This is a genomic window from Limosilactobacillus reuteri subsp. simiae (assembly GCF_020784875.1).
GTDB classification, from domain to species: Bacteria; Bacillota; Bacilli; order Lactobacillales; family Lactobacillaceae; genus Limosilactobacillus; species Limosilactobacillus reuteri_H.
This window is the reverse complement of the sequence record NZ_JAJGUI010000107.1, coordinates 57,672-115,342: the sequence shown is the minus strand read 5'-3', so window position 1 is coordinate 115,342 and position 57,671 is coordinate 57,672. Positions and strand designations below refer to the sequence as shown.

Here is a 57,671-nt window from a genome sequence, read left to right as displayed (position 1 = left end):
TAAATAGTAACGACTAAAGGCAACTTTTTTGGCACGGCTAGGATTAACAGAATAACCATTCCACAATAAGTCAATCGTACCGTTTTTTAGCTCAGTCTCTTTCATTGACCAATCAATTGGCTGAAAATCAACCTTTATCCCATACTGCTTAAAAACAGCCCGGGCAAGATCGACATCATAACCAACTAGTTTTCCATTCTTTTGGCGAAAACCCATTGGAACAAAGCTATCATCAAGGCCAACAATCACTCGTTTCCGTCGCTCGATCCGGTTCCATGTATCTTGCGTATCAGCACGCTTTGTTACACTTTCACAGCCACTAAGAAGGAGAACAGGTACTACTAACAAAATAAGTAACCAAATTGCTTTCGCTTTTTTCATCAGTATTTCTCCTCTCACTATTTATTCTGACGTTGATCAAGTGGTTGTACTCGTAAAATATCATCAGCAATATCTTCCGCAAATTCTAAATCGTGAGTAACAATTAACTGAGTCATTCCGTCCTTCTTTAATCCTAAAATAATATTAGCCACATCTTTTCGGAGGTTTGGATCAAGCGCTGATGTCGGTTCATCATAGCACAAAATTTTAGGCTTCATTGCTAATGCACGAGCAATTGCAACCCGTTGCTTTTGTCCACCCGAAAGTTGGTAGGGGTATAATTTTCCTTTTGTATTAAGGCCTAATTCTTCAAGCAGTTTTTGCGCATCAGCAATTGCTTCTTGTTTATCCTTTTTCAATACCATCATCGGCGCTAACGTGATATTTTCCATTACCGAAAGATTTGGGAAAAGCTTAAAATCTTGAAAAACCACACCGATTACCCGGTCAGCTGCATCTGTTCCCTGAGGGTCAAATCGACGACCGTTAATGAAAAACTCACCACTATCAGGAGTTTCCAGTCCAGTAATACAACGAAGTAAGGTTGTTTTCCCAGCACCTGATGGACCAACAATACAAAGAATTTCACCATCTTTAACTGTTAAATTAACCCCATCTAAAATTTGCCGATCGCCAAAACTCTTTTTTAAATTTCGAACTTCTAACATTTAGATCCCCTCCTTTACTTGAAGTATGCATAACATTTTTCAACTTGCCGCAGAATTAATGTACAAATTCCTACAAGGATCAAGTAGATTAATCCGACCAACATCAATGGAACAAGCGTGACATCCCGTGAAGTTGCTACATTTCCTGCACGAAGTAGGTCACCGAGACCAATTACGTAAACTAACGATGAATCTTTTACTAAGTTAATAACTTCATTTCCAATTGATGGAATAACAATTTTTATTACCTGGGGAATGATGATCTTACGAAGAGTTTGCCAGTAGCTTAGGCGTAAAACACGAGCGGCTTCAAACTGGCCTTGATCAACAGATTGGAAACCACCACGGAAAATTTCAGCAAAATAAGCTGCATAATTCAAGATAAAAGCAACTAGGGCGGCATCGTAACGTTCAAAAACAATGCCAATAATTGGTAACCCATAGAATACAAAGATCAGTTGAAGCAGCAAAGGCGTTCCCCGCATTAACCAAACATAAATTTCTAATATCCACTTCAAGGGTTTGATTTTAGAAGTAAGTCCTAAGCTAACCAAAATTCCTAATGGCAGCGATCCAACTAATGTCCAGAAGAAAATCTGTAATGTAAGAGCAGCCCCTTGGAATAATGAAGGTAGAATTTCACTTATATATTGCATTGACATTTACTATTGCCTCCTTAAATTATTGACTAATAGAAATAACAGGAAAAGAAAAAATCCTCTAGGAGATACCTCCTAGAGGACGAGTACATCGTGGTTCCACCTCATGTTTACAAACATTTCGCAATATTTGCCTTAATAAGTCTATTTTAATGAAACAAAAAACACCCTCGAGCCTAAACTGGCTACGAGGGCGTTTCCGCGGTTCCACCTCATCTTGCTATTTTCTCACGAATAATAGCCTTAGTGAGTTCATTAAAATAAACTCCGCGCTGTAACGGGCTTCCCCGGGTCTTCCTACTATGGCTTTCAGAAGGCCAACTCACAGATGTGATTCAAGCCGAAACATTGATCCCTTCCCATCATTAAGGACTCTCTTTGCAATGCTTAAAGCTCTACTAGTCTGTTCACTGTCATTTATGATATTGTAAATATCCTATACTGGAATATCTATTGTGTCAAGCACTAATTTTAAATTTGATCATCGTCTAATGCCCAGCGATATATTGCGCGAATTGGCCAAAAGAGGACAACAAAATAAATTAAATTCAATGCTAACGTTGGAGCAAGCGTATAAATAAGATAGTCGCCAAAACCAACATTAGTAATATTCACTAAATAATATGCCCAATAATTAAACGTCTCAAAAATGACAATATCAACAAAGAAAATCATAATCATCGAAAGAAATGATGAACTAAAATAACGAGATAAAATTTTAGTTATTTCGACTACTAATGGATACAAGAAAATATACAATCCTAAAATTCCCGAAAAGTATAAATCGTAAACTGCACCGGCAGCAATTGCAAATGGAATTAATGGAATCTCAATATCATCTTGAAAGAAGTACGATAAGACTAACCATAGTAAGACAAGTTCACTCACCATTGAATAGGGATAACTGAAAAATAATGGTGCCCACACATGGCTTAAGGCTCCGTCCAAAAACAGACATACAAATAAGCCAATTGGGAATATATATTTTAAGCGTGATAAACGATACATAATTTATCACTCCTGCGAAGCTGCTTCAGCAACCGTAACAATATTAATATCATTAAAGTCCGTTGCTGGAGTAATATAGATTTTCTGGGCGAGGCCATAATCATCTTTACCGACATGCGACACGCGACCAACGTAAAGTCCCTTTGGTGTCACACCACCCATTCCACTGGTTACTACTCGGGTACCCTTTTTTATTTTAGCTTTAGAAGTTACTTGTCCCATTTCAAGCTCGTTATTTCTTGCATTATATCCGGTGATAATCCCGTTAATCACCTTCCCATTTTGACCATTAAGGGTAATTGCAAAACGATTTGATGATTCACTAGTATCACTCAATAATTCAACTTTACTATTAGTTTTATTTACTTCTGTAATCCGACCAATTAACCCACTACCACTCATAACGGGCATATTCTTCTTAATACCACTAGATTGCCCCTTATTAATCACGAGTTGTCTTTGCCATGAAGAAGGTGTGCGCATTAACACAGCCGCTGTAACTGTATTATAGTCGGTCATTGAATTATTAAGTTTTAACTGTTGTTTTAATTGTTTATTTTCATGAGCTAAGGTCTGATCACGGACTTTAGTTTGTGCTAATTCAGTTACTTGCTGTTTAAGTTCACGGTTTTCAGAATAAGTATTCATCAACCCATTTATTGAACTCACACTTGTCTGTGCCCAATTTACAGGGAGAGCAACTGCACTATCAACAAAACCAACAATATCATTTCCAAATTGTTGGATAATCGGTGGTGTATTTCGTCTATTCCGTAAAGAAACAGAACCTGCCATTAGTCCAAAACAGACAACTAGAATTATCACAGCAATAACTAATCGGCGATTGGAAAAAAATTTCTGCATTATGACCCTCCAATGCATACACAAGGTAATTAAGACGGGGCCTGCCAAACAATTCTGCTTGGCACTCAGCCCCGTCAATCATTAGTTAGTACTAATGATGATTCATCGCTGACGTCACTGTCAGAGAATCATTTTACTTTTTCTTCATTACATCAATACTCTTTAATGACTCGCCGGTACCAATAGCAACACAGTCAAGGGGATCATTAGCAATAAATACTGGTACTTTGGTTGCATCTGCAATAACATCTGGTAAATGCTTTAATAATGCGCCCCCACCAGTTAATACAATCCCGTGATCAATAACATCAGCAGCAATTTCTGGGGAAGTTTCTTCAAGTGTTCCTTTAATTGCCGTAATAATACTATCAACAACATCTTGGAGGGCCGTTGAAACATCCTTCGCAGATACTTGCATTGTCTTTGGCAATCCAGTTACAAGATCACGACCGCGAACTTGTGTTGTTCCCATTTCTTCAGCAGCTTCAACAGATGCAGACCCAATATCCCACTTAAGCTTTTCAGCTGTTCGTTCACCAATTAGTAAGTTCATATGTTGACGAACATATTGAACAATTGCATCATTCATCTTATCTCCTGCCATTCGAATGGACCGGCTTGAGACAATACCACCTAATGAAATGGTAGCAACATCAGTAGTACCGCCACCAATATCAACAACCATACTACCGGTTGGATCCATAACCGGTAATCCAGCTCCAATGGCTGCTGCAAATGGTTCTTCAATAACATAAGCATCACGAGCACCTGCAACCCGAGTCGCATCAATCACTGCCCGCTTTTCAACTTCCGTGATCCCACTAGGAACACATACCATAACATATGGCTTACCATTATTTCCTAGTGCTTTATCAATGTAATACTTCATCATTGCAACTGTTGTGTCGTAATCAGCAATAACACCGTCTTTCATTGGTCGGATAGCCACAATGCTTTCTGGCGTCCGTCCGATCATATCACGGGCATCACTGCCAACAGCGATTACTTCGTTAGTCTTAGAATTACGAGCAACAACTGATGGTTCTCTTAATACAATACCCTTACCTTCAAGGTAGACAATTGTATTAGCAGTTCCAAGGTCAATGCCAAGATTTTTTGTTCCAATTCCTAGCAATCTGCTTCTTCCCTTCGTCTTAAAATCAAATTAATATCGTGCATATTATACCATAGCCACTCGGTACATACGAACATTAATATACATTAATAAGAACAAAGAAAGCGTAATTATTGCAATAAATTAAAAGTTTCTTTACTTTTTAAGCTCATTAACGAGACTAGCTTCACGCCAACTATGATATGTATCACGTCCAACAATCATAAAGTCAACTAAATGAAGTCCAATAATCTCACATCCTCGTTCTAAGCGACGAGTAAAGGACTCATCTTGCTTAGAAGGATGAATGTCTCCCGTCGGATGATTGTGGATCATAATAATTCCTTGAGCTGAACACCGGAGCGCATATTGAAAAATCTTATCAGGATAAAGAATACATTCGCATCCGCCGCCTACAAACAAAATTTTCCAATCAATTATCTCATTATGGATATCTGTACAGGCAATACAAACACTTTCTTGCTCCTCACTTTGAAAATGTTCAACCATCTCGCGTCCTAATTCGATGCTCGAATAAGCATGGCCAATAATTTCTTCGTGACTTTTAGTTACCATCTTCCCTAATTCAATGGCAGCAAAAAAGTTAAGCATTTCTGGCGCCCATTCATTTATCTCATTTTTTTCAATACGTGAAAGCCGTTTAATTGCTAGGGGAGTAGGACACTTACGTAAAAAACGTTGACATAATTCCTGCTTCTTTGTTCCCAGTTTATCAGGAATAGCCATCCAGACTAATTTTGTATATTCGTTAATCACTTCATTTTCCATAAATAAATAATTCTCCTTTTTACACTCTATATATTTAAATACGGAAAATTTGTGCTTTTACACTTTTTAATTTAAAAAGAATTTACGAACATCTGAAACAAAATAAAGAGAACCAGTAATAATCATTACATCATCCGCACTCATTTGACTTGCCACCTGCCCGATCCCTAATTGCCAGTCGTTAATAGTCTGGATGGGGTATTTAGTTGGAATATCAGCAATAGCCTTTGCTAAGTCTGCACTTGGCCTTTTAGGACCGGGACCAGCAAAGTGAGTAACAGTTAAGTGAACATTCCCCAAACTTGCTAATTCACCAAGCATTAATTCATATTGCTTATCAGCCAGAATCGCCACCAAAAGGTAAACTTCCCGATCGGCAAAATCATTCTTAATAGTATGAACTAGGGCCTGAACACCAGGAAGATTATGAGCGCCATCTAATAAGACCAGAGGAGTAGTATTTATTTCTTCTAATCGACCCGGCCAAGCAGCATTTTCTAATCCCGATATCAAAGCACGGCGATCAATTGCCAGCCCACGCTTCTCCATAAAAAGCTCAAGAGCCATCAAAGCAACTGCTGCATTTTCTATCTGATAGTCGCCTGGCAACCCAAGAATTATTTCTATTTTTTTCAGATTTTTTCCTTGATACCGAATTTTCGCGTGGAACTGATGACCATTAAGTTTGTGAACAGTAAAGTCTTTTCCTAATTCAAAAACCGGGGATTTCTTCTCCTTTGCATCTGCGAGAATAGTTTCGCGCGCTTCTGTTGGGAGAGCACCTAAAACAACTGGGACACCTTTTTTGATTATTCCCGCTTTTTGAGCCGCAATCTTAGCTAAAGTATCACCTAAATACTTCATATGATCCCAGCCAACTGTCGTGATCACGCTAACAACTGGCGTAATTACATTAGTAGAATCGTATAGCCCCCCAATCCCTACTTCAAGCAATACAACATCAGGCTTCTTTTCAGCCATATAGCAAAACATTAATGCTGTATCAATTTCAAATTCAGTTGGGCCGCCTGTTTCTAATGTATCATCAAGTTTTTTGACAACAGGGGCAATTTTTTGAACTAATCTTAAAAGATCATCATCACTAATTGGGATTCCATTGTACTCAATTCGTTCATTAAATCGTGTAATAAAAGGCGATGTAAAACTTCCAACAGTAAGGCCACTTTCCAGTAAAGCAGACCGCATCATTGCAACCGTTGATCCTTTACCATTAGTTCCTGTAACGTGAATGTAATTAAGTCCTTTTTGTGGGTTCCCTAATTCTGCTAAGAATCGTTTCATCCGTGTGAGCGTTGGAATTTTCTTGAATTGTGTTCGTCCATGAATAAAAGATAATGCTTCATCATAAGTTTTAATCATTTATTTCACCCTTTATTTATTATAGCCATACCTTTTTAGCATATAAATATAAAAACGAGGCTGTTGAAAAAACAAAAATTTTTTCTCAGCCTCATTCATTTTCTAGTGATATAAGTCAAAGCGTCCTTTAGCAAATAGCTCTTTCAAACCACCTGTTTCTAACAAGGAACGGTCAGCAATAATTTTCTTCATTGCTGAAGCAGGATATCCACGTAATTCATGACCCATTGCTTCACCAAATGCCCGCGTGTTACCAACGGAAGCAACTGTTCCTAAGGACTTGTAAGTAAATGGCTTAGCTTCATGCTTGCCAGTCTTAATACGGCTAACAATGTCTTCAGCCGTGTAATCAGCCATTGCTAGAGCGATTTGTGCAGTGGTTGGGTATGGGCGTTTACCATCCGGTGGCATTACGGCAGCAACATCCCCAATGATGTAAATATCATCGTGCTTAGGATCTGTTAAGTGGTCAGTAACGATTACCCGGCCACGCTTAGCATCAAAGCCACATTCTTCCATCAATGGATTACCACTTACTCCAGTTGTCCAGATGATTGTACCAGCATTAAGGGACTCTTCATCATCATCTCCATGCTTGTAGATGACTTTCCCAGGTTCAATCTTGCTAATTCGTGAACCATCAAGCAATTGCACGTTAAGGCTCTTAACAAGGTTTACCCCATATTCGGCAAGTTTTTCACTAAACATTGGAAGTAATCTTGTTGAAGCTTCAATCAGCGTAATTTTAATTTCATCTGGTGAAACTCCAGCGATTTTGGCATAACTTGCTCGAGCGTCAACAAGCGCCCCTGCTAATTCAATTCCAGTAAATCCACCACCGCAAATAACAATTTGAAGATCATCAGGATTGTGAGTGGTACGATAATCTTTCATTTTGGCAATGATATGGTCATAAATTGCTAAAGCTTCTTTAACATTAGTCATTGGTAATGCATTTTCTTCAGCACCAGGGATTCCAAAGGTTTCTGAAACAAAACCGAGCCCTAATACACAATAATCATAGTGCAGTAGTTCTTCATGACCAGCAAGCTTAACCGTCTTTTTATCAGGATCGATCTTTACAACTTCATCTTGGATAAAGGTAGTAATTTGTGGATTAATAACATCACTAATTGGATAAGTGATCCTTGAAGCACTTTGCGTTCCCGCAGCAGCTTCGTGTAAATCAGTAGCTTCGTAATGATAATCATTACGATCAACTAATGTAATATGGACATTAGTTTTTAGCTTTTTTTGTAGTAAAACAACTGTCTTTAAGCCAGCATAACCAGCTCCAAGTACAACAACTTCTTTCATTACTATTCATCCCTTCATCAATAGTCCTATTTATTATAACATTTCTAAACTAGCTAGATACCTTCATCTGCCATTTTTAACGCCCGGTAATGTTCATTTGTTTTTTGTAATTCTGCCGGGCTGCCTTGCATTGAAATTTTACCATTCTCGATAAAAACAACTTGATCCATCATTTCTATGCCTTGTAAATGGTGAGTAATCCAAATCAAAGTTTTTCCTTGTAGCTGCTCCATAAAAGTCTCAATTACCTTTTCTTCTGTTACCGGGTCTAAACCTACAGTTGGTTCATCTAAAAGGATAATTGGCGCATCCTTGAGCAAAATCCGGGCAAGAGACAACCGGTGACGCTCTCCGCCAGAAAACCGTAACCCTGCTTCATCAACCATCGTATGAAGCCCTTTTGGCAGTCGTCTAATCATAGCGGCCAACCCAACACGTTCAAGAACATCCCATACTTGATCCTCTGTCGCATCTTCATTTCCCAAACGAATATTATTTAAGATTGTGGTATGAAACAAATATGGTGATTGGTGAACAATCCCAATATAATTCGAAATCTCATCACCAAATTCATCCGTTGGCACATTATTAAGAGTAACAGTGCCCGAAGTAGGCTTTCGGTCTCCACGAATTAAACTAGCTAACGTACTCTTTCCAGCCCCACTGCGACCAAGAATGGCAAGTTTTTCGCCTGGATTAACATCAAGATTAATCCCCCGCAAGATCATCTTCTCTGTTTTAGGATAGCGATAATAAACATCTGTAATTTTAAGATGATAAGGAGCGGCAATCTCAATATTAGCCTTAGAAGGAGCAGGCGGTTGTGGTAATTCATTCAATCGCTTTAATGAATCCGTATATACATTAGTTTCTTGAGCAGCTGCTGGCAAGCTAGACAATACTTCATCAAGGGGAAAGACACAAAGAACAAAGGCCGCAATCCAATTTGCACTGCCTCCCCAATGACCGCCGAAACGTGCTGCTCCCCATATAATAAGGCTAACAACCACCAATAAAATCATTACCTGAAGAATAAAATCACGCCAATGCTCAAAACGTTTCATCGCTTTTTGAGATGCTAATACGTTTTTCTCGCTTTTATCATAGTGCTGCAGGTAATCCGCACTGCGCCCCGCAAATACCCAGTCTGTAATCCCCATGATATTATCAGTAAGATCAGCATACAAGGTATTGGTATATTGCTTTTCTAGTTGCTGGCGTGCACCATTAACAAGCACTGACCACACGGGAACAGCAATGATGATTAACCCAAATAGAACTAACATTAAAAGCCCCATTAGTGGAGAGATTATTCCCATTCCAATAACGATAATGGCATAAAGCCCAAATGCAACCAACATTGGAAAAATTGTTCGTAAATATAAATTTTGAATGTGGGCAACATCTTCTGAAAGTAACCCAAGAATATCTCCAATTCGATACTTACTATTAAAGAAAACGGCATCCTGCTCTAACGAATCATAAAGCTTTTTACGAAATGCAGAAGTCATTTTAAGAACCCAATTATGACTAACCAATCGTTCAAAATAATTAGTCACCGGTCTAAAAATCCCAAAGGCACGAGTAAGAACGATGGGAACATATACTAACAAAATATTAAAAGGCATCGTTGCGGACTTACTGATTAAATAGCCCGCGGTGAACATCAATCCACTAGCACAAATAAAGGTAACAATCCCCAGGGTAATTGCTAATACCAAGGTCCACTTATAACGCTTCAGGAAGGGCTTCACCCACCGATCATGTTTCATTGCTTTAAGTAAAGGAATCTTATTCATGGGTTATCTCCTTTCCACGTGTTTGGTCCATCAGTTCTGTAAAGTAACCATGTTCATCAAGCAACTGCTGATACGTTCCTTGTTCAATTAACTTGCCATTCTTCAACACTAAAATGTAGTCCATCTGCTTCATCCAATGCAAACGGTGGGTAGCAAAAAACACTAATCTATTTTCCATCAACGGAAGCATTCTCTTCTTCAATTCCAGCTCGGTCTCAATATCAAGGTGGGCGGTCGGTTCATCGAAAATCATTACCCGACGTTCTGGATCAAGGAATGCTCGTGCTAAGGCAATTCGCTGTGCCTGCCCACCGCTTAATGCTCGGTGGCCACTGCCGATCATCGTCCCTAATCCTTGTGGTAATTCAGCAACAAGATCATCTAAACCGACAACATGAATCGCTTCTTTTATTTTATCTTCACTGACATTTGGAGTATAAAAGGCAATATTATTTTTTAACGTATCTGCAAAAATATAGGGAGTCTGTGGAATGTAGAGAATCTGTTTTTGCCAGTCATGAATATCCAAAGTCGTTACTTTTTTTCCTTGAATGGTAATTTGGCCACTTGTCGGCGCTAAAAAGCCACTTAAAAGATTAATTAAAGTTGTCTTTCCGGCCCCACTCATTCCAATAATGCCAATTTTTTGATTCCCCTTAACAGTTAAATCAAGGTTTGTTAATTCACTGCCATTTTGAGGATACATAAACTCAACATTCTCAAAACTTAACTCATCGACTCCTGTCCACTGGTGTAATTCAACAGTCGGCTTCTTTGGTAATGGCATCTCAAGAATTCGCCGAACCGCATGAAATGAATTTTTACCATTCAACGTCGCATGGTAATCACTTGCAAAATTCCTAATCGGCAAAAAATATTCAGGTGCCAAGATCAAAATTGCCAGTGCCGGGAATAACAATAAGTGACCGTTAATTAACCGTAAGCCAAGAAAGACCGCTAAGATTGCAATAGCTAATGTAGTAAAGAAATCAAGAGCAAACGTTGATAACATTGCTACTTTAATCACACTCATTGTTGACTTGCGAAAACGCTCACTTGACCGATAAATACTTTGTGAATACTTCTTACTAAGGCCAAAGTACTTCAATGTGTCAATCCCCCGCAAAGAATCAATAAAGTGATTAGACAATATTTGAAAAGCTGCAAACTGTCGATCTGCCTTAGCCTTTGCTGCATAGCCTAAAATAATCATGAATAAAACAATCAAAGGATAAACTAACAACATAACAATGCCAGAAATCCAATCAAGCCAAAAACAGACAACCAAAATAATGACTGGAATAATCATCATGCTGATCACCTTGCTATAGATGAGTCGAATATAATTTTCAACTTCTTTAATGCCATCAAGAGCAAGAGTAACCATATTACCGGTTCCCTCCCGCTGAACAATTACCGGTCCAAGTGCAAAGACTTTTTTTAATAATTGCTGACGAAAGTTCTGAGCAGCATTAGCCGAATACTTATCAAGCCAATCATTCCCAATTTCGGTTAGTCCATGACGCAAAAGGTAACAAACAATAAATCCACCTAAGCCATATATTTGGCTTAAAAGAGAATGTCCCTGCCATAAGCCTGTTAGTAAAGCAGCCAAACTTAATCCCTGACCAAGGATAAGAAAAGCTTGCAGGACATAAAGCCCCACAAGCTTAATCATGATATGTCTGCTCCCCTCGATTTTGAAGAGTAGTCGATCAATCATAAATTTTTATTTAACCTCCGGAATAGCTGGCATTGCAATCCGTTTACGGAAAATCCAGTAAGCCCAGATTGTATATGCCAAAACAAATGGTAAAAGACAGCAAGTAGCAATCGTCATCACTGTCAACGTATATTCTGTTGAGGAAGCATTTTGAATAAGAATGCTGTACTTCGGACTAATGCTACTAATTAGTACCCGTGGGAAGAGACCGATAAAGATCAATACAACTAAAGATACTAAGGTTAACCCACTTGAAATAAAGGCAATTAGTTCATGACCAGCAAAGGTTTCTACTTGGGCTAAAACTGAGAAACCAACAATCAATATAAGCATGATGATTGTGCCAACTGGGTGAACAGCCATAAAGTCGGTCATAAAGATTAATAATAGTGCAAAGACAACTTCGCCAGCATAAAGAATCCAGTACAAAAATTCAGCGTAGTTCCGGGCGCGTTCCTGAACCGGACCAGTCGTCTTTAAGGCAATATAATTAATTCCATGTAAGTAGGTTAAAAGCAATAAGGCAATCCCACCAACAACTGAAAGCCAGTTGAAATAGTCAAAGAATCCTGCGTGAAAATTGCCATTAGCATCAATTGGCATTCCATGAATCATGCTAACAAACATAATCCCGAGGAAAAACGGAACGATGGCACTACCAATTGCTAACGCCCAATCCCAAATCCGTTTTTGTGGCATTGGACTATTTTTGCGGAATTCAAAAGAAACACCACGAATAATTAAACCAGCTAGGATAATCATTAAGATTAAATAATAGCCGCTGAAAAGACTAGCGTACCAATATGGAAATGAAGCAAACATTGCACCACCAGCAGTGATTAACCATACTTCATTTGCATCCCAAACTGGTCCAATTGTCCGCACAAGTTGATCACGCTCTGATTCATTATGAGCAAGTGTTTCAACCGCCATTCCTACCCCATAATCAAATCCATCTAGGAAGAAGAAGCCGGCAAAAAGCACTCCAATCAATACAAACCATAATAATTGAAGAAAACTCATCTAGAACGCCTCCTTGTCAAATGGGTCAAGAACCTTCTTGAATTTAGGTTCAATTGCTTCCGATGGATCTTTACGTAACTCAAGAACAATTAACCAAATTAATGTAATTGCAAGAGTTGTAAATAATACAAAGTAAACAATATTTGATGTCAATAAGGATCCAACTGAAACATTTGGCGATACACTTTCGGCAATTGTAAACAAGCCATAAACTGTCCATGGAATACGACCAAATTCTGTTACAAACCAACCAGCAGTATTACCGATAAATGGTAAGAAAGTGGTAATTGCAATACACCAAAGTGCCCAGCGGCGTTGTGCAAGTGGTTTCTTGCTCTTTTCCCTTGTCATAATTAATCCAACTAAAGAAACTAAGAAAATCCAAGCACCGACTGCACACATAATCCGGAAACTATAGAATAATGTATTTACCGGTGGGTAGTAATCAAGATTCTTGCCGTACTTTTTCTTATATTGGGCATTGAGCTCATTCATCCCGGTAACCGCCCCAGTAGTTTTGTGGTATGACAAAATACTTAGGGCATAGGGAATATCGATATTGCCTTTTACTTCATGGTCCTTCATATCAGCAATACCGACAATTGTCCATGGTGCATGCTTACCAGTAGTTGTGAAAACATCTTCAGTAGCTGCAAATTTCATTGGTTGTTCTTTGATTAAGTATTGCATCTGGGCATCCCCTAAGGCAATTCCACCAACAGAGAAAATCAATGAAATTAAAAGTCCTAAACGCATTGACTTCTTGTAAAACTTCTTATTAGCCTCAGAAAGTTTTTGGTTCTTGAGAAGTTGGAATGCCGTTAAACCAGCAATAATAATTCCACCCATCATGATAGCATTAAGGATAACATGCCCAAATTCATACCATAATTGAGGGTTTTTAAGCAATGCGCCAAAATTAACCATTACTGCACGGCCACCCTTGATTTCATAACCAACAGGGTGTTGCATGAATGAGTTGGCAGTTAAAATCCATAAAGCAGATGTTAAAGAACCAAAACTCGTCATCCAAATGAAGAAAAGGTGCAAACCTGGCTTAACCTTTTTCCAGGTAAATACCCATAAGCCAATAAATGTTGATTCAATAAAGAATGATAGCAAAGCTTCGAGGGCTAATGGAGCACCAAAGATATCACCCATAAACCGTGAGTAATCTGACCAGTTCATCCCAAACTGGAATTCCTGAATCAAACCTGTAACAACACCGACAGCAAAACTAAGTAAGAAAATATTCCCCCAAAATTTTGCCATTTTTTTGTACGTCTCGTCTTTAGTTGAAACGTACATACTTTCCATAATGGCGACGATAAAAGCTGTTCCAATAGAGAAAGGAACAAAGAAGAAGTGATAAACCGTCGTCATGGCAAATTGGAAACGTGCCAGACTAAGAATAGTCATTATAAATACCTCCCTCCGAAGTATATCGATAAAAGAATAGTTGAAACCGTTTCCTGTTTCTCCACAATTAATCATAATACTTGTGATAAATAATTACAATAAATAAATGGCAAATATGTGAAATAATTTTTAAATAAACCGCTTAATTATCAGTTATTTAATCCTTATCAATAGATAAATATTTTTAAGCAATGTATGATTACTTTTTCATACTAAGAAAAGGAGCTGTGACATAAATCAGGTTCCTTTCATAAAAGACAAATGGCGCAGTACAACAATGGCCTTCAACGCCCGGCAAAACCGAGCGTTGGAGGCCTATTGTTGCTTGCGGGGGCTCGAAAACGAAGTCACGAGTGCCTTCTGTCTCGCTCCCTTTTTAATCTATTTTTAAACTATATTTATAAATATTATAGCTAATAGCATTCTTACAGTAGTCTAACCTATTTAATAAAATGATATAATTTTCATTTATTGTTAAAAATGTTAATTATCCTACTATAAATTGACGCTAAGCTTGTTGAAGTGATTGAAGACGTTCCTTGGCTGCTGCTAATTTTTGTTGCCATTCCGTTGCCTTTTGCCGTTCAGCTTCAACAACCTTTTCCGGCGCGTTATTAACAAACTTTTCATTGCCAAGCTTCTTTTGTGAACGTTCTACTTCTTTTTCAAGTTTAGCAATCTCTTTTTCCATCCGATCTCGTTCCTCATTAAGATCAACCAATTCAGCCATTGGGATGTAAACTTCTGCTCCGGTCAAAATACCGCTCATCGCAAGCTTAGGAGCTTCAACATCTTTACCAATAGTTAAGTTTTCTGGATGACAGAAACGTTCAATATAGTCACGATTATCATTCAACATCTGAGCCAAGTGATCGTTATCAACCTTTACCAAAATATCAACTGGTTTAGACATTGGCGCATTAGCTTCATTTCGAATGTTACGAACAGCCTTAATCAATTCAATCAAACTATTCATTTGTTCAGTTGCGGCTGGATCATCAAGTTCAGCATTAGCAACTGGGTAATCTGCAACCATAATTGATTCACCATCATGCGGCATTGATTGCCATAATTTTTCGGTAACGAATGGCATAATTGGATGCAACATCTTCAAGGTCTGATCAAGAACGTAACCAAGAATATTCTTAGTATTATTCTTTTCTTCGTCAGTCCCATTATTGAGTTTTTCCTTGGTCATTTCGATATACCAGTCACAGAAATCATTCCAGATGAAGTTGTAAAGCGCCCGACCAGCTTCACCAAATTCAAACTTGTCAAACTGTTCGTTAACCTGCTTTACAGTTGCATTTAACCGACTCAAAATCCACCGATCAGCTAAATCCCACTTACTCTTATCAGGAAGAACAGGGGCAGGCATCTCACCAAGGTTCATGATAACGTAACGACTAGCGTTCCAAATCTTATTAATAAAGTTCCAAGCTGCATCCATCTTGGTGTAGCTAAAACGAATATCTTGACCAGGAGTTGAGCCAGTAATTAAGAACCACCGTAGGGCATCTACCCCGTACTTCTCGATAACATCCATTGGGTCAATACCATTTCCCAAGGATTTACTCATCTTTCGCCCTTGTTCATCACGAATCAAACCATGGAGAAGAACATTCTTAAATGGTGCCCGACCCGTAAATTCAAGCGATTGGAAAATCATCCGGGAAACCCAGAAGAAGATGATGTCATAACCAGTAACTAAAGTATTGGTTGGGAAGTAGCGCTTGAAGTCTGCTGAATCAGTATTAGGCCAGCCCATCGTCGAGAATGGCCAAAGCGCACTGGAGAACCATGTATCAAGGACATCCTTATCTTGTTCCCAATTTTCAGCATCTTTAGGAGCTTCCATACCAACATAAACTTCGCCAGTCTGTTTGTTATACCAAGCTGGAATCCGGTGACCCCACCATAATTGACGAGAAATAACCCAATCATGAATATTTTCCATCCATTGCGTAAAGGTGTGTTCAAATCGTTCTGGAACGAAATTAACTCGGTCATCAGTATCTTGGTTCTTAAGAGCTGCTTCAGCTAATGGCTTCATCTTAACAAACCATTGTGTGGAAAGACGGGCTTCAACTTGTACCCCTGTCCGTTCTGAGTGACCAACAGAGTGAACAATTGGGTCAATCTTTAACATGTAACCTTGATCTTGAAGATCCTTAACGATTGCTTCACGAGCTTCAAAACGGTCCATACCTTCGTATTTACCAGCATTTTCGTTCATGGAAGCATCTTCATTCATTGTATTAAGTTCAGGAAGATTGTGACGCTTACCTACCTTGAAGTCGTTTGGATCATGAGCTGGGGTAATCTTAACCATCCCAGTACCAAACTCAGGTGTTACATAGTCATCAGCAATAATCTCAATTTCCCGGTTGACAAGTGGTACCATGACCTTCTTACCAACTAAGTCCTTGTAACGTTCATCATTAGGGTTAACGGCAACCGCTTCATCCCCGAACATTGTTTCTGGACGAGTAGTGGCAATTTCGATGTAATCCTTACCATTAAAAGTAGTGCCATCAGTAAATGGATACTTAACATGATAAAATGCACCCTTATCGTCCTTATGAATAACTTCAATATCTGATAAGGCCGTCCGTGCTTGTGGGTCCCAGTTGATGATGTAAGTTCCACGATAAATTAAGCCCTTATTGTAGAGATCAACAAAGACTTTCCGAACAGCCTTATTTAATCCTTCATCAAGGGTAAAACGCTCGCGGTCATAATCCACAGAAATACCCATCTTAGCCCACTGTTGGTGAATAATATCAGCATATTCATCTTTCCAGTCCCAAACTTGTTGAACAAACTTGTCACGGCCAAGGTCATAACGAGAAATTCCTTGTTTACGAAGACGGGCTTCAACTTTCGCCTGGGTGGCAATACCAGCATGGTCCATTCCAGGAACCCATAATACATCATAGCCTTGCATCCGCTTTTGTCGAATAATCATATCTTGTAAAGTTGTATCCCAAGCGTGGCCTAAGTGCAACTTACCAGTAACATTCGGTGGTGGGATAACAATTGAATATGGGTGAGCTTTTTTGTCACCACTTGGTTTAAAGAATCCTTGGTCAATCCACCATTGATAACGGCCTTCTTCAACCGTCGCTGGATCGTACTTGGTTGACATATCTTTTTCTGTCATGGCAGAAACTCCTTTCAGAAAGCAATCTTCATTTTTATTTTGTGCATTAACTAAAAAACGCCCTATCACAATCGATAGGACGAATCATCGCGGTACCACCTAATTTGAGTATAAAATACCCCACTTTATCATTTCATAACGGTAAATGAACCGGATATACCTACTATTAATTTCAGTATATCAGCTCCCGAACTACCTTCATAAAGTTTAACTAATCCTCTCTCACTATCAGGATCTCGCTTTTTAGGTGCCGCTTTACTACTCTTTCGGTCAATGCTTATTAAAATGTATCATAGCTAAATTATCAAACCTCGTCAAGGCCTAATTAAAGTAATTCAGCAAAAACATCTTCATTTTGGTTTAAATAATCTTCACCAGGATGAATTTCCGTAATTTCAATCCCATCAAGAGCTCGTTGCATTAATCCTTCAATATCAAGTCGTTTTTCGTATTCACGAGCCCGCTCAACATTTGGCCGCGTTTTTGGCGATGGCGGTGTAAAGACAGTACAACAGTCTTCATATGGAAGAATTGAAAGGTCATAGGTATCAATATCTTGGGCAATTTTAATAATTTCGGTCTTATCAAATGACAATACTGGACGCAATACCGGATAAGAAGTTACATCATTAATCGCCAGCATACTTTCCATTGTCTGAGAAGCAACTTGACCTAATGATTCACCATTAAAAATAGCCAGGCCATGACGTTTAATCATTAAGGCTGCTGCCAACCGAAGCATCATCCGCCGTTGAATCGTCATTAGGTAACCTTCAGGAACCTTTTCCTTGACTGTTTCCTGAATTTCAGCAAATGGCACCTGAATAAACTTAATACTTCCACTATATTTTGCAAGACGTTCAGTTAGTTGCTTAGCCTTTGCTAAAGCTTGGGGACTAGTATATGGCGGACTAAAGAAGTGAACCATTTCCATTGAAACACCACGCTTCATCCCAAGGTAAGCAGCTACTGGTGAATCAATTCCACCAGACATCATCATCATTCCTTTACCGGCAGTACCAACTGGCAAACCACCAGCACCCTTAATCGTTTCACTTGAAAGGAAAATCCCATTAAGACGGATCTCAACCCGTAAAGTTAGGTCTGGATGGTGAACATCAACTTTTAATTTATCAGGAAACTTATCTAAGAGGTATCCTCCTAGCTTGTTGTTCATTTCAAAGGTATCAATTGCAAATTGGTGATCTGACCGGCGAGTTTCTACTTTAAAGGTAATTGGTTTATCAACTTGTTCAGCGATCATTTGTGCTGCTGCCTCTGCAGTCGCTTCAAAAGTCTTATCAACTTTAATTGATGGAGAGAAGTTTTGAATCCCAAACACTAACTTCAACCGATTCATCACTTGATCATAGTCAGCTCCATTTAATTCAACATGCAACCGATCACGTTGTGCATGCACCTTTACCTGGTCAAAGCTATGAAGGGCCTTTCGTACGTTTACCCCTAAACGATCAATAAAGGACTTTTTATTATGTCCCTTTGTCGAAAGCTCACCATAACGAACCATAATTTCTGTATATTGCACGTTATGTCCTCCTTTCAGATTTTATTCAATAATTTTCTTAAAACCAGCGTATAATTCATCAAATGTTTTATTAAACTGATCAGCTTCTTCAAGGGTATTTTGATCCCCCAGGCTAATCCGAACTGCACTTGTTGCAATATTTTCTGGAACCTTCATGGCAGCTAATGTTCCGGCTTCGGAATGCTTTTTAGACGAGCAAGCACTAGTAGTTGAGATATAGATATCCTTGTCTTCAAAGGCATGAACAATCGTTTCGCCCCGAACCCCTACAATTGCAAAGCATAGTACATGGGAAGCAAAACCTTGATCGCGGCCAGAAATCAACTTCACATGATCAAATTTACTTAAATGGTCGTAAATCCGTTCTTTGATTGCCTGTTCACATTTTACTGATTCCGCTTCATTTTCCTTTACTAACCGAATTGCTTTTGCCATCGCAACATTACCCGGTGTATTTTCTGTCCCATTTCGTAGTGTTCGCTCTTGACCACCACCAGCAATCAAGGGCTCTAACTTACGGCCACTCTTGACATAAACAAAACCAGTTCCTCGTGGGGCATGAAATTTATGACCAGAAAAAGTGGCAAAATCAACGCGATCACTAAATACTTGGTCATCTAATCCTTTACCAATAGCCTGAACAGCATCCACCATAAAGTGAATATTTGGATAATCTTTAAGGATTTCTCCCACTTCTTTAATTGGCTGAACTGTTCCAATTTCATTATTAACCGCCATGATAGACACTAAAATAGTATCTGGACGAATGGCAGCTTTAACATCAGCAGGATTGATCCGTCCTTCTTTATCAACTGGGAGATAAGTAACTTCAAATCCGAAGTCTTTTAGTTGCTCCAATGCATTTTTTACTGCCGCATGTTCAACACTGGTCGTAATAATGTGTTTGCCAAAACGGTGCTTAGCCATTGCAGTTCCTTTGATTACCCAGTTATCTCCTTCAGAACCACCACTAGTAAAAATAATTTCACTAGGCTTAACCCCGAATAGCTTTGCGATCTGCTGGCGTGCCTGTTCTTGAAGGTTCCAAGCATTTTCACCAAAATTATGTAAGCTGCTTGGATTCCCCCAAATCTTTTGGCTCACGGTTTCGTATGTCGACAAAACATCCGGTAGTATCTTTGTCGTCGCACTATTATCAAAATAGATCATACTAATTTCCTTCCTAAAAATAATACACAGGGTTGTTACAAATGGGTAACCTACTCTGATTATGATTTCAACAGTATAGGATAGGCTACTGCTGAAGATTTCGACTCTTCTTAAAACGGTTTTATATTATAACAGAAAATTAGCTATTAGGCATTAATTATCACTATCATTTAATAAGAAAAGAGGAGGCTGGAAAAAACTTTGTTTTTTCAACAGCCTCTTTATTTATACGAACATTGTTTAAGATATCGTGGAAATTAACCACAAGGCTCGAGGCTAAGTCCGAACGATAATCAGCCCGTGCCGTGCTAATCACCGTTCTATCCTTAGCCCACCTCCTTGTCGAGAAGGTTAATTCCCACTCACCTTGATTTTTAATTTTTACCAATTTCACGATAATAGGTATCTTCAATTCGTTTATAGCTACCAGGTTCTATTTCTTCTAAAACGGTCGCAATTGCCTCTAAGCTTGCTGTGTAGTTAAACTGCTTAAAAAGTTCTTGAGATTTTTTAGCAGCTGCTGCAATCTTTTCGTTATCACTAAACCGGTTCGCATATTGTTGGAATCGTTCTGTTAATTCCGCGCTATCACGAAGAATATCAGTCTTGTCATTTAATGTGTCTAGGTCTGATTCGACGATAATTAGTTGCTTCGTAATTTCATCCATATTGATCTTATACTCATTCAATTCATCAGCTAACTTTTTAATCTCATCGCTGACACCAAAGAAGTAATCTAAGTAATCTTTTGGTAAGCCAGGAAGGTTCAACTGTTCTACTTGCCGATGAATTGTACGAATCTGGGTGGAATATTTTTGAAGCATTTGACGGGCGCGTTGCTCATCAGTCTGTAATTTAGCAACTTCATCGTTAAGCTTCTCTTGGCTTTTTTCAATTTCAGTCAAGTTCTTTTGATTAGACTTTTGTCGATCAAGCACCTGACTATAAACAGCCGTTTTATTGGCAACCGCTTCTGCGTCATCACGATACTGTTTAATAATCGCTTTAATTTGTTCACCAAGTTCACGAACGGTTTCTTGTTCATGATTAGTAAGTGTGTAATTCAAACTTAACCGGTCTAATTCTACACCAAGTTCGTCATTTTGCCGTTGAGCATGTTTTGTAAAGTCTTTCATCACTTCGATCAAATGAACAGCTTCATTCTTAGCGTCAATTTCTTTTTGCATTACCCCGTATAAGTAATCAATCTGGTCACTAAGATCTTTATTAGATTGTTCCACAACATCTAATTGTAAATTGTTAAGCTGGTCAATCGTCTGATCTAGTTTTGATTGGAGTTGCTCAATTTGCTTATCAATATTTTTCTCCGTAAAGTGGAAATTTTGCTTTACAAGTGTCTCATAACCACTTTTTAGCTCGGATAATTGTTCTGGAAACTCGGTTGCAATTGGCTTATAGAGCTGAGGAATCTTCTTAAGGTCTTGTTCAAATTTGTCGTTTTCAGATTGCAAATTGCTTAAAATTTCTTGAGCCGCCTCAATATCGCCCTTATTAGTTAAATCAGTAAATTGCGCAAATTGATCTTCCAATTCATTTAACCTACTATTTAACTGCTTTTCACTGTCTCCATATTCGAAGCTCTTCTCATTTAGTTGCCGGTGGAATTGACGATATTTATTTTTAATCTGCTCGACCGCTTGCTTATGGGTATGTTGTTGTTGACGAAGATGTTGCAAGTCTTTTTGGATCTGTTGAAGAGTTGTTGTTAACTTTGCCAAATCTGCTTGCAAGTCACGAATCTGAGTGTTAATTGTCAGTAACTTGCTCGTCCGTGAATCTGCTAACAATTGGGGAGCTCGTTTATTAAAGGCCGTGATTGCTGGTCGCACTTGTTTTTCATATTTGTTTTTAATTGTTTCGAATTGCTTTTTAGCATCCCCGATTAGTTGCAATTCTTCAACATTTTTGATCTGCTGGTCAACTTTTTGATCTGCTAGCTTTTTCTCGCTTTCCATTAAGTCGTTGATCTGTTTAACAGCTCGTCGTTGATAAAAATATACGCAAGCTAATATTGCTACAACAATAATTAAAATACCAATCAATACTTGAAAAACCACTTTTTCCACCTACTACTTTTTATTGTTTATTGCTCTTGCACAATAATTATCCGTATAATCCTATTCAAAATTATAGCATACCACAATGAACCTGCTTTAAAAGATATGAAAAAACATCTACGTTTAATAAACTTTTATATTGTTCATCATTCTGCTAAAAAAGTTAAGAGGTTTCTAAAGAAAAGATTGACTTATTATTACGAATCGTTGTACACTAGATTTTGTGTAAAATAATGCAGCAGTGAGGAGCAAGCTCGTCAACAGACTGGTGCCAAACGGTGTTTTTAGTAACCCGGCTGCTAGGGTGAAAGATTCAAATCAGCCTGCACGAATGCCAAGCTCACAATCGGATTATTTTACTCCAACTAAAATTATTGGAGGAATTTATTTATGTCTCGTTACACTGGTCCAAGTTGGCGTGTTTCACGTCGTCTTGGCGTTTCACTTTCAGGTACTGGTAAAGAATTAGCACGTCGGGCTTACGCTCCTGGTGACCACGGTCGCGATCGTCGCGGTAAGCTTTCAGAATATGGTACACAATTACGTGAAAAGCAAAAGCTACGTTTTATGTACGGTATGACTGAACGTCAATTCTCAAACCTTTTCGTTCGTGCCGGCAAGATTAAGGAAGGTACTCACGGTGCCAACTTTATGGCATTGCTTGAACGTCGTCTTGATAACATGGTTTACCGTCTTGGTTTAGCCACTACTCGTCGTCAAGCTCGTCAATTAGTTAACCACGGTCACATCACTGTTGATGGTAAGCGTGTTGACATTCCATCATACGAAGTTAAGGTTGGTCAAATCATCGCCGTTCGTGACAAGTCTAAGAACTTAGACATCATCAAGAACGCTGTGGAAGCTGTTGTTTCTCGTCCTTCATACGTTGACTTTGATGCCGACAAACTTGAAGGTAAGCTTAACCGCATTCCAGCACGTGAAGATATGAACGCTGATATTGATGAAGCTCTTATCGTTGAATTCTATAACAAGTAATCACTAGGTATTACTTGTTGGTTCAATTCTAAAAAAGGCATTCTCCGAGAATTGGGAATGCTTTTTTTATGTATCACCCTAAATTAAAACACCCTAAGATTGTTTAAGCTCAACAATCTTAGGGTGTTTTTCATTTTGGCAAAACATTCAAAATATACAGCAACGCAATAAAAACAAAAAACATGCTCCACATTACAACATTTACTTCTTTGCGACGTCCTGCAGCAACCATTAAGATTGGATACGTAAGAAAGCCAAATGCAATCCCATAAGAAATGTTATAAGTTAGCGGAATTCCAATAGCAACCAAGAATGACGGCAGTGCAATTTCAAATTTATCCCATTCGATATCTTTCAAGGCGGAAACCATCAATACTCCGACCACAATTAAAGCGGCGGCGGTCACTTGACTAGTAACAACTTCAAGTAAAGGAGAAAAAGCCATACTTAAAATAAAAAGCGTTCCTGTTACAATCGCAGTCAGACCAGTTTTCCCACCAACCGCAATACCAGCTGAAGATTCAACATAGGCAGAAGTTGGTGTTGTTCCCATCACCGCCCCTCCTAACATCGAAAGCGAATCAGCCATTAAAGCCCGACCAATGCGGGGCATTTTATTATCCTTCATTAATCCTGCTTCTTGAGCTAACCCAACTAAGGTTCCAGCAGTGTCAAAGAAAGCTACCAATAAGAAGATTAAGACAACAGCCCACATCTTCGGATCAGTCATTGTTGGCAAGAACTTAATCCCTACTCCAAAAGTCGGTTCTAAGCTAGGAGCCATTGAAATTAAATGATCTGGCATCTTAACCAATCCCGTTAATAAACCAAGAAGCGTTGTTGCAACTAAGCCAATAAAAATTGCTCCTGGAACCTTTTTGACCATTAAAATCGCAATCAAGAAAATCCCAAAAATTGTAATCCAGGTTGTAGGAACCGTCAGCGATCCTAATTCAACTAGTGATGATTTACTTGAAACAATGATTCCACCACCCTGCAAACCAACAAAAGAGATAAATATTCCAATCCCCGCAGCCATTGCATATTTCAAATCTTTAGGAATAGCATTAATTACAATTTCCCGTACTTTAAGGAAAGACAAGATCGTAAACAAGACAGAGGCAACAAAAACACCAGCCATTGCCTTTTGCCACGGAATTCCCATTGCTAATACGACCGAATAAGTGAAGAAGGCGTTATCACCTAATCCCGGAGCAATCGCAATTGGATAATTAGCCAAAATTCCCATCAAAAAGCAGCCAATAATTGCTGACAAAGCAGTTGCAGTAAAAACCGCTCCTTTATCCATTCCGGCTACTCCTAGTACGCTCGGATTAACAAAAAGAATATAGGCCATTGAAACAAAAGTCGTCAATCCAGCTAAACATTCTTGCTTAATATTCGTGCCGTTTTCTGTCAAATGAAAGGTCCGGTCTAAAAAGCCAATCGTTCGTGTTTATTCCAAAATACACACCCCAAACAAATATGATAGTGCGATTATTACATATATTTAAGAATAATTCAATACGAATACTTGCTTTAAATTCGGATAAAGCAAAGATAATTAATATTTTTCACTAAATAACGAACAATATAGCTTTTAATCTATCTTTCAAGCTCGTTCATGCCTTATCATCTATTTCATTTATACCAGCATAACTAACTTTGATTATAATTTTTTTGATAGCACAATCGTTGCAAAAAAAAAAAAGCATATAGTTGAAAGTGTAAATAATAATTATTATTTATAAATAATCAAATTTTCTTCAGTGCTGACAGCTTATTTTGTATTGCTTTTTGCCTTCGTTTTAATATGCATTCAACTTCTATAATTAACTATTTTAGTTATCACATATTAATTTTATTTAAGAATGCAAAAAAAGAGACAATTATTAAATTGACTAAGGAGGCTACCATTTATGGCAGGACTATATGGAAAAAATGATAAGGAAAAGCGTGACGTGTTAGATCCAATTTTCGGCTCATATACTTCTGATCATGCTTTATCAAAATACGAATTAAATCAAGAACCTGTTGCTCCAGAAGTAGCTTATCGCATTGTAAAAGATCAACTAATTGATGAAGGTAACGCTCGTGAAAACCTAGCAACCTTCTGTCAAACATACATGGAACCTAAAGCAACAGAAATTATGGCAGAAACGATGCAAAAAAATGCTATCGACAAAGATGAATATCCGAGAACTGCTGAATTAGAAAACCGCTGTGTCAATATTATTGCTAATTTATGGCATGGTCAAAAAGATGAAGATTATATCGGAACTTCAACTGTTGGTTCTTCCGAAGGTTGTATGCTTGGTGGCTTGGCAATGAAATTTGCATGGCGCGAGCGTGCTAAAAAGTTAGGCCTTGACATTCATGCCCGAAAGCCAAATCTAGTAATATCATCCGGTTACCAAGTTTGCTGGGAAAAATTTGCAACCTATTTTGATGTTGAACTTCGAACCGTTCCAATGGATGAAGAACACCAATCCCTTAACATGAATACTGTAATGGATTACGTTGATGAATATACTATTGGAATCGTTGGCATTATGGGTATTACTTATACCGGTCGTTACGATGATATTGCGAAATTAAATGATCTTGTTGAAGAATATAACAAGACTACTGACTATAAAGTATATATCCATGTTGATGCCGCTTCTGGTGGTTTCTATGCTCCATTTATGGAACCAGATATAAAATGGGACTTTCAACTTAAGAATGTTGTTTCAATTAATTCTTCTGGTCACAAGTACGGATTAGTTTATCCAGGAATTGGTTGGGTTCTTTGGCGTGATAAAAAGTTTCTACCTGAAAGCTTAATCTTCAAAGTTCAATATTTGGGCGGTGAATTGCCGACAATGGCGATTAATTTCTCAAGAAGTGCTTCCCAAATTATTGGGCAATATTACAACTTTGTACGTTTTGGCTTTGATGGCTACCAAAAGATTCAAAAACGTACTCATGATGTAGCCGTTTATCTCTCAACGGAAATTGAAAAAATGGGTATGTTTGAAATGGTTAATGATGGATCACAACTTCCAATTATCTGTTATAAGTTAAAAGATCTAACTGCCCAAAATTGGTCATTATACGACTTAGCTGATCGTTTACGAATGCAAGGTTGGCAAGTTCCTGCCTACCCTCTACCGAAGAACTTAGATACAGTAGAAGTGCAACGAATTGTATGTCGAGCAGACTTTGGAATGAGCCGAGCACATGAATTTATTGATGATATGCAACGTGATATTAAAGCATTAAATAACTCGACTTTAGTTGGAAAAAAAACAACTGAACTTAAAAAGTATGGCTTTGCACATTAATTTTTAAGACTACATTTGTTCTACATAGTTAAGCCTTGGTGAAAGCTTTTTAATTATGTAGAACATTTTTTATATCACTGAAATGTAAAAGGAGGTATATCGTCATTACGAGTACATTACAAAACAAAAGAACTCTTACAATGTGGGGGTTCTTCTCAATTACTGCAGCAATGGTTTTAACAGTTTATGAATATCCAACCTTTGCCACCTCTAAACTCCATCTTGTATTCTTTCTGATATTAGGAGGCCTATTTTGGTTTATTCCTGTTGCATTATGTGCTGCAGAAATGGCTACTGTTAAAGGTTGGAACGATAATGGTGGTGGTGAGTTTAGTTGGGTTAGTCATACCCTTGGAACGAGGTTTGGTTTCGCTGCAATCTTTTTTCAGTGGTTCCAAATTACGGTCAATTTTTGTACGATGATTTACTTTATTTTAGGAGCACTATCGTTTGTTGTGAGTTGGCCTGCTTTAACAAATAACGCGTGGGTTAAATTTTGGGGAGTATTAATCGTCTTCTGGTTAGTTACATTTTCCCAATTTGGTGGAACCAAATATACACAAAGAATTGCAAAATTTGGTTTTCTAATTGGTATCCTAATCCCCTCCGCAATATTATTTATTCTTGCCATTTGGTATCTATGCTCTGGTGGAAAATTATTGATTACTTTCACTCCACACCAATTTATTCCAGATTTTAGCAAAGTTGATACCCTCGTTGTGTTTGTCTCATTTATTTTGGCTTATATGGGTGGCGAGGCCTCCGCTTCTTACATCAATGACCTTAAAAGTCCAAATAAGAATTATCCATTAGTTATGTTTATCCTTGTCATCCTAGCAATTTGTTTAGATACACTAGGCGGTTTAACTGTAGCTGCTGTTATTCCGCAAAACCAGCTTTCATTAAGTGCCGGAGTTGTACAAGCTTTTAATTATCTATTTATTAATTTGAGCCATGGCGAATTAGGCTGGCTTACTCGTATTGTTGGGTTAATGTTAGCCTGTGGTGTTATTGCCGAAATTAGTTCATGGGTAACAGGACCTTCTCGTGCTATTTACGATACCGCCAAAATTGGTATTCTTCCTAGCTATTTCAAGAAAACGAATAAACATGATATTCCTGTTCGGCTAATTATCGTTCAAGGAATCATCGTTTCAATTTGGGATGCCGTTTTAACCCTCGGCGGTGGCGGCGGTAATGTTTCTTTCTTTGCTGCAATGGGCTTGACAGTTGTTATTTATTTAGTCGCTTACTTCCTATTCTTTACTAGTTATTTGGTTTTAGTATATAAAAAGAAAGATCTACCAAGAACTTATAATGTACCAGGCGGCACTTTTGGAAAAACAATAATTGCTGTTTGTGGTTTCTTAGTAACATTATTTGCTTTTATCATCTCATTTTTCCCAACTACTTCACTGCCTGCTTCATCTCATGGAACATATATGGCGATTTTAATCATAAGCTTCCTTGTTGTTTTGACAATTCCATTTATTATTTTTCAGCTAACAAAAAAGCATCATACTGGTCTATTAGATGAAAATGCAAAAGAAATTCATAAATAGGGAGGTAGTAGAAAATGAATAATCAGCCTATTGGAGTCATGGATTCAGGACTTGGTGGATTATCGGTTGTTAGGCTTATTCAACAACAATTACCTAATGAATCAATAGTCTTTGTAGGAGATGAAGGACATTTCCCATACGGAACCAAACCTCAGGCTGAAGTGAGGAAGTTTGTTCTTAAGATTGGTGAATATTTCGAAAAGTATCCTGTAAAACTAATGGTAATCGCATGTAATACAGCTACAGCAGCAGCGTTAGCCATGGCAAAAAAAGAATTATCTATTCCAGTACTAGGGGTAATTCACCCTGGCGCCCAGGCTGCGGTTAATACAAATGCACATACAATTGGAGTAATTGGAACCGATTCAACAATAAAAGATGGTGCTTACGAAAGAGAAATTCATAAAATTGATCCAACAATTAACGTCATTAGTAAAGCAACCCAACCTTTAGTCTCAATTGTTGAACATGGCCTCACTAATACTCCGCAGGCCCAACGAACTGTCAATGAGCAACTATCTATTTTTGATACACACCCAGTTGATGCTTTAATCTTAGGATGCACTCATTTTCCGTTTCTAAGAAATCAAATTCAAAATAAAGTTGGAGAAAAGACAAAATTAGTTGATCCGGCAAAAGAAACAATTAATTATATCCAAACTTTATTAAAAAACAAAAATATGCTAAGTGACGATAAGGCTACCTATCATCTTTATTCTACTGGAAATAAAAACACATTAATAGCTGGGGCGAATAAGTGGCTCCATGGAAACTATACATCTTGTGAAAGTTTAAAACTTTAGAAGGAATTCTTAGTTTTGTTAACACTTAAAAGAGACCGAAAAATTCAATTTTCCGATCTCTTTTCTTTTATCAGCATAAACCATAGTTAATTCTTAATAACTTTTGTCCGTGGATTATGAGGCTTTTCTACTTTTGAGATTACGCCCTTAGCTACTAATTCTTCAATTTGTTCAGGATCATAACCAAGCGAAGATAGAATCTCTTTATTATTTTCACCAAGATCTGGGGCTCGCTTATAGGTTGGTTTATAGTTTGACATCGTAAACGGCATCCCCACCGTCTTAAATTCGCCACGATTTCCTCCCTGATTAATCTTAACCAAGGTACCGTCTTTATTTAAGTCTGGATCATTTTCAAGCTCGTGCCAATCTAAAACTGGACCGACTGGTATACCAGCCTCTCCAAGTTTTTTAGTTAACTCGTACTTATCGTAATTCTTGGTATACGATTCAATCAAGGGGTAAATTTCTTGCTTATGGAGCTGGCGATGTTCCCAATCCTTAAAGCGTTCATCAGTAGCCCATTCAGGATGGCCCATCGTATTAGCAATTGTCTCCCAGCTTTTGTTTTTATTTTGGATAACAATATAAACATAGGCATTAGGATCCGTTTCCCAACCTTTTGCCTTATAAGTCCAGCCAATCACTTGTCCACCTTCACTATTTTCGGCCCTGGGGATTGCTTTTCCCCATTTATAGTTAGGATAGACGGCATAGAATGGCAATGCTCCGAGATTGTCTAACATCAATTGATCCCGCAATTTAATGCGACAAAGGTTAATAACCGCATCCTGCATTGACTGATAAACATAGCTCCCTTTACCAGTGTGCTCTCGTTGTAGCAAAGCAGCTAAAATTGCAATCGTTAAATGCATTCCAGAGTTAGAATCTCCTAATGCCGCTGCTGACTGTGTTGGGATATTTGCATCTCCTTCATTCCATCCCGTTGCCGAAGCCGCACCGCCAGCAGATTGCGCAACCGGTTCAAAGGCTTTTACATTGGCAAAACGTGATCCCTTATTAAATCCTTTTAAGGAGGCCATGATTAAACGTGGATTTAATTCGTGTACTTTTTCCCAGCCAAAACCTGCCCTAGTCGCCGCACCAGGCCTGATATTCTCCACAAAGACATCAGCCTTCTTGAGTAAGTCATACATTATTTTTTGACCTTCTGGAGTTTTAATATCAAGAGTTAATGATTTTTTGTTTGCGTTTAATTGTAAATAATAAAGGCTCCATGAATCTTTAATATCAAGCAGTTCATTACGAGTTGGGTCTCCGGTATTAGTCCGTTCAATTTTAATCACTTCCGCTCCTAGCCATGCTAAAAGCTGAGTACAAGAAGGCCCCGATTGAACCTGCGTCCAGTCAACAACTTTAATTCCTTTTAATGGTGCATTTTCACTTTGTTCAGTCATTATGATGGCTCCTCTCATTTTCTTCAAGTGGTTGTAAATTAAGCTTTGGATTTAGATTCCCAATATGGCCAGATTCTTTTCCCATCGATGGCGCAATTTGAACATTAATAATATTTGGTCGTCCTGAATCAACAGCTCTTGCAAAAATATTTTTCATCTCATCGTAATCACTTACAAAATAATTATCACCACCAAAGGCCTTAGCCATTAAATCATACCTGGCAGTTGGATCAAGAGTAGTTGGCCCAAGTTGATTGGAAACAACTTGGCCGATTCCGTTATAAATTCCGCCATTATTGATAATAACGACCGTAATCGGCAACTTATATCGACAAATCGTTTCAATCTCCATCCCATCAAAACCAAATGCACTATCACCATCAAGCGCAACAACATGTTTCCCTGTTTCAACTGCCGCCGCAATTGCATAACCAAGGCCAACGCCCATGACGCCCCAAGTTCCCGTATCAAGCCGATGACGGGGGAGTTGCATTCCAATCATATCTCGTCCAATGTCAAGCGTATTAGCCCCCTCACTGACTAGATAAGTATCCGGATGTTGTTGGAAGTATTCAGCAATAGGCGCAATTGCTCCATAATAGCCAAATTTTTGTGCTACTTTACCATTAGCAATTCGTTGCGCGAATTTTTTGTTATTTTTCTCAGTATCTTGTGCAATTTGCTCTAACCATTCTTCGGGCGCTTGATATCCAGTTGCCAATAGCGCCGGAACCAATTTATCTAAAATCGACTTAAGGTCTCCTTGGAGTGGGGCACTAATTGGCTGTGAGGAATCAAATTGTGTGGCATCGATGTCTAGCTGAACAAATTTTGCATGCGAGTTAAATTGTGGTGCCTCCCCATATGAAAGCATCCAGTTTAAACGGGCACCAATTACAATTACTACGTCGGCATTTCGTAGTGAAAGAGAACGAGCCGCTGCAGCAGAATGAGGATTATCATCTGGGATTAGCCCTTTTGCCATCGACATTGGCAAAAATGGAATATTCGTTTCAGCTACTAATTGTTGCACTTGTTTTTCGGTCCGATCATAGGCCGCCCCTTTTCCTAAAATAATAAGGGGCTTTTTTGCATTTTTGATTAAATCAACCGCTCGTGATATTGCTTCATCATTAGGTATCTGTTTAGGGGCAGGATCAACTAACTTATAAACACCCAAATTAGATTGATCAGCAGCCTCATCTTCTTGAACAATTGTGTCAGCTGGAATATCAAGATAAACACCACCAGGGCGACCTGAAACTGCTGTCCGAATGGCTCTTGCAACAGCTAATCCCATATCTTCTGCTCGATCAACCCGATAAGCTTTTTTGCAGAAGGGTTTTGCTGCATTATATTGGTCGAGGCCTTCATAATCGCCCTGTGATAAGTCAATAATATGGCGTTCAGACGAACCTGAAATCATAATTAATGGAAAACAATTCTTAGTAGCTTGAGCCAAAGCTGTTAATCCATTCAAAAAACCGGGTGCTGAAACAGTTAATGCAACGCCAGGTTTTTGCGTTAAGTAACCAGTTGCTGCGGCGGCATTAACTGCTGAATCTTCACGACGAAAACCATAATATTTCATTCCGCGTAATTCAGCGAGCCGCGCTAAATCGGTTACCGGGATTCCAACTATTCCATACATCCGGTTAATATTATTCTCTTGCAAGGCCTTGATTAATAAATTGGCACCTGTCTTATTTAAAGAATCGCCTACCATAATTTGGCTCCCTTCTATCATTAAAAATTTAATAGAATCAGTACAATGTTGATAGTTTTGTATACAATTCTTTTATAAGACAATTCAAAAAGATTGGCAAATAATATGATTACTTTTACTTTACCAGTTCGAAAATTAATTTTTCATCAGTAGACAGATCTTCCCGAAAACGGTAACCGCCGATATTAAACTGCTTGACGCCTTCAATTGTTTGAATTTGGTTTTCTGCTAAATATCGCACCATGTTCCCACGAGCCATTTTAGCTAATGTTGCTTTTTGTTTTATCTTTCCATCTATTTCTTCGCCAAAAATACATTTGATAAATCGATCTTGCGTTTGTAGATAAGGGGTAATTGCCTTTTCGTATTCGACCGAGGCTAAGCTAATTACTAAATCATTATTTTTATAGAGTTCCCGATAAAGTTGTTCTCCCCAAAAGTCATAAAGATTCTTATATCCATTCACTGGCGCCATGTCACCCATTCCTAAGCGATAAGGTATTATTCCATCAAACGGCCGTAAAATACCATAAAATCCTGATAATATCCGTAAATTGTCTTGAACGTATTTCAGCCCATCCTCCGAGAAAACACTTGGCGCCATATATTGATATTGCAAACCAGTAAAGGCAATAATCGCTGGCGTCAGCTTTCGTTGAAGATCCATTTGTTGGAGCCATTGATAATTTTTCATCGCTAAACGCGAGCTACAATTTCCCCATACTTTGTGTAACTCATCATAAGATAAACTCCTCATCCACCCTAAGATGTCTTTTGTCTGCTGAAGAAATTCCGGCAAATCTTTGTAAAGTAAGGAGTCAGTATCAACTTGCATTGTTCGTGCTGGAGAAATGATTATTTTCACATATCTCATCCTTTCAAAAATTTTTTGTAAGCTTTTTCAGCTAATTGGTCTAATTAGATTTATGTTTCCTACGCCCACTTAATGATTGCGCTTTCAGTAAATCGTTTCAATAATTTTGGTATAGGATAAATCCCGTTATTTCAGCTTGTGAAGCGCTTGACAAGCTTTTTTGATGGTTGTAAATTAATTCATCGTAGAGAGAAAGTGAATAACTTCACCAAATAATTGGTCAAGTTGGAAGGGAGAATATAAATGGAACAAGAAAAAGTTCCAGTACAAGGTCAAGTTGCCGAGCGAACAATTTCATTAACTGCTAGTTGGGCATACTTTGCACTGTCAATTGTTATTAACTCAATGGGGAACGTCCTAACACTTGTTACAAGTTCACACGTCCACCCACAATTTCTTGGCTCCGCTTATTGGACAGCCGCAGAAAACAACCTAGGGATTGCCGTTTTAGGGAACAATTCAATGACCCTTTTCTGGGCTTTCATGGTCTTAGGGATGTTAACTTCTGTCCTCAACGCAATTTTGATGCATAAGTGGGACTGGCGACGAATTGGTGGTAATTTTATTTTCATGTTGCCATTTTCTATTTTTATCCAGTGGTTCTCTGATATTTTTAACCGAATTATGCCGGACGCCACTACCTTACCGATGATTATCCTATATGTTTTCATTAACTTCTTAGGGGTTGCTTTCATCGGAACCGCCATTTCAATTTATCAGCGTGTCAACCTCGTGTTACACCCCGCTGATGACCTTTTCCAAATTATTCGTTTCCGTTATTGCCATGGTAACGCAACAATTGCAATGTGGTTATCATACATTCCGCCAACAATTATGGCAATTATCGCTGCATTCATGCAAGGCGGTATTTACAACTTTGGATTAGGAACATTATTTGCCCTTGCCTTCCAAGGTGCAATTACTGGTTGGGCAGACCGTTATATCTTCCCTAAATTAAAGCACCAAGCACTTGATATTGGTAATTAAAACTTATACAGGAGTGATTTTATTATGGCATTTAACAAGAGTTTAGCAGGTTACTTTGACGATGTACAACACATTGGTATTCCAACAGATGATATGGCAAAAACAATTGCTTTTTGGGAAAAGCTTGGTTTTAAGAAGCTTGGTGAATTTGATACTGATGACCAAGGAAATGAAGTTGTTTTCATGCAATATGGCCACCTCACTTTAGAAATTTGGACTGGCGACGGTGCCGTTCACGAAACGGGTGCGATTAACCACATTTCCCTTAATACTAGCGATGCGGACGCGGCTTTCAAGGCTGCTAAGGCTGAAGGTTTCAAACTAAAGGACGATGAGGTTCAACACCTTGACTTCTGGGATAAGGGAATTAAGTTCTTCAACATTGAAGGCCCTAACAGTGAAACAATCGAATTCTGTGAAATTGTAAAATAAAACATCAAAGGCGAGGCCGGAAGAAGAATTCTTCCAACCTCGCCTTTTTAATTAGAGCTATGATTTTTTACCATATTGATGTGGACGGTATCCATTATAAAATTGAAAAATGGCAAGAACAATGTTAGTCCAATTCATCAACCGAAACCAAGGAGCAATTCCGCCCCCGCCATTGCTGGCAGCATAAAATGTCCAAAAGCCAATTACTACTGCCACTACATTTATCCAGGCAAACGTTCTTGACATCATCCGATTATTAAGGCGCGCAATTGTCCAGACTAGATTGACAATAAACCAAAATGCTAAAACCCAAAATACTGCACTAAACATAATAATCACTTCCCTTATATGTTAGCCTATTTTATGTTTCTTCATAGTCATAATATAACAAAAATTATAATATTATCAAGAAATATAGTTTTCTGCATTTCGTGTTACAATTGCATGATAAGGAGGCGTTCAATATGTCTGAACAAGAAAAAAGTGCTGCTCAACAGCGAATTGACAATGCTGTTTACGGTACACCAAAAATCAAGCCCGATGAACAGCGAAAATATCTCGGAACATTCCGTGAACGCGTCTGTCTAACAATTAGTGTTCAAGAACTACAGGAACAAGATTGGACAAAGGCATTAACTGCCGAGTTAGATCGTGGAATTGGTAACCTTGTTTTTATCAACGGTAATCTCCCTCACGACGAAATTCATCCATACATTCAAACTGCTGCTAAAGATAATGCTCAATTTACATTAAAAACTGATCCAGAATATAAAACTGACCCGGATTCATTAGCAGTTGTCGTGGCGGCAAAAACAGCTGTTTACCAATCACCAGTCGATGTCAAAAAACGATATCCTAATCTGGTAAATTCAAATAATAGTACGGCTGAAAAAAACAATGATCAACACCAAAGCTTTTTCCACCATCTCTTCCATAGAAAGGATCGTGGCTAATATATGCAACAACCACTTGCTTATCGAATGCGGCCACGGACGTTAGATGAAGTGGTCGGCCAACAACACCTTGTCGGACCAGGTAAGATCATCTCACGCATGGTTAAAGCAAAAATGCTTTCTTCGATGATTCTATACGGTCCTCCCGGAACTGGTAAGACCAGCATTGCCAGTGCGATTGCTGGTTCAACTAAATATGCTTTTCGAAAACTAAACGCGGCAACTGATACAAAAAAGGATTTACAAATCGTCGCAGAAGAAGCTAAGATGAGCGGAACGGTGATTTTACTACTCGATGAAATCCATCGGTTAGATAAAGTAAAACAGGATTTTCTTCTCCCGCACCTCGAAAACGGACGAATTATCCTCATCGGAGCGACAACAGAAAATCCATATATTAGTATTAATCCCGCTATCCGCAGTCGGACGCAAATTTTCCCAGTTCACCCGCTTTCAACTGCTGAAATGAAGACCGCTATCCAGCATGCATTAGTTGATAAAGAACGCGGTCTGGGCAATTTACCATTAGTTCTGGAAGAAAACGCCGAGGACCAACTAGTAGCAGCGACCAATGGTGATCTTCGAAGTGCCTTAAATGGATTAGAACTTGCTGCCAAATCAACTGATCCAAGTGAAGATGGGAAAATTCATCTTACGCTACCGATTATTGAGGAAAGCGTCCAGAAAAAGGCGTTATCCGCTGACAAAGATGGCGATGCTCATTATGATGTCATCTCGGCCTTTCAAAAATCTATTCGCGGGTCAGATACTGATGCGGCCCTCCACTATCTTGCTCGTTTAATTGAAGCTGGTGATCTTCCTATCATCGCACGACGTTTAATGGTGACGGCCTATGAAGATATTGGGCTTGCGAATATGCCTGCTGTGCAACGAGCTGTTACGGCAGTTCAAACTGCAGAACGAGTGGGCTTCCCAGAAGCACGAATTCCCTTAGCAGATGCTGTTATCGAATTATGCCTGTCACCAAAATCCAATTCAGGAATTAATGCAATTGACGAAGCTCTTGCTCAGGTGCGCCAAGGTGGCTTTGGTGACGTTCCAGCTCACCTTAAAGATGCCCATTATAAAGGAGCTGCTAAATTAGGTCATGGGATAGATTATGATTACCCCCATGACCATCCCCAAGATTGGGTAGCTCAACAATACTTGCCCGATCGAATCAAAGATGCCCAATACTACCAACCCAAAAATAATGGTCGTTTTGAAGCTAGTTTAGGCCGCCAATATTGGCAATTACGGAAGGCTCAGCAACATACTTTACGGGGTAAACATCATCCGAGCAAATAATTGCACCAACCACTTAAAAATGCTATTATAAAAGTGAAAATTCTGTAGTGTACGCGTTGTCTAAACGCAGGTTTGCCTTACAGTCTTATTACTTTGGGACTAGTGTATTGCCTTTTGGACAACATGCCTTTACACTTGGTAGTTGAATATTAGGCAGCCGTGTCCCACCTGTCTTAAACACAGGTCAACACTGAATGACAATTAACGGCACCAACGGAGTTTTCGTACATATTTAGTGAGGGTGAGAAAGATTTTTGCTTTTTCTCACCCTCATTTTAATTTCATTATAGATAGGATAGATTTTTATGTTGTTACCACTTCTAATGACCCTGTTTGGTTTGATTGCTCTTTTTGAAGGAATCTTTCTCTTAACTCACATCCATAAGCCATTTCTTGTTTTTGACCCTACTAAAAGCAAATATCTAGCTCCACAATTAAAAAATTGGGGAATTGTGATGACCATCGTCGGTATTCTAAGCATCATTTCTGGATGGACAAACAATACCGGATTCCTCGTTATTATGGTAATCATCGGCTGTGTCAGCGAAACATTAATGGCTTTCGCAATCACTGCAGATTTTCGTATAAATCATCGCAAGTAATGTTTCGTAGGCGCTTTACGCTCAATAGTGAAAAAGTGTATAATAAGTATACAATATAAAGATTTCAGGAGGGCACTACAATTATGGCACAAGAATACAAACACATTTTAGTTCCTGTTGACGGTTCTAAAGAAGCCGAATTAGCTTTTAAGAAAGCTGTTGCTGTAGCAAAACGTAATGGTGCAGACACTGAGTTACGTTTACTTCACGTTGTTGACACACGTGCATTCCAAAACATTTCTAGTTTCGATACTTCAATGGTTGAACAAGTTACAGAAACTGCAAAGAAGACTTTAGACAAGTACATCGACTATGCTAAAGAGCACGGTGTTGAAAATGCTAGTTACTCCATTGAATATGGTGCTCCAAAGACAATTATTGCTCGGGATATGCCAAAGGAAATGGGTGCTGACCTCATCATGATTGGTGCTACTGGGCTAAACGCTGTTGAACGAATTTTGATCGGTTCTGTTACCGAATTTGTTACCCGAACAGCAATTTGTGACGTTCTAGTAGTACGGACCGATTTGGATAACAAACCAATCGAAAATCCAAAGAAGCGTCGGTTCTAAATATCAAGATAAAATCAATCAAATGCTTCATAAGCGTTAGCGGGTTGCTAATTATATGGAGCATTTTTTATATATTCAAAACTAATTTTATTAAGATAGGAGCGCAAAGCATTGGAAGTGAAATATGAAACAGTAAAGCAAACTTTACGAAACGAAATTATTGATGGAAAATATAAAATCAATGAAAAATTGCCAACTGAAAGTGCCTTAATGAAACGTTTTAATGTATCACGTTATACAATTCGTCGCGCTGTTGGCGATCTTGAAAATGAGCACTATATTTACCGTATTCAAGGTGGTGGGATGTTTGTTCAAGACTGGCAACGCGATTGGACAAAAAGTGAAAAGAATAAAATCATTGGGGTAATCAGCACTCATATGGCTGACTATATCTTCCCTCCAATCATTTCTGGAATTGATAGTGTGGTAACAGAACAAGGTTACTCAATGATTGTCGGAAATACGCTTAATGACCATAAACGCGAACGCCAAACAATCTTAAATATGTTGGATCTTCAAATTGCTGGGTTAATTATTGAGCCGACTGAAAGCGCCATGCCTAATCCTAACTTAGATCTTTACCGTCAAGTCCAGAAATATAAAATTCCAACAATCCTATTTCACTCCACTTATCCTGGCTTCGATTTTCCTTCTTTACTGACAAAAGATCGGGAAGCAGAGGAGGAATTAGTGAAATACCTCTTTAGCCTCGGACATACTAATATTTTAGGAGTATTCCAAATAGATGATCAACAAGGCGTTGACCGCATGGCTGGGATGATCAAAGCCTATCAAGATAACAACATCCCCACCACTAAATCAAATGTTATTATGTACCAATCAAGCGAAGACTATGAAGATATTATCAAAAAAGTCGACATGATGCTTAATAGCAATAATGATATTACTGCTATTGCCTGCTATAATGACCGCCTTGCAACAAGAATTATTAGTCATCTTCAGAAACAGGGGAAACAGGTACCGACTGATATTTCAGTAATAGGTTTTGATAACTATGAAATGGCGCAAATTATCTCCCCCAGCCTCACTACAGCTAATCACCCTAAACGTCAACTAGGTGAAGATGCTGGGAAAATGATCTTAAAAATGATTGCAGGCGAAGAAGTCACTTCAAAAGTTTATCCCCCAACGATAATTAAGGGACAATCGACTGCTCCGCTTATTACAAAGGAGAATTCCAATGAATAACGATGTAAAACAATTATTACTTGCTGATGGTCAATCAATGCCTCAAGAAGGATTTGGCTTATATAAAATTACTGATCAAAGTACGATTACCTCCGCGATAAAGTATGCCTATGATGCTGGCTATCGTCTTTTTGATACCGCGCAATTATATAAAAACGAAGCAGAGGTCGGGAACGCTTTACAGGAGCTTGGCTTACCCCGTGAGGAACTTTTCATTACCACAAAAGTATCTGAACCTAATCAAGGGTTTAAGCAAACGATTGCCTCTGTTAAAGACTCCCTTCAAAAGTTGAAGCTCGATTATGTTAACCTTTTACTTATTCATTGGCCAATTGAGCGAGCTTTCTTTGATACTTGGGCAGCCCTTGAAGAATTAAAAAAGGAAGGTCTGACCCGTTCAATCGGTGTTAGTAACTACCAAATGATTCACCTTCAGTTTCTTGCGACCCAAGCACATGAGATGCCCGTCATCAATCAAATCGAACGTCATCCTCGTCTAAATCAACAACCCTTGCTCCAATACGATAAGGAACATGATATTATTACCCAGGCGTGGAGTCCGCTTGGGCGTGGAACCATCCTCGACAATCCAACCCTCAATAAGATCGCTGCTAACCATCATAAGTCTGCCGCCCAAGTTGTCCTCCGCTGGCATTTGCAAAGCGGGGTCGCCTTCATTCCAAAGTCAGTTCATGAAGCGCGAATCAAGCAAAATATTAACATCTATGACTTCACATTAAGCGACGAGGAAATGACTGCTATTAATAACTTAAATAACTTTACACGCGTAGGTAAAGAACCAGCACTAGTTTACGAATATAACCTTAAATATTAAGAATGATAAAGGGAACCAAGATAACGGCCGTCACATGGCCATATCTTAGTTCCCTTTTTGCGTTAAAAATAACCCGGGAAATAATCAATTATTCTACATATGGATTCTTTTTAATGATTCGTGCTGGATTGCCGGCAATAACAACATTATCACCAAACGACTTTGTCACTACACTTCCAGCACCGACAATCACATTATTACCCAAAGTTACACCTGGACAAATAATTGCCCCGCCACCAATCCACGCATCATCCCCAATGGTAACATCCTTACTTTGGCCGTAAGCTCCATTGCGTCGTAATTGTGGGTCCAGGGGATGATTGACAGTATAAATCTGCACTCGCGGTCCCAATAAACAATGCTTCCCAATCCGAATTGGACTGACATCAAGCATGACACAATCATAGTTAGCGAAAAAATCATCATCTACATAAATGTTATAACCATAATCACACTTGAATTGCGGATGAACCTCACACTTTTCGCCAACGTGTCCAAATAATTGACGAATCACAGTATTGCTTGCAGTCGGGTTCATTTCACCAAGAGCATTAAAGCGCTCAACTAATTGGCGGGCATATTGACGCTCTTTAACTAATTCAGGATCATAAACATTAAAAACTTCCCCTGCTAGCATTTTCTCTTTTTCAGTTTTCATTATTTCCATCTCCTGATAAAAAATGATTCTACTCGTCTCGAGGTTTGCCGAGTAGAACCATTTTGAGGATTTTCAATTAAAATTAACTATTCAATAAAATCAACTTTAACATCTAACATTCCGAAAAGATCTTTAATTTGTTGTGGCTTCAAACTGAAACTCAAGATTGTGTGGTGACCACCACCAGCGTGCATCCAGCGTTCAGCACCTTCCTTTAAGCCAACAGTTGGTGTCCATAACTGCTTAGCAACTGGAAGATGAGGCGTTTCAGCTTCTGGCTTGTGACAATCAACTGAGTAACCGATAACCTTGTAACCATCGTTGAAGTATGAAAGGGTAACATCGACAGCCTTACCTTCACGACCAGTAAATACTAACCGTGCTGGATCATCTTTACCACCAATGTCTAATGGATGAACTTCAACCCGTGGCTTATCTGAAGCAATTGTTGGGTCAACTTCAAGCATGTGTGAACCAAGAATTGCTTGGTGACCTGGACGAAGATCTAATGTGTAGTCTTCCATAAAGGCAGTAGCAACATTATCAGCAGCAATCTTCAATAAGCGGTCCATGCCGGCAGACTTCCAATCACCTTCAGCACCAAAGCCGTAGCCATCACGCATCAATAATTGAGCAGCTAAGCCAGGCAATTCTTCAAGGCCATGCAAGTCTTCAAAGTTAGTGGTAAAGCCAGTGTAGCCTTTTTCATCCATAAACTTCTTCAAACCAAGGTACTCACGAAGTTGGTAACGAACTGAGTGTTCATAGTGTTCCTTAGTATTGTCACCTTGAACCATTTCGTAACGACTTGCTAGGTCCTTGTAAGCAGCATCAATTTCTTCTTCACTGATACCATTTACATATTCAACCAAGTCACTTACTGGCCAGTAGTCAACAGTCCAGCCAAGGAACATTTGGGCTTCAACCTTGTCACCTTCAGTAACGGCAACGTTCCGCATTGTATCACCAAAACGAACAATCTTAATGTTAAAGCTTTCGTTGTAAGCAACCGCAACATTTTGCCAGTCAGCGATTTCTTCTTGAACTTCTTCATCACCCCAGAAGCCATAAACAATCTTGTTATGCTTTTGTAAACGAGCGTTAATGTAAGCATATTCACGGTCACCATGAGCTGATTGGTTTAAGTTCATGTAATCAAAGTCAATGGTGTCATATGGGATCTTGTTCAAGTATTGGGTTGCCAAGTGAAGTAGTGGCTTTTGCAAAAGCTTAGTTCCCCGAATCCAGTTCTTTGCTGGTGAGAAGGTATGCATCCATGTCATAACACCGGCAACGTTGTCATTGTAGTTAGCTTCCTTCATAAACTTAGTGATTCCTTCAGCAGTTGTCATAACACCCTTGAAGACAACCTTGTAAGGCAATTTACCACTTTCGTTTAACTTATTAACAATATCTTCGGCATCAGCAGCAACTGACTTTAATTGTTCTTCACCGTAAAGGAATTGACTACCAGTAACAAACCAAAATTCGTAATTCTTAATATCCATGAGATTACACTCCTTTTATCCTAAAAAGTTTTTAAATGTAGCTACCAAATTAATTAAGCGTGAGCTGCATGATCTTTTGAATGCGCATTATTTTGTCCGTAATATGCATTCGCACCATGCTTGCGGTAATAGTGTTTGTCCAATAAGTATTGTGGTAAGTGAAGATCTTGGTGCGTTAATTGCATTGCATGATAATCTTCTTCTGCCACAACTTCTAACACCTTAGCATTATAAACTGCTTTGTCAGGTGTTGGCCCCCAGGTAAATGGACCATGTTGCATTACTAATGCCGCTGGGGTTGCTTCATAGTCCAAGCCCCGTTCCTTGAATGAACGAACGATTACCTTTCCTGTATTACCCTCATAGTCTTCTTCAATTTCTTCCTTCGTCAAAGCATCAGCGGCTGGGACATCAGTATAGAAAGTATCAGCATGAGTGGTATTCATTGCTGGAACATCCATCCGTGCAGCTGCAAATGCTACTGCCCATGGGGAATGAGTATGAACGACTCCACCAATCTTTGGGAAGTGATTATAAAGGTAAGTGTGAGTAGGAGTATCACTGGATGGATTCAAGTCACCCTCGACTACCTCACCATCCAAGTTGACAACAACCATATCTTCCGGCTTCATCTCTTCATATGGAACTCCAGAAGGTTTAATAACAAACAATCCTTTTTCACGGTCAATCCCTGAAACATTGCCCCATGTAAAGGAAACAAGGCCTAGTTTAGGAAGCCGCATATTTGCTTCATAAACTTCTTTCTTTAACTCTTCTAACATGTACTATTTACTCCCTTTCTCTTCACGTTCTTTAATGTCATCACCAGCTAATGCTTCAACAGGTAAGCCTGCTTGGTAACGAGTAATAAAGCTTTCATATCCTTTTACGCCAGCAGGTTCTGGTGTGAGAGTCATGCTTTCTGGATTCTTAAAGACTTTTTCGTCAAGGTAATCTGCTAGGGATTCTTTTCCGTACGTCTCAGCATACTTAGCAAGAACTGCCATTCCCCATGGTCCACCTTCACTGGCAGTATTCATGATTGTAATTGGGATATTTAAGGCATTCGCCAAAACTTGTTGCCCAATAACTGGTGTCCCAAAGAGTCCTCCTTGCGCAACCATGACATCGGTTTGAACGTGTTCTTCATTTAGTAAGATATCCATCCCAATCTTCAATGGCGCAAATGCTGCATAGAGTTGAGTAAGGAAGAAGTTGGCAAGGTTCATCTTACTATTTGGAGTACGGACAAATAAGGGACGGCCTTCTTGAATCTTGGTAATATTTTCACCAGAAAGATAACTATAATTAATCAATCCACCAGCATCTGGGTCGGAATGAACCGTTGAATCAAATAGGGTCTCGTAAAGCGTATTAGTATCGATCTTGGCTCCAATTGCATTAGCAAAATCCCTAAATAATCCAACCCAAGCGTTGATATCTGAGGAACAATTATTGATATGAACCATGGCTACTGGATCACCGGTTGGCGTAGTAACAATATCAATATCACGGTGGAGTTTCTTTAATGGAGCATCCAACACATTCATTGAGAAGGCTGAAGTTCCAACTGAAATATTTCCTGTCCGTTTTCGAACACTGTTAGTTCCAACCATTCCAGTTCCTGCATCCCCTTCTGGAGGGGCCATCAAACTACCGGCTTGTAAAGTTCCACTTGGATCAAGTAATTTTGCTCCATCAGCAGTTAAGTGACCTGCATCGCGTCCAGCTACCAGGACTGCGGGCAAAATATTCTTAAGTTGCCATGGGTATTGTTCAACTTCTGGTAATGAGTTGAATTTTTCAATAAAGTCTTGACGATAAGTTAATGTTTGATCATCGATTGGAAATACTCCTGAGGCATCTCCAATTCCTAAAACTTTTTCACCCGAAAGTTTCCAGTGAACATAACCAGCTAAAGTTGTAATAAAATCAACATCTTTAACATGCGGTTCCTTGTTCAAAATTGCTTGGTAAAGATGAGCAATACTCCATCGCTGTGGAATATTAAAATCAAATAAATCAGTTAATTTATCTGCGGATTCTTCAGTGATGTTATTCCGCCAGGTTCTAAATGGAACAAGCAATTGGTTATTTTTATCAAATGGTAGATACCCATGCATCATGGCACTGACACCAATTGAACTAATTTCATCCAGGCTCACATGGTACTTGCTTTGGACATCTGCCTTAATCTTGGCATAAGCAGCTTGAATCCCTTCCCAAACTTGATCCAGCGGGTATGTCCAGATTCCGTCTTTCAATTGATTTTCCCAGGTATAACTCCCAGAAGAAATGGTTTCAAAATCTGGATTAATCAAGACTGCTTTAATTCGGGTAGAACCTAACTCAATTCCTAGTGAAGCCTGACCATTTTTTACTTGTGTCGCTGTTTCACGTAAATTCATAGAGTATTCCTCCTAGTTTTCAGGATTGCTGGCCTTTACTCGACCACGGTTTGTTCCTTGCTCTTCAATTTCTTCAAGAGTGTGCCCACGAGTTTCTGGAACACAAGTCTTAACAAAGATAACTCCTAAGATACAGATAATTCCAAAGATCGCGAAAACAGCTTCTTGTGGCATACTTGCAGTCATAATTGGGAAGATAAGACCAACTAACCATGATCCAATCCAGTTAAATGATGAAGCTAAACCAGATGCACGACCCCGAATAGCCAGTGGGAAGATTTCACCAACAAGCACCCATGTTAACGGAGCCCATGTGAAGGAGTAGAAAGCAACATAGATACATAAGAACACAACAATTGTCATCGGATTCATATTTGGCATCATCCAATTAATAACGGCTGGAAGAATGAAGGAAAGTCCCATGACAGCACCACCAACCATTAACAATGTCCGCCGGTTAAATTTATCAGCAATCCACATGTAAACCAGGGAACCAACAACTAAGATAACCCCTTGAACAATTGGCCACATTAAGTTTGAAGATGCAGCTTGGCCAGTTGCCTTTTGAACAATTAATGGAATGTAGTAGAAGATCGCGTTTGCACCTTGGAATTGTTGGAAGGCTGCAACCCCAACCCCAGCAATAACTAGGTAACGATACTTGCCACTGAATAAGGTTGACCAACTTGTCTTTTGATTTGCTTGTCGCTCTTCTTTAGCAGTTTCTTTAATACTTGCTAATTCTTGGTCAATCTCAGCTGGATTTTTACGAATGTAAGAAAGAACTTTCCGTGCTTGTGCTTCATCACCTTTACGCAATAAGAACCGTGGAGATTCTGGCAAACGAAGAACACCAAGGAATAAGATTAAAGCAGGAACAGCTGCCAATCCTAACATAAGACGCCATGCCCATTCACCAGGAAGGTCTTTCAATAGGAAGTCAACAACATATGACAATAACATTCCGGAAACAATCATTGTTTGGTTAAGTCCAGATAAACGTCCACGCGCTTTAGCTGGTGCCATTTCGGACATATAAGCTGGTACCAACGCTGAGGCAGCCCCAACCGCTAAACCTAAAAGCATCCGAACAATAATCAGATAGTAGGCACTTGCTTCGCCCATGTCTGGTGAAACACCAGATAAAACGGAGAATACCATGAATACAATCGCAGACATTAAAATCATTTTCCGCCGACCAAACTTATCAGAAAGCTGTCCGGCTAATGCGCCCCCGAAAATTGCCCCAAACATAACTGCTGAAGTAATCCAACCAACTAGAGAAGCTGCATTTTCAAGGTGCCAGTCAGCTTGTAAGAAAGGTAAGGCACCAGTCATAACACCGATATCGTAACCAAATAGGATGCCCCCAAATGATCCGAAGAAGTAGATAAATGCACTTGATATTTTCTTCTCGGCTTTAGCCATTACATTCATCCTCCTTAAAAATTAAAAAGTAATAGTTTTTCATGAACATGAACGCGCTTTCATTGAACAACTATTACTATAGAATATTTGTACGTATAAATCAAGCGAATTGTTTAAAATTAGTCATAACCAATTGTGAAAAACCATTTTATACATTTAACAACTTCATGTCTATCTTATGTTTAGAAGCAGTTATGCATGTGAAAAATATTTTTATTTTTTTACTACTAAAAAAGACTAATTCCCGTTTAATGCACAAAAACTGGAATTAGTCTTTAATAATCAATTAAATTTTTATTAATTATTTGTACGGATAAATATGTGAATTTATACTAAAAAACGAAGCTGAGACATATCAATCATCTCTCAGCTTCGTTTTTCAGTTACGCATATTAATTAAATTTCTAGATTCTTTAACTCTAATAAAATTGTATCTTCTGCTACTGATCCATTGCGAGCAATGCTAAGACTTTCAGCAATCTTTAATGCTTTTTTAGCTTCTTCCTTGTCGTTCTTTAGGATGTAGCTACGACCAATACAAAGATATAGTTCATCTAATAAGAATAATGAATCATGTTCCCGACAAAGTTCAATTCCCTTATTAGCAACTTCAATAGCGTTATCAGGATCTTCAAGTTGAAGATATAATTCTGCAATTTGACAATCAATTGATGCCCATTGATGAAGGCTCCCGATCAATTTTTTATTGTCAATTAGTTTTACAGACCGGTTAGTTAACCGTGCTGCTCGTTCTTTATCACCACGTTTTAAGTAAGCAAGCGCCATTCCTGCAGTTGTCATGGCTAAATAAATATTAGCACTAGTAGTAGCAAATTGAGTTAAAACAAGTTCAAAATTAAAAATAGCTTCATCAATTTGATTATTTTCAACTTGAACCATTCCTACTAGATAGTAGTAACGTTGTTTATCAAAATCACTTTCTAGATTTTTTACATGAACTTTCTTCAAAAGCGCTGAAGCATCTTCAAAATTGCGGGAAATCAAATTATCAACAATTTGGTTGAATGTTTCATTAATTCCACTAACTTCATTTTCGACAATTCGATCAGAAGAAATATTTAAGCGTTCACATATTGCCGTTAAAATATCCATTTTGGGTAAGCGATTTTGTTTTTCCATTAGGCTGATTGTCGCTTGAGTACAAATCCCTTCAGCTAAAGCCGTTTGGGACAATCCACGCTTGCGACGAATTTGTTTTAATACGTCTCCTCGGAGTCTCATTGTTTACCTTCCTTAATCATAATTGTTGAATATAAATTATGTACTCTATGAACTGTACCATTGCCAATCGTATTATACACCATTAGCAACAAAAATTACTTTGGTTTTACCTAGGTCTTTTATTATAGACCAAAAATAAATCAATACTATTTTTATGCTTAAAATGCAATAAATTTTATAAAAAATAAATGCTTATAACCATCTTCACAGTCACCCCCGCGATGGTTATAAAGTACTGCAAGTAGCGTGACTGTAGGCCAGTCTAATACTTACAAAAACTGCGTATCTTCATTATATTATAAATTGTTCTTACTGCAATACTAAACCACAGATTTTATACCATTACGATAACATTTACTTTCTATTATGAGTTTAATAATAAAAATAGTTAGCACATTGTACTCACAACATCCTAACCATCAAATAATTATTCTTTAGTCTTCGTTATATTTCTTTTGACCAACACGTTCGGTACCAAGCTTACGGAAATCGTACTTAATCTTACTGTTTCGTTCAAATTCTTGTAATCCTAATTGAATTAGCCGATCAATCAAGTCGGAATATGAAATCCCAGAAACTTCCCACATTTGAGGGTACAAACTAATGTTAGTAAATCCTGGTAAAGTATTTGGTTCACCAAGATAAGGGACATTATTGCTGTCAACTAAAAAGTCAATCCGCGCCATCCCCTTCATTCCTAATGCCTTGTATGCCTTCAAAGCCATGTCTGTAATTTCATCAACTAAGTATTGTGGTAATTTAACAGGAAGTTCAAAAACAACCCCGCTGGCATCCACAAACTTGTTTTCGTAATCATAGAATGGATCATCCTTAGGTACACGTACAGCTCCTAACTTAGAGGCAATTGGGTGTTCATTTCCTAAGATTGAAATCTCAATTTCTTGAGGATTAGCGATTCCTTGTTCTACTAAGATCTTGTAGTCATACTTAAAGGCATCGTCTAATGCTTTTTCGTATTCTTCAGCGTTAGTAACTCGATGAATTCCAACGGAGGAACCTTGCTTAGCTGGCTTTACAAAAGTGAGATTCCCTAATTTTTCTTCAATCCGTCCCCATGAATAGTCAGCCCGGTTTTCTGGCGTAACTACTATATAAGGGGTGTTGCGAATACCAGCTTGACTAATAATTTTCTTAGTAAGATCCTTGTCAAAAGACATTGCACTAGCTGCAATATTTGAACCAACGTATGGCTTATTAAGGAGCTTAAAGAGACCTTGAATTGTACCATCTTCACCTAAATTACCATGGATAACAGGGAAGAAGAAATCAATTTCCTTTTGTTCATTTAAGGCCATAATTGGTGCTAATGGACTACTCATATCCATCTTTTGATATGCTTCTGCTACCACTTGGTCTTCAGGTTCGCCATCAAAGATCTTTTGAGAATCTTCATTGCCTAATAGAATTCCATCCTTTGTAAACATAAAAAGACTTACATCATACTTTTCCTTATCAAGAGCATCATAGATATTATGTGCTGATCGCTTTGACACATCATGTTCAGAGGAGTTGCCACCAAATAATAAAGCGATGTGTAATTTTTGGGTCATAATAAATACCACCTTAAATATTTTTATCTTAGCCGTTTTCCTAGAACCTTAAGTATAACATGAACTAGAAAGATCCGCCAATACTAAAATAGGAGACTAGAATCAAGTGTCCCTAATCCTAGTCTCCTAATTTTTTATTTAACTTCAACAATCCAGTTTTTTTCCATATCGCTTGAATTTAATCCAGCCGGATCATCAATAATCGCTTCATTTATTTTGGTAATCTTACCATCAATGGGGCTATCCACATCGGTAACTGCTTTTTCTGCTTCAACCGCAATAAACTTATCAGCTTGTTTCAAGGTTGTCCCTACTGCCGGTACGTCGATGAAACTTACTTCTCCTAATTCATCACGGCCTTCATCATTTAAGCCGACACGCTTAGTACCATCTGCTTGTTCTTTTACCCAAAAATAATCTTTTGCCATTTTATGACCCCACTATCTAAATTCACGATTACTGCTAAACATATACGAATGATGGTGGTAACGCATCGACATCACCATTCCAATCCCAATCAGGTTACCAATTAATGAGGATCCCCCAGCACTAATAAATGGAAGCGGAATACCTGTTAATGGTAATAGACCGATGTTCATTCCAATATTTTCAAAAACGTGGAATAAAATCATCATGATGACCCCGGTTGAAATATAAGCATAGAATTCGTTCTTGGTGTCGAATGTTACTCGAATCATTAAGTAGATTAATAACAAATAGATAAGGATTAATAAAACCCCACCAATGAACCCAAAATTCTCACCGATAACGGAAAAAATCATATCTGATTCACGAACCGGAACATAAACCTTTGAGTTATTAAAACCAGTTCCAGTAATACCACCAGAACCAACCGCCTTAATACTCTGCCATAACTGATATCCTTGGTTAGTTGTATCCTGTTCTGGATGAAGCCAGGTATCAACCCGATCAAACTGGTATGCTTGGAATCCAACATGTTCAAGTATTTGTCGCCCAACCGAACTAGTTACCATCGCTAAGGCTGAGCCCCCAACAACAACTAATATCGTAGCTGCTGGCGCCAAAATTCGCCAAGTAACTCCAGAAACTAAGACCATTCCACAGAAAATAGCGAAGAATACTAACCCAGTCCCAAAGTCATTTTGAAACTTCAGCGAAATCAAAATTGGTAATAGCCATAAGAACATTGTCCCAATTAATCGCCAATCTGAATCAACAGTATGCACACTATATCGATTATTATGAGTCGTAATAACACGCCCCATCATTAAAATATAGGCAGGCTTCATTATTTCCGAAGGCTGAAACGTAAATGGTCCAATTGCAAACCAACTCTTAGCCCCTGTACTAGCATAATAGGCTCGACTATAAAAGACTAGGATTGCGAACATTAAAAATACACTTAGCCAGTATACAATTGGTGCTAATTTCCATAATTGTTCAGCATCAAATTGCATAATGACAATAATAAGGATTGTTCCAACCGCATACCAAACCAACTGGGTAATAACCTGTCGTGCTACACTAGTTTGCTGCCGATCATGAACTGCCGCTACATAGATTGAAGCAAGACCAATCAAGGCTAACAAAAGAACACAGAATATAATTCCCCAGTCAATCCGACTTTCTACATCATTTTGCGAACGTTGCATTACCAAACTCCTTTACAAATTATTAATCAAAGAGGATGGTTCACCAAACTAATGCTGGTGAAGATGATATTGTTGAAGGACTATTTCTAATCCCTCTTCTTGAGAACGAACATAAAATTCGCTCTGGTCACTTATCAGCATTGCTTTGAAACGTTCATTATCGGTTACAACTTCACCAATCAATCGGTCTCCAATAAAAATTTGTTGAACCGGTTGATTACGACGTTCAATATCTTTAACGCTGACTTCTACTTTTTTATCTTTCTTTGACACTTTTTCACCCTTAATAACTATTATTACCCCTGACGACGAAAAGTAAAATGATTAGGTACCGGATCATAGCCACCACGAGAAAACGGCTGACAACGAAGGAGCCGCCAACTTCCGAGCAATATCCCCTTTAAGCCAAAACGTTGTAAAGCTTCTAACATATACTGTGAGCATGAGGGGGTAAAGCGACATACGCGAAATGGTCGTTGGGCAGAAACGCCTTGTTGATACCAGCGTATAAGGTCACTTAAAATCCTTACCATTTCAACTACTTCTTTCGTTCAGTCTTTTGCATCCGTTCTAACATTTCACCAGCACCCTTAGCAACATTGTCTAATGGGTCTTGCGAAACAACAACTGGTACTTTTAGACGAGCACTGAATAATTGATCGACACCCTTTAATAAAGAAGTACCACCGGTTAACATTATTCCCCGGTCAATAATATCACTAGCTAACTCTGGTGGAATTGTTTCTAATACATTTACAGCTGCTGAAACAATTTGTTCAAGCGTATCATGCAATGCTTCTTCAATTTCATTTTCATTAACAGTAATTTGCTTTGGCATTCCAGTAGCTACATCTCGACCACGAACATCCATCGTTTCAGGATCATCAACTCGTAATGCAGTCCCGAGTTCCATTTTGATCTTTTCAGCAGTATGTTCACCAATTACTAGGCCGTGCTTATTCTTAATATAAGAAGCAATATCACTATTCATCTTATCACCGGCCATCCTAATTGACTGGCTTGAGACAATATCGCCTAATGAAAGAATGGCGATATCACTGGTACCACCACCCATATCAATGACCATGTTTCCACGAGGTTTAAAAATGTCTAATCCAGCACCAATTGCTGCTACTTTTGGCTCGTATTCAAGGTAAACTTTACCACCACCAGATTGTTCAGCGGCTTGAATAATTGCCTTCCGTTCAATCTCAGTAATATTCGTTGGTGCGCAAATCATGATGTTTGGCTTTGACATGAACCCTTTAACGCTTAGTTTACCAATAAAGTAGGAAAGCATTTCTTGAGTAACATCAAAATCAGAAATAACTCCATCCTTTAATGGACGAATAGCCCGAATGTTACTAGGAGTACGTCCAACCATTCGGTATGCTTCTGAACCAACAGCCAATACTTTATTGGTTTTTGTATCAACCGCCACAACTGACGGTTCATTTAGAACAATACCCTTGCCTTGAACATAAATCAAAACATTGGCAGTTCCCAAATCAATTCCAATATCCTTTGCCATTAATTTCTTCTCCTTTTAGCTAGTTAAGTCTTAACGCTAAACTCGTTAATATCGTTCGTAATTATACCACAAAATAGAGATACAGATAGACGTCGCTTACGAATCTTTAATCTTGATTTGTTTTATTCTTAGAAGGCTTTACCGCCAATTTAATTTTATCCTCGACATTAATTCGATCAATCTTAGCCCCTAATTGTTGTAACTTTTGGTGAAGATGATAATATCCCCGATCAATATATTTTAGGTTACGAACCTGGGTAATTCCATCAGCAACTAACCCGGCCAATACTAAAGCAGCCCCCGCTCGTAAATCAGAGGCAGCTACTTCAGCGCCACTAAAATGCGTAGGACCATTTAAAACCGCAACTGGACCATTAATTTGAAAATCAGCGTTCATTCGTCGTAATTCTTCTAAATGCATAAAACGCTTCTCAAAGATCGTCTCATCTAGGGTACTGGTCCCATTTGCCAAAAGCTGGAGAATGGACATTTGTGGTTGAAGATCAGTAGGGAAACCTGGATATGGGAGAGTCTTAATATTCGTAGGAATTAAAACCGAAGTCCCCAGAACACGAATCCCATCTTCTTGAACGATGACTGTCACACCCATTTCCTCCAACTTAGCAATCAATGAGGTGTTATGTTCAGCAATCGCCCCTTCAACCACGACATCACCATTAGTAATGGCTGTCGCAATCATGAACGTCCCTGCTTCAATCCTATCTGGCATTACTGTATGTTCACAGCCATGAAGAAAATTAACCCCTTGAATTCGGATAATGTCTGTTCCAGCGCCATGGACGCGTGCACCCATTTTATTCAACATGTTTGCTAAATCAACAATTTCAGGCTCACTAGCCGCATTTTCAATTGTTGTAATTCCTTGCGCAAGTGTTGCTGCCATCATCAGATTTTGCGTTGCACCGACACTAGGGAAATCTAAATAAATGTGATCACCAATTAAGTGCTCAGCCCGTGCCTCTAAGTATCCATCGTGTTGCTCAATAATCGCTCCTAATTGACGTAATCCTTTAAGATGTAAGTCAATTGGCCGGGATCCAATCGCACATCCACCAGGAAGCGCAATTTGCGCATGTCCTGTCCGAGCTAGCAAGGGTCCTAAGACTACCATCGATGCCCGCATCCGGCTAACATATTCTAATGGTGCTTCAGATGATACAGGATCAGCCGCATCAATTGTCAAAACGTGCTTATCCTTATCAAAATCTACTTTTATATTTAAGAACCGTAATAACTGATTCATTGTCGTTACATCCGATAAAATTGGAACATTTGATAATTTAATGTTTCCGCTAGAAGCTAAAATAGATGCTGCTTGAATTGGTAAGACTGCATTTTTTGCTCCTTCAACTTTAACTCGACCGGTTAACCTCTGACCGCCCTTAACAACAATTTTTTCCATAAGTTCCTCCAGTAAATACTATCGAATTAAATATGTTAAATTCCCAATTGCACTTAGGATATTTAAGAAAAATGTCGCACATAAATATCCCAGTCCAGTAGCCATTAAAACAATGAGTAAAGGTAATGTGCGCGGTGGTCGGTTAAAAAAATGCTCAAAATGTATTCCTTGAATAGCAAAAAACGCTAACCAGACAAATGCCAATTGCACTATTATTTCTATTAGCGCTCGTAATCCTGTAATTTGCAATCGATCACCCTCTTTTAAACTAAATTCAATCATATCATATCACATGATTAAATTATTAATTCGTAAAAAAGCTTAATGATCTTTTAAACGAAAAAGGGGTGAGACTAAACTCGCTTGTAAGTTTTAGTCCCACCCCCGCAAGGATGGCTAAGCATCTACTGTGGTTTGGCAATTTACACTTTAAAATAGTAAAGAGGTTGGATTATTTTCTCCAGCCTCTTTGTAATATTATACCTTAGATATTGCGTTGCTTAGAAGCAGCATTCAAACGGTTAATTGCACGCTTGAGGTGAACTTCTGCACGTGATAAGTCGCTTTGGTTATGCTTCTTCTTTGCTTCTGCGATTGCAGACTCAGAACGCTTTTTAGCTCTCTGTGCCCGCTCAACGTCAATTGCTTCAGGCATTTCAGCACTATCAGCTGCGATTGTAGCATTTTGACCATCAAATTGAATGATCCCACCGTTAACCGCTGCAACTTCATCAGTGCCTTCAGAATGTTTAATTCGAACTGTACTGATTTCAAGCGCAGCAATTAATGGTACGTGGTTAGCCATGATTCCCATTTGTCCACCAGCAGTGTTCATAACGAGCATGGTAACCTTATCATTATCATAGACGGTGCCATCTGGAGTAATAATAGTGACCTTAAAAGTATTTTCAGCCATAATTATCCCTCCTAGTCTTCTGAGCTATCTTCGTCAGTCTCAGCCTTCATTTTCTTTGCCTTTTCAACAACGTCTTCAATTGGTCCAACTAACCGGAAAGCTTCTTCTGGAAGATCATCATACTTACCAGCAAGAATTTCCTTAAAGCCTTTAATTGTTTCCTTTAATGGAACATATTTACCAGGTAAACCTGTAAATTGGGAAGCAACACTAAAGCTTTGGGAAAGGAAGTTTTGAATCCGCCGTGCACGAGCAACGATTGTCTTTTCTTCGTCAGATAATTCATCCATACCTAAAATAGAGATGATATCTTGAAGTTCATGGTATCGTTGAAGAACGTGTTGAACCTGTGTAGCAACTTCATAGTGTTCTTTACCAACAATTTCTGGGGTAAGAGCAGTAGAAGTTGAAGCTAGTGGGTCAACGGCTGGATAAATACCAATTTGGGTTAATCGACGTTCCAAGTTAGTAGTTGCATCCAAGTGGGCAAATGTTGTAGCTGGTGCAGGGTCGGTATAGTCATCGGCTGGAACATAAACGGCTTGGATAGACGTAATTGATCCCTTCTTAGTTGAAGTAATCCGTTCCTGTAACTGACCCATTTCAGTAGCTAATGTTGGCTGGTAACCAACGGCAGAAGGAATCCGACCCAAGAGGGCAGAAACTTCTGAACCAGCTTGCGTAAACCGGAAGATGTTATCGATAAAGAGCAAAACATCTTGTCCCTTTACATCACGGAAGTATTCCGCAATTGTTAAACCAGTTAAGGCAACCCGCATACGGGCACCAGGTGGTTCGTTCATCTGACCATAAACCATGGCCGTCTTTTCAAGAACTCCAGAGGCCTTCATTTCATAGTACATATCATTACCTTCACGGGTACGTTCACCAACACCTGTGAAGACAGAAATACCATTATGACCTTGAGCAATGTTATGAATCAATTCCTGAATCAAAACGGTTTTACCAACACCGGCACCACCGAATAGACCAATCTTACCACCACGAACATATGGAGCTAGTAAATCAATAACCTTGATCCCAGTTTCCAAAATTTCGGTAGCATTATTTAAGTCATCATACTTTGGTGCATCACGGTGAATAGGCATCCGCTTTGCATCAGGACCAAATTTCGGTCCGTTGTCAACAGGTTCCCCTAAGACGTTAAATACTCGTCCCAGAGTATCATCACCAACTGGTACACTAATTGATGCACCAGTGTTTTCAACTTCCATACCACGTTGAAGACCATCAGTACCGTCCATGGCAATTGTTCGAACAACACCATCACCTAATTCCAAGGCAACTTCAGTTGTTAAAGTCTTACCATCGCTTTCCTTAATCTTCAAAGCGTCATTAATTTCAGGAAGTTTTTCGTCTAAGGGAAATTCAACATCAACAACTGGTCCGATAACTTGTAAAACTTTACCAGAACTCATGTTGTTTCCTCCTACGTTAGAAAAAATTATTCTTGAGCAGTCATACCACCAGTAATTTCTGTAATTTCAGTGGTAATTGCTGCTTGCCGTGCTCGGTTATATTGCAATTCGAGAGTAGAGATAATGTCATCAGCATTATCTGTAGCTGAACGCATTGCATTCGCACTTGAAGAGTGTTCTGATGTCTTGGCATCAAGAATCGCTCCATAAATCAAACTTTCTGCATATTGGGCAACCAATGCAGAAATGATTTCTGTATCTGACGGTTCAAATTCATACTCGGCTGAAACATGCGCAGTACTTACATCAGAATTATTTAATTCTGTATTTTCTTGCGCTTCATTTTCGTCATCGAGTAATGACTTTTCAGTAATTGGAAGTACATCATGAACAATAACATTTGATGTAATTCGGTTAACGTAATGGCTGTAAACCATGTACATTTCATCAAATACTTGGTCACTGTACATTTGAACAGCAGTCTTCACAATACTGTGAACTTCCCGATAGGTAGGAACATCGCTAACGCCTGAATATTCGTAAACGACATTCATTCCCCTCTTCTTAAAGAATTCTGTTCCAGTTTTACCGACCGTCAAGAATACTGTGTTGTCTTTATCAAGATTGTGCTTAGCCATCATATCTAACGTTTGCTTGATAATATTACTATTGTAACTACCAACCAAACCTCGGTCAGACGTAATCACAAGCACCCCAGTCTTTTTAACTGCGCGCTTTTTAAACAGTGCAGCGTAAACATCATCTTGCGAAGCTGCAGATGTTGCGCTGTGAGATTTAACCAGATCAGACAACATTTGCTTAACCTTCTCAGCATATACTTCGTAGGTCTGAGTGTGGTGTTGAATTTGATTCAGTTTTGCGGTTGAAACCATTTGCATCGCCGAAGTAATCTGACGCGTACTCTTAGTGGAATCAATCTTATGTTTAACTGCAGCGAGTGAAGCTGGCACTAAATCTCACCGTCCTTTCGACTAATCATCATTAACTATTTTTCTTCAGCGACTTGCTTTTTTGTCCCTTGAAATGTTTCAGAGAACTTAGCAACAGCATTTTGCAAGTCATCGCCTTCTGGTAGCTTACCAGTCTTCTTGATGGTGTCGTAGAGGTCTTGGTGGTTAGCATGCATGTAAGCAGCCAATTCACTTTCGTAACGTTGAACATCTTCAATTTCGACTTTATCGATAAAGCCACGTGAAAGAGCAAATAATGTTACAACTTGTTCTTCTACTGGTAGCGGATCATGTAATCCCTGCTTTAAGACTTCCATAGTCCGTTGACCACGAGCCAATTTAGCTTGCGTAGCTGCATCAAGGTCGGAACCGAATTGAGCAAAGGATGCTAATTCGTTGTATGAAGCAATATCCAAACGCAAAGTACCAGCAACTTTCTTCATTGCTTTGATCTGAGCGTCACCACCAACACGAGAAACTGAAGTACCAGCATCGATAGCTGGACGTTGACCTGCATAGAATTCATCTGAATCTAAGAAGATCTGACCATCAGTAATAGAAATAACGTTAGTAGGAATATATGCAGAAACATCACCAGCTTGCGTCTGAATGATTGGCAAGGCGGTCATTGAACCACCACCGAGGTCATCAGACAAACGAGCAGCACGTTCTAGCAACCGTGAGTGAGTATAGAAAATATCACCAGGGTAAGCTTCACGACCAGGAGGACGACGAAGAATTAATGAAAGTTCACGGTATGCATCCGCTTGTTTTGATAAATCATCATAAACAATAAGAACATCTTTACCGTTGAACATAAATTCTTCACCCATCGCAGCCCCTGCATATGGCGCAATGTATAACATTGGAGCAGGATTTGAAGCACTAGCTGAAACAACAATTGTGTAATCTAATGCTCCATACTTACGAAGAGTTTCAACACTAGCCCGAACAGTTGATTCTTTTTGACCAATAGCAACGTAAATACAAATTACGTCTTGGTTCTTTTGGTTAATAATGGTGTCTAACGCAATGGCAGTTTTACCTGTCTTACGGTCACCGATAATCAATTCACGCTGACCACGTCCAATTGGAACTAAGGCATCAATAACCTTAATACCTGTTTGAAGTGGCACACTAACACTCTTACGCTCCATAACACCTGGAGCTTTACGTTCAATTGGACGAGTTTTATCTGTCTTAATCTCACCAAGACCGTCAATTGGACGACCTAATGA

Annotated in this window: 52 protein-coding genes, 1 other RNA gene and 2 other annotated features (2 of these 55 cut by a window edge); of the genes, 13 read left to right on the top strand and 40 right to left on the bottom strand. The window is 38.8% G+C overall.

The window, feature by feature from the left end; all coding sequences use genetic code 11:
• From LMC10_RS06835 to ezrA, 17 genes are all read right to left on the bottom strand, one after another.
• A protein-coding gene (locus LMC10_RS06835; RefSeq protein ID WP_003676073.1) for an amino acid ABC transporter substrate-binding protein crosses the window boundary here: on the bottom strand, positions 1-381 show its beginning. It extends 471 nt beyond the left edge of the window; the window shows 381 of its 852 coding nt (coding positions 1-381); its start codon is at positions 379-381; the stop codon falls past the left edge of the window.
• A 17-nt stretch (positions 382-398) separates the two neighbouring features.
• A complete protein-coding gene (locus LMC10_RS06830) occupies positions 399-1,049 on the bottom strand; it encodes an amino acid ABC transporter ATP-binding protein (RefSeq protein ID WP_003666656.1) in 651 nt (216 codons plus the stop codon).
• A gap of 14 nt (positions 1,050-1,063) precedes the next feature.
• Positions 1,064-1,711 (bottom strand): amino acid ABC transporter permease, encoded by a 648-nt coding sequence (locus LMC10_RS06825; protein ID WP_003666654.1) that lies wholly within the window; start codon positions 1,709-1,711, stop codon positions 1,064-1,066.
• Between the two features lie 183 nt (positions 1,712-1,894).
• Positions 1,895-2,128: a binding site (T-box leader), on the bottom strand.
• A 51-nt stretch (positions 2,129-2,179) separates the two neighbouring features.
• Positions 2,180-2,716: a rod shape-determining protein MreD gene (gene mreD, locus LMC10_RS06820; RefSeq protein ID WP_003666652.1), complete on the bottom strand. Its 537-nt coding sequence runs from the start codon at positions 2,714-2,716 to the stop codon at positions 2,180-2,182.
• Between the two features lie 6 nt (positions 2,717-2,722).
• Positions 2,723-3,580 carry a rod shape-determining protein MreC gene (gene mreC / locus LMC10_RS06815; protein WP_003666651.1) on the bottom strand — a complete coding sequence of 286 codons (858 nt, stop codon included), beginning with the start codon at positions 3,578-3,580 and terminating at the stop codon, positions 2,723-2,725.
• Between the two features lie 133 nt (positions 3,581-3,713).
• On the bottom strand, positions 3,714-4,715 hold the full coding sequence (locus LMC10_RS06810) for a rod shape-determining protein (protein WP_003666650.1): 1,002 nt from the start codon (positions 4,713-4,715) through the stop codon (positions 3,714-3,716).
• Between the two features lie 135 nt (positions 4,716-4,850).
• On the bottom strand, positions 4,851-5,483 hold the full coding sequence (locus LMC10_RS06805; protein WP_229269290.1) for a JAB domain-containing protein: 633 nt from the start codon (positions 5,481-5,483) through the stop codon (positions 4,851-4,853).
• 66 nt (positions 5,484-5,549) lie between these two features.
• Positions 5,550-6,863 (bottom strand): bifunctional folylpolyglutamate synthase/dihydrofolate synthase, encoded by a 1,314-nt coding sequence (locus tag LMC10_RS06800; protein ID WP_229269289.1) that lies wholly within the window; start codon positions 6,861-6,863, stop codon positions 5,550-5,552.
• 102 nt (positions 6,864-6,965) lie between these two features.
• Entirely contained in the window at positions 6,966-8,180 is a 1,215-nt protein-coding gene (locus LMC10_RS06795; RefSeq protein WP_035155840.1) for an NAD(P)/FAD-dependent oxidoreductase, read from the bottom strand.
• A 53-nt stretch (positions 8,181-8,233) separates the two neighbouring features.
• A complete protein-coding gene (gene cydC, locus LMC10_RS06790; protein ID WP_229269288.1) occupies positions 8,234-9,979 on the bottom strand; it encodes a thiol reductant ABC exporter subunit CydC in 1,746 nt (581 codons plus the stop codon).
• Positions 9,972-11,702, bottom strand: coding sequence for a thiol reductant ABC exporter subunit CydD (gene cydD, locus LMC10_RS06785; protein ID WP_229269287.1), 1,731 nt, complete (start codon positions 11,700-11,702; stop codon positions 9,972-9,974). Before cydD ends, cydC begins: the two co-directional genes overlap by 8 nt.
• 6 nt (positions 11,703-11,708) lie before the next feature.
• Complete coding sequence (cydB, locus tag LMC10_RS06780) at positions 11,709-12,725, bottom strand: cytochrome d ubiquinol oxidase subunit II (RefSeq protein WP_086141961.1); 1,017 nt, start codon at positions 12,723-12,725, stop codon at positions 11,709-11,711.
• The gene (locus LMC10_RS06775; RefSeq protein ID WP_229269286.1) at positions 12,726-14,144 is read right to left on the bottom strand and encodes a cytochrome ubiquinol oxidase subunit I; all 1,419 of its coding nucleotides are present in this window, start codon (positions 14,142-14,144) and stop codon (positions 12,726-12,728) included.
• A gap of 508 nt (positions 14,145-14,652) precedes the next feature.
• On the bottom strand, positions 14,653-17,307 hold the full coding sequence (locus LMC10_RS06770; RefSeq protein ID WP_229269285.1) for a valine--tRNA ligase: 2,655 nt from the start codon (positions 17,305-17,307) through the stop codon (positions 14,653-14,655).
• 72 nt (positions 17,308-17,379) lie between these two features.
• Positions 17,380-17,590, bottom strand: a binding site (T-box leader).
• A gap of 42 nt (positions 17,591-17,632) precedes the next feature.
• Entirely contained in the window at positions 17,633-18,853 is a 1,221-nt protein-coding gene (gene thiI / locus LMC10_RS06765) for a tRNA uracil 4-sulfurtransferase ThiI (protein ID WP_003666641.1), read from the bottom strand.
• A gap of 21 nt (positions 18,854-18,874) precedes the next feature.
• Positions 18,875-20,023 (bottom strand): cysteine desulfurase family protein, encoded by a 1,149-nt coding sequence (locus tag LMC10_RS06760; protein ID WP_229269284.1) that lies wholly within the window; start codon positions 20,021-20,023, stop codon positions 18,875-18,877.
• Between the two features lie 374 nt (positions 20,024-20,397).
• Positions 20,398-22,101: a septation ring formation regulator EzrA gene (ezrA, locus tag LMC10_RS06755; protein WP_285227842.1), complete on the bottom strand. Its 1,704-nt coding sequence runs from the start codon at positions 22,099-22,101 to the stop codon at positions 20,398-20,400.
• A gap of 390 nt (positions 22,102-22,491) precedes the next feature.
• Here ezrA and rpsD point away from each other — a divergent pair, with 390 nt between their 5' ends.
• Entirely contained in the window at positions 22,492-23,097 is a 606-nt protein-coding gene (rpsD, locus tag LMC10_RS06750) for a 30S ribosomal protein S4 (protein ID WP_003666632.1), read from the top strand.
• 130 nt (positions 23,098-23,227) lie between these two features.
• On the opposite strand, the gene LMC10_RS06745 is transcribed toward rpsD, so the two are convergent.
• Positions 23,228-24,544 (bottom strand): NCS2 family permease, encoded by a 1,317-nt coding sequence (locus LMC10_RS06745; RefSeq protein WP_229269315.1) that lies wholly within the window; start codon positions 24,542-24,544, stop codon positions 23,228-23,230.
• A gap of 472 nt (positions 24,545-25,016) precedes the next feature.
• On the opposite strand from LMC10_RS06745, the gene gad reads away from it, so the two are divergent.
• From gad to murI, 3 genes are all read left to right on the top strand, one after another.
• Positions 25,017-26,423, top strand: a complete 1,407-nt coding sequence (gad, locus tag LMC10_RS06740; RefSeq protein ID WP_066035464.1) for a glutamate decarboxylase — start codon at positions 25,017-25,019, stop codon at positions 26,421-26,423.
• A 104-nt stretch (positions 26,424-26,527) separates the two neighbouring features.
• Entirely contained in the window at positions 26,528-27,985 is a 1,458-nt protein-coding gene (gene gadC / locus LMC10_RS06735; RefSeq protein WP_324294052.1) for a glutamate/gamma-aminobutyrate antiporter, read from the top strand.
• A 14-nt stretch (positions 27,986-27,999) separates the two neighbouring features.
• Positions 28,000-28,788, top strand: coding sequence for a glutamate racemase (gene murI / locus LMC10_RS06730; protein WP_229269281.1), 789 nt, complete (start codon positions 28,000-28,002; stop codon positions 28,786-28,788).
• A gap of 86 nt (positions 28,789-28,874) precedes the next feature.
• Here murI and frc read toward each other — a convergent pair whose 3' ends face one another.
• The 3 genes from frc to yaaA all read right to left on the bottom strand — a co-directional run bounded on the left by frc (position 28,875) and on the right by yaaA (position 32,797).
• The gene (frc, locus tag LMC10_RS06725) at positions 28,875-30,206 is read right to left on the bottom strand and encodes a formyl-CoA transferase (protein WP_229269280.1); all 1,332 of its coding nucleotides are present in this window, start codon (positions 30,204-30,206) and stop codon (positions 28,875-28,877) included.
• On the bottom strand, positions 30,199-31,932 hold the full coding sequence (gene oxc / locus LMC10_RS06720; RefSeq protein ID WP_229269279.1) for an oxalyl-CoA decarboxylase: 1,734 nt from the start codon (positions 31,930-31,932) through the stop codon (positions 30,199-30,201). The genes frc and oxc overlap by 8 nt, the downstream gene beginning before the upstream one ends.
• 115 nt (positions 31,933-32,047) lie before the next feature.
• Positions 32,048-32,797, bottom strand: a complete 750-nt coding sequence (yaaA, locus tag LMC10_RS06715; RefSeq protein ID WP_172396848.1) for a peroxide stress protein YaaA — start codon at positions 32,795-32,797, stop codon at positions 32,048-32,050.
• Between the two features lie 252 nt (positions 32,798-33,049).
• Here yaaA and LMC10_RS06710 point away from each other — a divergent pair, with 252 nt between their 5' ends.
• Both LMC10_RS06710 and LMC10_RS06705 read left to right on the top strand, forming a co-directional pair.
• Entirely contained in the window at positions 33,050-33,793 is a 744-nt protein-coding gene (locus LMC10_RS06710; RefSeq protein ID WP_003666612.1) for a DUF6198 family protein, read from the top strand.
• Between the two features lie 24 nt (positions 33,794-33,817).
• Positions 33,818-34,225, top strand: a complete 408-nt coding sequence (locus LMC10_RS06705) for a VOC family protein (protein ID WP_020842932.1) — start codon at positions 33,818-33,820, stop codon at positions 34,223-34,225.
• Positions 34,226-34,282: 57 nt separating this feature from the next.
• Here LMC10_RS06705 and LMC10_RS06700 read toward each other — a convergent pair whose 3' ends face one another.
• Positions 34,283-34,555 carry a hypothetical protein gene (locus LMC10_RS06700; protein WP_003666609.1) on the bottom strand — a complete coding sequence of 91 codons (273 nt, stop codon included), beginning with the start codon at positions 34,553-34,555 and terminating at the stop codon, positions 34,283-34,285.
• Positions 34,556-34,689: 134 nt separating this feature from the next.
• On the opposite strand from LMC10_RS06700, the gene LMC10_RS06695 reads away from it, so the two are divergent.
• The 7 genes from LMC10_RS06695 (at position 34,690) to LMC10_RS06670 (ending at position 39,704) form a co-directional block, all read left to right on the top strand.
• Positions 34,690-35,178 carry a YueI family protein gene (locus LMC10_RS06695; RefSeq protein WP_065867299.1) on the top strand — a complete coding sequence of 163 codons (489 nt, stop codon included), beginning with the start codon at positions 34,690-34,692 and terminating at the stop codon, positions 35,176-35,178.
• Between the two features lie 3 nt (positions 35,179-35,181).
• Positions 35,182-36,486: a replication-associated recombination protein A gene (locus LMC10_RS06690; protein ID WP_003667576.1), complete on the top strand. Its 1,305-nt coding sequence runs from the start codon at positions 35,182-35,184 to the stop codon at positions 36,484-36,486.
• A 36-nt stretch (positions 36,487-36,522) separates the two neighbouring features.
• Positions 36,523-36,710: non-coding RNA, 6S RNA (gene ssrS, locus LMC10_RS10620), on the top strand.
• An 81-nt stretch (positions 36,711-36,791) separates the two neighbouring features.
• The gene (locus LMC10_RS06685; protein WP_003666604.1) at positions 36,792-37,088 is read left to right on the top strand and encodes a hypothetical protein; all 297 of its coding nucleotides are present in this window, start codon (positions 36,792-36,794) and stop codon (positions 37,086-37,088) included.
• An 83-nt stretch (positions 37,089-37,171) separates the two neighbouring features.
• Positions 37,172-37,660, top strand: a complete 489-nt coding sequence (locus LMC10_RS06680; protein ID WP_003666602.1) for a universal stress protein — start codon at positions 37,172-37,174, stop codon at positions 37,658-37,660.
• Positions 37,661-37,771: 111 nt separating this feature from the next.
• Positions 37,772-38,869 carry a GntR family transcriptional regulator gene (locus LMC10_RS06675; RefSeq protein WP_035155239.1) on the top strand — a complete coding sequence of 366 codons (1,098 nt, stop codon included), beginning with the start codon at positions 37,772-37,774 and terminating at the stop codon, positions 38,867-38,869.
• Complete coding sequence (locus tag LMC10_RS06670; protein ID WP_229269278.1) at positions 38,862-39,704, top strand: aldo/keto reductase; 843 nt, start codon at positions 38,862-38,864, stop codon at positions 39,702-39,704. The genes LMC10_RS06675 and LMC10_RS06670 overlap by 8 nt, the downstream gene beginning before the upstream one ends.
• An 88-nt stretch (positions 39,705-39,792) precedes the next feature.
• Here LMC10_RS06670 and LMC10_RS06665 read toward each other — a convergent pair whose 3' ends face one another.
• The 18 genes from LMC10_RS06665 to atpA form a co-directional block, all read right to left on the bottom strand.
• Positions 39,793-40,362 (bottom strand): sugar O-acetyltransferase, encoded by a 570-nt coding sequence (locus LMC10_RS06665; protein WP_229269277.1) that lies wholly within the window; start codon positions 40,360-40,362, stop codon positions 39,793-39,795.
• 86 nt (positions 40,363-40,448) lie between these two features.
• A complete protein-coding gene (gene araA / locus LMC10_RS06660; protein ID WP_003666596.1) occupies positions 40,449-41,870 on the bottom strand; it encodes an L-arabinose isomerase in 1,422 nt (473 codons plus the stop codon).
• Positions 41,871-41,923: 53 nt separating this feature from the next.
• Entirely contained in the window at positions 41,924-42,652 is a 729-nt protein-coding gene (locus LMC10_RS06655; RefSeq protein WP_003676120.1) for an L-ribulose-5-phosphate 4-epimerase, read from the bottom strand.
• 3 nt (positions 42,653-42,655) lie between these two features.
• Positions 42,656-44,278: a xylulokinase gene (locus LMC10_RS06650; RefSeq protein WP_229269276.1), complete on the bottom strand. Its 1,623-nt coding sequence runs from the start codon at positions 44,276-44,278 to the stop codon at positions 42,656-42,658.
• Positions 44,279-44,290: 12 nt separating this feature from the next.
• A complete protein-coding gene (locus LMC10_RS06645) occupies positions 44,291-45,715 on the bottom strand; it encodes a sugar porter family MFS transporter (protein WP_191976395.1) in 1,425 nt (474 codons plus the stop codon).
• A 387-nt stretch (positions 45,716-46,102) separates the two neighbouring features.
• Positions 46,103-46,948: a helix-turn-helix domain-containing protein gene (locus LMC10_RS06640; RefSeq protein WP_086141947.1), complete on the bottom strand. Its 846-nt coding sequence runs from the start codon at positions 46,946-46,948 to the stop codon at positions 46,103-46,105.
• Between the two features lie 434 nt (positions 46,949-47,382).
• Positions 47,383-48,519, bottom strand: a complete 1,137-nt coding sequence (locus LMC10_RS06635) for a D-alanine--D-alanine ligase family protein (protein ID WP_122481879.1) — start codon at positions 48,517-48,519, stop codon at positions 47,383-47,385.
• Between the two features lie 134 nt (positions 48,520-48,653).
• Positions 48,654-48,947, bottom strand: coding sequence for a glycine cleavage system H family protein (locus LMC10_RS06630; RefSeq protein WP_003672558.1), 294 nt, complete (start codon positions 48,945-48,947; stop codon positions 48,654-48,656).
• Between the two features lie 12 nt (positions 48,948-48,959).
• Complete coding sequence (locus LMC10_RS06625) at positions 48,960-50,153, bottom strand: FtsW/RodA/SpoVE family cell cycle protein (RefSeq protein WP_003666583.1); 1,194 nt, start codon at positions 50,151-50,153, stop codon at positions 48,960-48,962.
• A gap of 48 nt (positions 50,154-50,201) precedes the next feature.
• On the bottom strand, positions 50,202-50,426 hold the full coding sequence (locus LMC10_RS06620) for a DUF2969 domain-containing protein (protein WP_003666580.1): 225 nt from the start codon (positions 50,424-50,426) through the stop codon (positions 50,202-50,204).
• Positions 50,427-50,449: 23 nt separating this feature from the next.
• The gene (gene yidD / locus LMC10_RS06615) at positions 50,450-50,686 is read right to left on the bottom strand and encodes a membrane protein insertion efficiency factor YidD (protein WP_228341806.1); all 237 of its coding nucleotides are present in this window, start codon (positions 50,684-50,686) and stop codon (positions 50,450-50,452) included.
• A 5-nt stretch (positions 50,687-50,691) separates the two neighbouring features.
• Complete coding sequence (gene mreB, locus LMC10_RS06610) at positions 50,692-51,684, bottom strand: rod shape-determining protein (RefSeq protein ID WP_003666578.1); 993 nt, start codon at positions 51,682-51,684, stop codon at positions 50,692-50,694.
• Positions 51,685-51,790: 106 nt separating this feature from the next.
• Positions 51,791-53,107 carry a UDP-N-acetylglucosamine 1-carboxyvinyltransferase gene (gene murA, locus LMC10_RS06605; RefSeq protein ID WP_229269275.1) on the bottom strand — a complete coding sequence of 439 codons (1,317 nt, stop codon included), beginning with the start codon at positions 53,105-53,107 and terminating at the stop codon, positions 51,791-51,793.
• Between the two features lie 18 nt (positions 53,108-53,125).
• On the bottom strand, positions 53,126-53,389 hold the full coding sequence (locus tag LMC10_RS06600) for a DUF1146 family protein (protein WP_003667560.1): 264 nt from the start codon (positions 53,387-53,389) through the stop codon (positions 53,126-53,128).
• A 202-nt stretch (positions 53,390-53,591) separates the two neighbouring features.
• Entirely contained in the window at positions 53,592-54,023 is a 432-nt protein-coding gene (locus LMC10_RS06595; protein WP_003666575.1) for a F0F1 ATP synthase subunit epsilon, read from the bottom strand.
• Between the two features lie 11 nt (positions 54,024-54,034).
• Positions 54,035-55,462: a F0F1 ATP synthase subunit beta gene (gene atpD, locus LMC10_RS06590; RefSeq protein WP_003666573.1), complete on the bottom strand. Its 1,428-nt coding sequence runs from the start codon at positions 55,460-55,462 to the stop codon at positions 54,035-54,037.
• Positions 55,463-55,488: 26 nt separating this feature from the next.
• Entirely contained in the window at positions 55,489-56,433 is a 945-nt protein-coding gene (locus LMC10_RS06585) for a F0F1 ATP synthase subunit gamma (protein ID WP_003666570.1), read from the bottom strand.
• Positions 56,434-56,468: 35 nt separating this feature from the next.
• A protein-coding gene (gene atpA, locus LMC10_RS06580; RefSeq protein WP_003666568.1) for a F0F1 ATP synthase subunit alpha crosses the window boundary here: on the bottom strand, positions 56,469-57,671 show its 3' portion. Its footprint extends 327 nt past the window's final position; 1,203 of the gene's 1,530 nt are visible here — the last part of the coding sequence; its start codon lies beyond the right edge, outside the window; its stop codon occupies positions 56,469-56,471.

Bases quoted from the DNA above. Each gene is read 5' to 3' on its own strand.
- frc (WP_229269280.1), bottom strand. From the start codon at position 30,206: ATGACTGAACAAAGTGAAAATGCACCATTAAAAGGAATTAAAGTTGTT.
- mreC (WP_003666651.1), bottom strand. From the start codon at position 3,580: ATGCAGAAATTTTTTTCCAATCGCCGATTAGTTATTGCTGTGATAATT.
- LMC10_RS06760 (WP_229269284.1), bottom strand. From the start codon at position 20,023: ATGATCTATTTTGATAATAGTGCGACGACAAAGATACTACCGGATGTT.
- LMC10_RS06640 (WP_086141947.1), bottom strand. From the start codon at position 46,948: ATGAGACTCCGAGGAGACGTATTAAAACAAATTCGTCGCAAGCGTGGA.
- LMC10_RS06830 (WP_003666656.1), bottom strand. From the start codon at position 1,049: ATGTTAGAAGTTCGAAATTTAAAAAAGAGTTTTGGCGATCGGCAAATT.
- rpsD (WP_003666632.1), top strand. From the start codon at position 22,492: ATGTCTCGTTACACTGGTCCAAGTTGGCGTGTTTCACGTCGTCTTGGC.
- LMC10_RS06635 (WP_122481879.1), bottom strand. From the start codon at position 48,519: ATGACCCAAAAATTACACATCGCTTTATTATTTGGTGGCAACTCCTCT.
- LMC10_RS06700 (WP_003666609.1), bottom strand. From the start codon at position 34,555: ATGTTTAGTGCAGTATTTTGGGTTTTAGCATTTTGGTTTATTGTCAAT.
- LMC10_RS06770 (WP_229269285.1), bottom strand. From the start codon at position 17,307: ATGACAGAAAAAGATATGTCAACCAAGTACGATCCAGCGACGGTTGAA.
- LMC10_RS06630 (WP_003672558.1), bottom strand. From the start codon at position 48,947: ATGGCAAAAGATTATTTTTGGGTAAAAGAACAAGCAGATGGTACTAAG.
- LMC10_RS06670 (WP_229269278.1), top strand. From the start codon at position 38,862: ATGAATAACGATGTAAAACAATTATTACTTGCTGATGGTCAATCAATG.
- LMC10_RS06795 (WP_035155840.1), bottom strand. From the start codon at position 8,180: ATGAAAGAAGTTGTTGTACTTGGAGCTGGTTATGCTGGCTTAAAGACA.
- LMC10_RS06805 (WP_229269290.1), bottom strand. From the start codon at position 5,483: ATGGAAAATGAAGTGATTAACGAATATACAAAATTAGTCTGGATGGCT.
- LMC10_RS06775 (WP_229269286.1), bottom strand. From the start codon at position 14,144: ATGACTATTCTTAGTCTGGCACGTTTCCAATTTGCCATGACGACGGTT.
- cydB (WP_086141961.1), bottom strand. From the start codon at position 12,725: ATGAGTTTTCTTCAATTATTATGGTTTGTATTGATTGGAGTGCTTTTT.
- LMC10_RS06825 (WP_003666654.1), bottom strand. From the start codon at position 1,711: ATGTCAATGCAATATATAAGTGAAATTCTACCTTCATTATTCCAAGGG.
- LMC10_RS06680 (WP_003666602.1), top strand. From the start codon at position 37,172: ATGGCACAAGAATACAAACACATTTTAGTTCCTGTTGACGGTTCTAAA.
- murI (WP_229269281.1), top strand. From the start codon at position 28,000: ATGAATAATCAGCCTATTGGAGTCATGGATTCAGGACTTGGTGGATTA.
- cydD (WP_229269287.1), bottom strand. From the start codon at position 11,702: ATGATTGATCGACTACTCTTCAAAATCGAGGGGAGCAGACATATCATG.
- LMC10_RS06710 (WP_003666612.1), top strand. From the start codon at position 33,050: ATGGAACAAGAAAAAGTTCCAGTACAAGGTCAAGTTGCCGAGCGAACA.
- oxc (WP_229269279.1), bottom strand. From the start codon at position 31,932: ATGGTAGGCGATTCTTTAAATAAGACAGGTGCCAATTTATTAATCAAG.
- murA (WP_229269275.1), bottom strand. From the start codon at position 53,107: ATGGAAAAAATTGTTGTTAAGGGCGGTCAGAGGTTAACCGGTCGAGTT.
- LMC10_RS06650 (WP_229269276.1), bottom strand. From the start codon at position 44,278: ATGAATTTACGTGAAACAGCGACACAAGTAAAAAATGGTCAGGCTTCA.
- mreB (WP_003666578.1), bottom strand. From the start codon at position 51,684: ATGGCAAAGGATATTGGAATTGATTTGGGAACTGCCAATGTTTTGATT.
- LMC10_RS06655 (WP_003676120.1), bottom strand. From the start codon at position 42,652: ATGTTAGAAGAGTTAAAGAAAGAAGTTTATGAAGCAAATATGCGGCTT.
- LMC10_RS06800 (WP_229269289.1), bottom strand. From the start codon at position 6,863: ATGATTAAAACTTATGATGAAGCATTATCTTTTATTCATGGACGAACA.
- LMC10_RS06645 (WP_191976395.1), bottom strand. From the start codon at position 45,715: ATGAATGTAATGGCTAAAGCCGAGAAGAAAATATCAAGTGCATTTATC.
- LMC10_RS06600 (WP_003667560.1), bottom strand. From the start codon at position 53,389: ATGATTGAATTTAGTTTAAAAGAGGGTGATCGATTGCAAATTACAGGA.
- cydC (WP_229269288.1), bottom strand. From the start codon at position 9,979: ATGAATAAGATTCCTTTACTTAAAGCAATGAAACATGATCGGTGGGTG.
- LMC10_RS06595 (WP_003666575.1), bottom strand. From the start codon at position 54,023: ATGGCTGAAAATACTTTTAAGGTCACTATTATTACTCCAGATGGCACC.
- yidD (WP_228341806.1), bottom strand. From the start codon at position 50,686: ATGGTAAGGATTTTAAGTGACCTTATACGCTGGTATCAACAAGGCGTT.
- LMC10_RS06690 (WP_003667576.1), top strand. From the start codon at position 35,182: ATGCAACAACCACTTGCTTATCGAATGCGGCCACGGACGTTAGATGAA.
- LMC10_RS06665 (WP_229269277.1), bottom strand. From the start codon at position 40,362: ATGAAAACTGAAAAAGAGAAAATGCTAGCAGGGGAAGTTTTTAATGTT.
- LMC10_RS06625 (WP_003666583.1), bottom strand. From the start codon at position 50,153: ATGCAACGTTCGCAAAATGATGTAGAAAGTCGGATTGACTGGGGAATT.
- mreD (WP_003666652.1), bottom strand. From the start codon at position 2,716: ATGTATCGTTTATCACGCTTAAAATATATATTCCCAATTGGCTTATTT.
- araA (WP_003666596.1), bottom strand. From the start codon at position 41,870: ATGGATATTAAGAATTACGAATTTTGGTTTGTTACTGGTAGTCAATTC.
- LMC10_RS06695 (WP_065867299.1), top strand. From the start codon at position 34,690: ATGTCTGAACAAGAAAAAAGTGCTGCTCAACAGCGAATTGACAATGCT.
- LMC10_RS06705 (WP_020842932.1), top strand. From the start codon at position 33,818: ATGGCATTTAACAAGAGTTTAGCAGGTTACTTTGACGATGTACAACAC.
- atpD (WP_003666573.1), bottom strand. From the start codon at position 55,462: ATGAGTTCTGGTAAAGTTTTACAAGTTATCGGACCAGTTGTTGATGTT.
- LMC10_RS06685 (WP_003666604.1), top strand. From the start codon at position 36,792: ATGTTGTTACCACTTCTAATGACCCTGTTTGGTTTGATTGCTCTTTTT.
- gad (WP_066035464.1), top strand. From the start codon at position 25,017: ATGGCAGGACTATATGGAAAAAATGATAAGGAAAAGCGTGACGTGTTA.